Source organism: Primorskyibacter sp. S187A, assembly GCF_049800955.1.
Classification (GTDB): Bacteria; Pseudomonadota; Alphaproteobacteria; order Rhodobacterales; family Rhodobacteraceae; genus JAKVBH01.
This window is the reverse complement of record NZ_JBNAGA010000001.1, coordinates 53,841-109,567: the sequence shown is the minus strand read 5'-3', so window position 1 is coordinate 109,567 and position 55,727 is coordinate 53,841. Positions and strand designations below refer to the sequence as shown.

Annotated in this window: 56 protein-coding genes and 1 tRNA gene; 28 read left to right on the top strand and 29 right to left on the bottom strand. The window is 60.8% G+C overall.

Translation table 11 applies throughout. The features are described from left to right. Positions 1–35 precede the first annotated feature (35 nt). Genes ACP15S_RS00600 through ACP15S_RS00585 form a run of 4 tightly spaced genes read right to left on the bottom strand, consistent with a single transcriptional unit; the run spans position 36 to position 2,144 of the window. On the bottom strand, positions 36–1,310 hold the full coding sequence (locus ACP15S_RS00600) for an imelysin family protein (RefSeq protein ID WP_425037471.1): 1,275 nt from the start codon (positions 1,308–1,310) through the stop codon (positions 36–38). A 14-nt stretch (positions 1,311–1,324) separates the two neighbouring features. Beyond that, positions 1,325–1,807 carry a hypothetical protein gene (locus ACP15S_RS00595; protein WP_425037469.1) on the bottom strand — a complete coding sequence of 161 codons (483 nt, stop codon included), beginning with the start codon at positions 1,805–1,807 and terminating at the stop codon, positions 1,325–1,327. Continuing rightward, positions 1,804–1,962 (bottom strand): hypothetical protein, encoded by a 159-nt coding sequence (locus ACP15S_RS00590; protein ID WP_425037467.1) that lies wholly within the window; start codon positions 1,960–1,962, stop codon positions 1,804–1,806. Before ACP15S_RS00590 ends, ACP15S_RS00595 begins: the two co-directional genes overlap by 4 nt. Beyond that, entirely contained in the window at positions 1,959–2,144 is a 186-nt protein-coding gene (locus ACP15S_RS00585; protein WP_425037465.1) for a hypothetical protein, read from the bottom strand. Before ACP15S_RS00585 ends, ACP15S_RS00590 begins: the two co-directional genes overlap by 4 nt. A gap of 341 nt (positions 2,145–2,485) precedes the next feature. Between ACP15S_RS00585 and ACP15S_RS00580 the strand changes: the two genes are divergently transcribed. Both ACP15S_RS00580 and ACP15S_RS00575 read left to right on the top strand, forming a co-directional pair. After that, the gene (locus ACP15S_RS00580; protein ID WP_425037463.1) at positions 2,486–2,896 is read left to right on the top strand and encodes a hypothetical protein; all 411 of its coding nucleotides are present in this window, start codon (positions 2,486–2,488) and stop codon (positions 2,894–2,896) included. Further along, positions 2,893–3,396: a DUF1772 domain-containing protein gene (locus ACP15S_RS00575; protein WP_425037462.1), complete on the top strand. Its 504-nt coding sequence runs from the start codon at positions 2,893–2,895 to the stop codon at positions 3,394–3,396. The genes ACP15S_RS00580 and ACP15S_RS00575 overlap by 4 nt, the downstream gene beginning before the upstream one ends. A 9-nt stretch (positions 3,397–3,405) precedes the next feature. Here ACP15S_RS00575 and ACP15S_RS00570 read toward each other — a convergent pair whose 3' ends face one another. Then, the gene (locus ACP15S_RS00570; protein WP_425037460.1) at positions 3,406–4,305 is read right to left on the bottom strand and encodes a sulfotransferase domain-containing protein; all 900 of its coding nucleotides are present in this window, start codon (positions 4,303–4,305) and stop codon (positions 3,406–3,408) included. Positions 4,306–4,488: 183 nt separating this feature from the next. Between ACP15S_RS00570 and ACP15S_RS00565 the strand changes: the two genes are divergently transcribed. Then, positions 4,489–4,953 carry a (2Fe-2S)-binding protein gene (locus ACP15S_RS00565; protein ID WP_425037458.1) on the top strand — a complete coding sequence of 155 codons (465 nt, stop codon included), beginning with the start codon at positions 4,489–4,491 and terminating at the stop codon, positions 4,951–4,953. Between the two features lie 3 nt (positions 4,954–4,956). Beyond that, positions 4,957–7,119 (top strand): molybdopterin cofactor-binding domain-containing protein, encoded by a 2,163-nt coding sequence (locus tag ACP15S_RS00560; RefSeq protein WP_425037456.1) that lies wholly within the window; start codon positions 4,957–4,959, stop codon positions 7,117–7,119. A gap of 60 nt (positions 7,120–7,179) precedes the next feature. Here the strand turns inward: ACP15S_RS00560 and ACP15S_RS00555 are convergent, their stop codons facing one another. The 9 genes from ACP15S_RS00555 to ACP15S_RS00515 form a co-directional block, all read right to left on the bottom strand. Beyond that, positions 7,180–7,467 carry a DUF1330 domain-containing protein gene (locus ACP15S_RS00555; protein ID WP_425039621.1) on the bottom strand — a complete coding sequence of 96 codons (288 nt, stop codon included), beginning with the start codon at positions 7,465–7,467 and terminating at the stop codon, positions 7,180–7,182. 78 nt (positions 7,468–7,545) lie between these two features. After that, positions 7,546–8,532 (bottom strand): ABC transporter substrate-binding protein, encoded by a 987-nt coding sequence (locus ACP15S_RS00550; protein WP_425037454.1) that lies wholly within the window; start codon positions 8,530–8,532, stop codon positions 7,546–7,548. Positions 8,533–8,554: 22 nt separating this feature from the next. Then, a complete protein-coding gene (locus ACP15S_RS00545; protein ID WP_425037452.1) occupies positions 8,555–9,406 on the bottom strand; it encodes an ABC transporter permease in 852 nt (283 codons plus the stop codon). After that, positions 9,403–10,335 carry an ABC transporter permease gene (locus tag ACP15S_RS00540; protein ID WP_425037450.1) on the bottom strand — a complete coding sequence of 311 codons (933 nt, stop codon included), beginning with the start codon at positions 10,333–10,335 and terminating at the stop codon, positions 9,403–9,405. Before ACP15S_RS00540 ends, ACP15S_RS00545 begins: the two co-directional genes overlap by 4 nt. An 81-nt stretch (positions 10,336–10,416) precedes the next feature. Then, positions 10,417–11,199, bottom strand: a complete 783-nt coding sequence (locus tag ACP15S_RS00535; protein ID WP_425037449.1) for an ABC transporter ATP-binding protein — start codon at positions 11,197–11,199, stop codon at positions 10,417–10,419. Positions 11,200–11,320: 121 nt separating this feature from the next. Then, positions 11,321–11,734 (bottom strand): hypothetical protein, encoded by a 414-nt coding sequence (locus ACP15S_RS00530; RefSeq protein WP_425037447.1) that lies wholly within the window; start codon positions 11,732–11,734, stop codon positions 11,321–11,323. Next, a complete protein-coding gene (gene hydA / locus ACP15S_RS00525) occupies positions 11,734–13,188 on the bottom strand; it encodes a dihydropyrimidinase (protein ID WP_425037445.1) in 1,455 nt (484 codons plus the stop codon). The genes ACP15S_RS00530 and hydA overlap by 1 nt, the downstream gene beginning before the upstream one ends. A gap of 9 nt (positions 13,189–13,197) precedes the next feature. Continuing rightward, a complete protein-coding gene (locus tag ACP15S_RS00520) occupies positions 13,198–13,860 on the bottom strand; it encodes a hypothetical protein (protein ID WP_425037443.1) in 663 nt (220 codons plus the stop codon). Continuing rightward, positions 13,857–15,116, bottom strand: a complete 1,260-nt coding sequence (locus ACP15S_RS00515; protein ID WP_425037441.1) for a Zn-dependent hydrolase — start codon at positions 15,114–15,116, stop codon at positions 13,857–13,859. The genes ACP15S_RS00520 and ACP15S_RS00515 overlap by 4 nt, the downstream gene beginning before the upstream one ends. A 188-nt stretch (positions 15,117–15,304) precedes the next feature. Between ACP15S_RS00515 and ACP15S_RS00510 the strand changes: the two genes are divergently transcribed. Then, on the top strand, positions 15,305–15,922 hold the full coding sequence (locus ACP15S_RS00510) for a TetR family transcriptional regulator C-terminal domain-containing protein (protein ID WP_425037439.1): 618 nt from the start codon (positions 15,305–15,307) through the stop codon (positions 15,920–15,922). A gap of 3 nt (positions 15,923–15,925) precedes the next feature. Here the strand turns inward: ACP15S_RS00510 and ACP15S_RS00505 are convergent, their stop codons facing one another. From ACP15S_RS00505 to ACP15S_RS00495, 3 genes are all read right to left on the bottom strand, one after another. Next, positions 15,926–16,777, bottom strand: coding sequence for a DMT family transporter (locus ACP15S_RS00505; protein ID WP_425037438.1), 852 nt, complete (start codon positions 16,775–16,777; stop codon positions 15,926–15,928). Between the two features lie 31 nt (positions 16,778–16,808). Then, a complete protein-coding gene (preA, locus tag ACP15S_RS00500; RefSeq protein WP_425037437.1) occupies positions 16,809–18,113 on the bottom strand; it encodes an NAD-dependent dihydropyrimidine dehydrogenase subunit PreA in 1,305 nt (434 codons plus the stop codon). 93 nt (positions 18,114–18,206) lie between these two features. Further along, positions 18,207–19,541, bottom strand: a complete 1,335-nt coding sequence (locus ACP15S_RS00495; protein ID WP_425037435.1) for an NAD(P)-dependent oxidoreductase — start codon at positions 19,539–19,541, stop codon at positions 18,207–18,209. Between the two features lie 407 nt (positions 19,542–19,948). On the opposite strand from ACP15S_RS00495, the gene ACP15S_RS00490 reads away from it, so the two are divergent. Both ACP15S_RS00490 and ACP15S_RS00485 read left to right on the top strand, forming a co-directional pair. After that, positions 19,949–21,748 carry an NAD(P)-binding domain-containing protein gene (locus tag ACP15S_RS00490; RefSeq protein WP_425037434.1) on the top strand — a complete coding sequence of 600 codons (1,800 nt, stop codon included), beginning with the start codon at positions 19,949–19,951 and terminating at the stop codon, positions 21,746–21,748. 158 nt (positions 21,749–21,906) lie between these two features. Beyond that, positions 21,907–22,320, top strand: a complete 414-nt coding sequence (locus tag ACP15S_RS00485; RefSeq protein WP_425037432.1) for a VOC family protein — start codon at positions 21,907–21,909, stop codon at positions 22,318–22,320. A 70-nt stretch (positions 22,321–22,390) separates the two neighbouring features. Here ACP15S_RS00485 and ACP15S_RS00480 read toward each other — a convergent pair whose 3' ends face one another. Both ACP15S_RS00480 and ACP15S_RS00475 read right to left on the bottom strand, forming a co-directional pair. Continuing rightward, positions 22,391–24,073 (bottom strand): flotillin family protein, encoded by a 1,683-nt coding sequence (locus tag ACP15S_RS00480; protein ID WP_425037430.1) that lies wholly within the window; start codon positions 24,071–24,073, stop codon positions 22,391–22,393. A 44-nt stretch (positions 24,074–24,117) separates the two neighbouring features. Beyond that, on the bottom strand, positions 24,118–24,795 hold the full coding sequence (locus tag ACP15S_RS00475; RefSeq protein ID WP_425037428.1) for a YqiJ family protein: 678 nt from the start codon (positions 24,793–24,795) through the stop codon (positions 24,118–24,120). Between the two features lie 134 nt (positions 24,796–24,929). Between ACP15S_RS00475 and ACP15S_RS00470 the strand changes: the two genes are divergently transcribed. The 3 genes from ACP15S_RS00470 (at position 24,930) to ACP15S_RS00460 (ending at position 26,765) form a co-directional block, all read left to right on the top strand. Further along, complete coding sequence (locus ACP15S_RS00470; protein WP_425037426.1) at positions 24,930–25,379, top strand: helix-turn-helix domain-containing protein; 450 nt, start codon at positions 24,930–24,932, stop codon at positions 25,377–25,379. A gap of 139 nt (positions 25,380–25,518) precedes the next feature. Next, positions 25,519–26,139 carry a hypothetical protein gene (locus tag ACP15S_RS00465; RefSeq protein ID WP_425037424.1) on the top strand — a complete coding sequence of 207 codons (621 nt, stop codon included), beginning with the start codon at positions 25,519–25,521 and terminating at the stop codon, positions 26,137–26,139. Further along, positions 26,136–26,765: a hypothetical protein gene (locus tag ACP15S_RS00460; protein ID WP_425037422.1), complete on the top strand. Its 630-nt coding sequence runs from the start codon at positions 26,136–26,138 to the stop codon at positions 26,763–26,765. Before ACP15S_RS00465 ends, ACP15S_RS00460 begins: the two co-directional genes overlap by 4 nt. Positions 26,766–26,768: 3 nt before the next feature. Here ACP15S_RS00460 and ACP15S_RS00455 read toward each other — a convergent pair whose 3' ends face one another. After that, positions 26,769–27,869 carry a hypothetical protein gene (locus ACP15S_RS00455; protein WP_425037420.1) on the bottom strand — a complete coding sequence of 367 codons (1,101 nt, stop codon included), beginning with the start codon at positions 27,867–27,869 and terminating at the stop codon, positions 26,769–26,771. Here ACP15S_RS00455 and ACP15S_RS00450 point away from each other — a divergent pair. The 3 genes from ACP15S_RS00450 (at position 27,856) to ACP15S_RS00440 (ending at position 33,540) form a co-directional block, all read left to right on the top strand. Further along, on the top strand, positions 27,856–28,533 hold the full coding sequence (locus ACP15S_RS00450) for a hypothetical protein (protein WP_425037418.1): 678 nt from the start codon (positions 27,856–27,858) through the stop codon (positions 28,531–28,533). The two genes, ACP15S_RS00455 and ACP15S_RS00450, sit on opposite strands and share 14 nt — an antisense overlap. A 53-nt stretch (positions 28,534–28,586) precedes the next feature. Then, the gene (locus tag ACP15S_RS00445) at positions 28,587–29,519 is read left to right on the top strand and encodes a hypothetical protein (protein ID WP_425037416.1); all 933 of its coding nucleotides are present in this window, start codon (positions 28,587–28,589) and stop codon (positions 29,517–29,519) included. Between the two features lie 487 nt (positions 29,520–30,006). Then, entirely contained in the window at positions 30,007–33,540 is a 3,534-nt protein-coding gene (locus ACP15S_RS00440) for a calcium-binding protein (protein ID WP_425037414.1), read from the top strand. A 62-nt stretch (positions 33,541–33,602) separates the two neighbouring features. Here ACP15S_RS00440 and ACP15S_RS00435 read toward each other — a convergent pair whose 3' ends face one another. Further along, positions 33,603–34,520 (bottom strand): LysR substrate-binding domain-containing protein, encoded by a 918-nt coding sequence (locus tag ACP15S_RS00435; RefSeq protein ID WP_425037412.1) that lies wholly within the window; start codon positions 34,518–34,520, stop codon positions 33,603–33,605. Positions 34,521–34,612: 92 nt separating this feature from the next. On the opposite strand from ACP15S_RS00435, the gene ACP15S_RS00430 reads away from it, so the two are divergent. Genes ACP15S_RS00430 through ACP15S_RS00420 form a run of 3 tightly spaced genes read left to right on the top strand, consistent with a single transcriptional unit; the run spans position 34,613 to position 37,395 of the window. Continuing rightward, positions 34,613–35,734, top strand: coding sequence for an NAD(P)/FAD-dependent oxidoreductase (locus ACP15S_RS00430; protein ID WP_425037410.1), 1,122 nt, complete (start codon positions 34,613–34,615; stop codon positions 35,732–35,734). Next, positions 35,700–36,029, top strand: coding sequence for a (2Fe-2S)-binding protein (locus ACP15S_RS00425; RefSeq protein WP_425037408.1), 330 nt, complete (start codon positions 35,700–35,702; stop codon positions 36,027–36,029). The genes ACP15S_RS00430 and ACP15S_RS00425 overlap by 35 nt, the downstream gene beginning before the upstream one ends. Next, on the top strand, positions 36,022–37,395 hold the full coding sequence (locus ACP15S_RS00420) for an FAD-dependent oxidoreductase (protein WP_425037406.1): 1,374 nt from the start codon (positions 36,022–36,024) through the stop codon (positions 37,393–37,395). The genes ACP15S_RS00425 and ACP15S_RS00420 overlap by 8 nt, the downstream gene beginning before the upstream one ends. Before the next feature lie 279 nt (positions 37,396–37,674). Here ACP15S_RS00420 and ACP15S_RS00415 read toward each other — a convergent pair. From ACP15S_RS00415 to ACP15S_RS00400, 4 genes are all read right to left on the bottom strand, one after another. Continuing rightward, positions 37,675–37,751, bottom strand: a tRNA-Arg gene (locus ACP15S_RS00415). 66 nt (positions 37,752–37,817) lie between these two features. Next, the gene (locus ACP15S_RS00410; RefSeq protein WP_425037404.1) at positions 37,818–39,203 is read right to left on the bottom strand and encodes a sensor histidine kinase; all 1,386 of its coding nucleotides are present in this window, start codon (positions 39,201–39,203) and stop codon (positions 37,818–37,820) included. Between the two features lie 23 nt (positions 39,204–39,226). Continuing rightward, entirely contained in the window at positions 39,227–40,645 is a 1,419-nt protein-coding gene (locus ACP15S_RS00405) for a dihydrolipoyl dehydrogenase family protein (RefSeq protein WP_425037402.1), read from the bottom strand. A 3-nt stretch (positions 40,646–40,648) separates the two neighbouring features. Continuing rightward, positions 40,649–41,395 (bottom strand): TVP38/TMEM64 family protein, encoded by a 747-nt coding sequence (locus ACP15S_RS00400; RefSeq protein WP_425037400.1) that lies wholly within the window; start codon positions 41,393–41,395, stop codon positions 40,649–40,651. A gap of 297 nt (positions 41,396–41,692) precedes the next feature. Between ACP15S_RS00400 and rpmH the strand changes: the two genes are divergently transcribed. From rpmH to ACP15S_RS00340, 12 genes are all read left to right on the top strand, one after another. After that, a complete protein-coding gene (gene rpmH / locus ACP15S_RS00395; protein ID WP_012177012.1) occupies positions 41,693–41,827 on the top strand; it encodes a 50S ribosomal protein L34 in 135 nt (44 codons plus the stop codon). 16 nt (positions 41,828–41,843) lie between these two features. Then, the gene (gene rnpA / locus ACP15S_RS00390) at positions 41,844–42,257 is read left to right on the top strand and encodes a ribonuclease P protein component (RefSeq protein ID WP_425037397.1); all 414 of its coding nucleotides are present in this window, start codon (positions 41,844–41,846) and stop codon (positions 42,255–42,257) included. Further along, positions 42,254–42,508 carry a membrane protein insertion efficiency factor YidD gene (gene yidD / locus ACP15S_RS00385; protein ID WP_425037396.1) on the top strand — a complete coding sequence of 85 codons (255 nt, stop codon included), beginning with the start codon at positions 42,254–42,256 and terminating at the stop codon, positions 42,506–42,508. Before rnpA ends, yidD begins: the two co-directional genes overlap by 4 nt. Before the next feature lie 105 nt (positions 42,509–42,613). Further along, positions 42,614–43,441: a tRNA 2-thiocytidine(32) synthetase TtcA gene (gene ttcA, locus ACP15S_RS00380; RefSeq protein WP_425037394.1), complete on the top strand. Its 828-nt coding sequence runs from the start codon at positions 42,614–42,616 to the stop codon at positions 43,439–43,441. A gap of 102 nt (positions 43,442–43,543) precedes the next feature. Next, a complete protein-coding gene (locus tag ACP15S_RS00375) occupies positions 43,544–45,088 on the top strand; it encodes a putative bifunctional diguanylate cyclase/phosphodiesterase (protein WP_425037392.1) in 1,545 nt (514 codons plus the stop codon). Positions 45,089–45,205: 117 nt separating this feature from the next. Next, positions 45,206–47,029 carry a membrane protein insertase YidC gene (gene yidC, locus ACP15S_RS00370; RefSeq protein WP_425037391.1) on the top strand — a complete coding sequence of 608 codons (1,824 nt, stop codon included), beginning with the start codon at positions 45,206–45,208 and terminating at the stop codon, positions 47,027–47,029. Then, positions 47,026–47,769, top strand: coding sequence for an MOSC domain-containing protein (locus ACP15S_RS00365; protein ID WP_425037389.1), 744 nt, complete (start codon positions 47,026–47,028; stop codon positions 47,767–47,769). The genes yidC and ACP15S_RS00365 overlap by 4 nt, the downstream gene beginning before the upstream one ends. Further along, positions 47,769–48,419, top strand: coding sequence for a ribosome biogenesis GTP-binding protein YihA/YsxC (gene yihA, locus ACP15S_RS00360; protein ID WP_425037388.1), 651 nt, complete (start codon positions 47,769–47,771; stop codon positions 48,417–48,419). The genes ACP15S_RS00365 and yihA overlap by 1 nt, the downstream gene beginning before the upstream one ends. A gap of 42 nt (positions 48,420–48,461) precedes the next feature. Next, a complete protein-coding gene (gene argB, locus ACP15S_RS00355) occupies positions 48,462–49,325 on the top strand; it encodes an acetylglutamate kinase (RefSeq protein ID WP_425037386.1) in 864 nt (287 codons plus the stop codon). 55 nt (positions 49,326–49,380) lie between these two features. Next, the gene (locus ACP15S_RS00350; RefSeq protein WP_425037384.1) at positions 49,381–50,175 is read left to right on the top strand and encodes a sterol desaturase family protein; all 795 of its coding nucleotides are present in this window, start codon (positions 49,381–49,383) and stop codon (positions 50,173–50,175) included. Further along, positions 50,151–50,786: a ferredoxin gene (locus ACP15S_RS00345; protein ID WP_425037382.1), complete on the top strand. Its 636-nt coding sequence runs from the start codon at positions 50,151–50,153 to the stop codon at positions 50,784–50,786. The genes ACP15S_RS00350 and ACP15S_RS00345 overlap by 25 nt, the downstream gene beginning before the upstream one ends. Then, positions 50,783–51,265: a SixA phosphatase family protein gene (locus ACP15S_RS00340; RefSeq protein ID WP_425037380.1), complete on the top strand. Its 483-nt coding sequence runs from the start codon at positions 50,783–50,785 to the stop codon at positions 51,263–51,265. The genes ACP15S_RS00345 and ACP15S_RS00340 overlap by 4 nt, the downstream gene beginning before the upstream one ends. A 9-nt stretch (positions 51,266–51,274) precedes the next feature. Here the strand turns inward: ACP15S_RS00340 and ACP15S_RS00335 are convergent, their stop codons facing one another. From ACP15S_RS00335 to ACP15S_RS00320, 4 genes are all read right to left on the bottom strand, one after another. Continuing rightward, positions 51,275–52,039 carry an amino acid ABC transporter ATP-binding protein gene (locus ACP15S_RS00335; protein ID WP_425037379.1) on the bottom strand — a complete coding sequence of 255 codons (765 nt, stop codon included), beginning with the start codon at positions 52,037–52,039 and terminating at the stop codon, positions 51,275–51,277. A gap of 11 nt (positions 52,040–52,050) precedes the next feature. Beyond that, positions 52,051–53,343: an amino acid ABC transporter permease gene (locus ACP15S_RS00330; protein WP_425037377.1), complete on the bottom strand. Its 1,293-nt coding sequence runs from the start codon at positions 53,341–53,343 to the stop codon at positions 52,051–52,053. A gap of 1 nt (position 53,344) precedes the next feature. Then, positions 53,345–54,556 (bottom strand): amino acid ABC transporter permease, encoded by a 1,212-nt coding sequence (locus tag ACP15S_RS00325; RefSeq protein WP_425037375.1) that lies wholly within the window; start codon positions 54,554–54,556, stop codon positions 53,345–53,347. 116 nt (positions 54,557–54,672) lie between these two features. Further along, the gene (locus ACP15S_RS00320; protein ID WP_425037373.1) at positions 54,673–55,692 is read right to left on the bottom strand and encodes an amino acid ABC transporter substrate-binding protein; all 1,020 of its coding nucleotides are present in this window, start codon (positions 55,690–55,692) and stop codon (positions 54,673–54,675) included. Positions 55,693–55,727: the final 35 nt, after the last annotated feature.

The window sequence follows — 55,727 nt, the reverse complement described above, 5'->3', positions numbered from 1 at the left end:
CTCGGTCGAAGGCAGCACCTTGAGAGCGGTGAACCCTACTGGAAAACCGCCTCTGGATCATCAAGCGAGTCTGACCCCTCAATCCCGACGCCATCCACGCCAAGAGCTGCAATAACCCGCTCGATGGAACGGGTCTGATCGATCAACCCGTTCACCCCGCCCATGATCAGCGCCTCTCCCCCGGCGTTGCCGCGCTCCAGCATCTGATCATAGGCAAAGCCTGCCTCCGCCGCGATCTTGATGCGGCCCAGGGCCATGACGGCATCGCTCAACTTGCCCTGCATTTCTGCATCCAGCGCCGCGTCGGTCTTGGCCACGAGATCAGACAGTGACGGGCCGGTGACCGTTGTGCCATCCAGACGGATGTATTCCCCGAGGTAGACATTCTGGATGCCTATGCCGTTGTAGTAATGATCATTGTGGGTGTTGTCGGAAAAGCAGGAATGCTCTTCTTCAGGGTCATTGAGCATCACGCCGAGCCGCATCCGCTCACCGGCTGTTTCCCCATACGAGAGCGAGCCCATACCCGTCAGGATGGAGGAGATCCCTGCATCCGCGTTCGACATCAGCACTGTGCGGGCTTCGCCGCGGCTGGCCCAGGCGCCAGCCATGTATTCCAGGTCAGCGACCAGAAGATCGGTCGCGGCATTCAGATACTCGGCCCGACGGTCACAATTGCCATTCGTGCAGGCATCGCCCTGCGCGTAATCTGTCCAGGGCCGATCGTCGGCACCATCACCGTGGCCGTTCAGATCCTGCCCCCAGAGCAGGAATTCGATGGCGTGATAGCCCGTGGCCACATTGGCCTCGACACCATCCGCCTCTTGCAGAGTGTCTTCGAGAAGCGCAGGCGTGATGGTTGTTGCATCGATGTCTTGCCCGGAAAGCGTGAAGGTCGGGTTTGCGATGACGTTGAGCGCGGCAAAGGCGTTTTCGTCAGACGGGCCGCCATAGGAGGCGTCCACATAGTCGATCAGCCCTTCGTCCAACGGCCAGGCGTTCACCTTGCCCTCCCAATCGTCGACGATGGCATTGCCGAAGCGGAAGACCTCAGTTTGCTGGTACGGCACGCGTGCGGCCAGCCAAGCGGCGCGGGCCGCGGTCAGGTTTTCGGCGGATGGGTCCGCGATCAGCGTCGTGACCGCGCCTTGCAGTCGCTGAGCCGTGATCAGGCTGTCGGTGTAATTGGCCTCGGCAATATTGGCATAGGTCTCCAGAACCTCTTCTGGCGAGGCGGCAAAGGCGGGCATCGCCAGAGCCAGGGCGATGGCTGTCGCCGCGATTGGTTTGACCTGTGAAATCACTGTCATGTCACTGTTCCCTTTTAGTGTAGTGTTCTTGGCTGTGTTTGATCTTGCGCACTCATTTGGCGCGGTGCGCTCAGGCGCATACGTTTGAAGGCCAGCCCGACATCGGTGGCCAGAGATGCGACAAGCGGCGTGACATCTGCCCGGACGATGAGCGAGGCGAGCAGCATTGCATCTTCGCGCTCGCCCGTGGCTGCCGTCGCGATGAAATGCGCAAAGCAGGCCTCATCCGCGCCCACGCAGGCGCATTGCACCGAATGCCGCATCAGCGGTCTGCGGCCATGGCGCGCGCATAGCGAGCACAGGGTCTCGAAAGATCGCAGCGCCACACGGCCCTGGTCGGACCCAAGGGACGCGGCAAAGTCATTCCAGACCTTGGCCTGAGCGTCTGGTCCATCGAACCACAGGCGCAGATAGATCACGGAGGCCGCTTCAATGCTGTCCAGATCGGAGACAACACCCACGGCGGCCCCACCCCGGTTTTGGGTGTTCTGGGTCATCGGATCGCACCGACAGGGCGCGTGCGACGGCGCGCGTCTTCCGATTGGCCCAGTGCAATGCGGGGCCTTGCATTGTCGCAAGACAGGCCACGGTCAGAATTGGCCGGGCGTCCAAAGCGCGGCACGCGAGGGGCAGGCAGTCCTTGCACACTCATGGCTCCGCCCTCCGTACGTCTTCAAGCGTGCTTTGCTCTTCAAACCTGTCGATGATCCAGATTGGACAGATCTCGTCGACCTCAGAGGCCGCCACGAGGCATTCGAAGCGATCGGCTTGCCGCACACGAGGGGTGTGGCGGGGCGCGCGCGTGCGGCTGTGGGGTGTGGTACTCGGGTGCATTGGCAGGTCCTCACATATCGATGTGTCGGGCTTCCCTGCGCAAATTCGGGTGGCTTGACATGAAAAGCCTAGCGAAACAGTCGGATATGTCAACCTGACAAATTAAGTCGGAATTTACAGTTCCCGGTTCCGCGCCCGCGTTCATGGAGCTCAACCCGGTTTCGCGCGTCCTGCAAAGGCTATCTGACAAGGGCTACAGCCTCACGCACTGGCCCCAAGCCAAGCGTAGCGCGGCCCAATGCCTCACCCGCCTGGCACCCAGCCCTCAGGCCCCTTGACAGCTTCCGTAAAGCACATTACGCATTTTAATCGTAAATTCAATTACGCCTATGGAGAATGAAATGTCCCAGACCAACCGTCATGCCCTCGCCGCGCTTGCGGCCTTGATCGTTTTGCAAGGGATCATGCTGTCCGCCCTTTACGCTGATGTGGACCCGCACCCTCCCCTACGCACGCCCCTCTTTGGCATCGCACCTTTTCTGGGCGCCTCTCTGGCGATAGCGCTTGGCGCGATCATCATCGGACCTTTGACGAGCCGGAGCGGACAGGTCCTTGCGGTTCTGGCCGCGCTCCTCGCGCTGCTCTCCTTTGGGCCGCAGAAGTATTTCGACGCGCAGTTCAATCTGATCTGGCCCGCAGTCATTCTCGGACAGATCGCGGCGGCAAGCCTCATTGGCCTTGTCATCGCGACGCTGCGCGCCGCAGTCCCCAGCCTGCCCGCCCACCGATTACAGCAGGAAAGCCTGCAATGACCCGGATGCTCTTGCCCTTGTCGATGATCTCGCTGCTCAGTATCGGCGCGATCTTCGGCTTCTTTTATGCCTGGGTCTGCTCCACCATGTGGGGGCTGGACAACACGACGCCACAGGTCGCGATCAAGGCGATGCAGGCCATGAATGCCTCAGTGCGCAACATCGTATTCTTCCCGGCTTTCTTTCTGACACCTGTTTTCCTGAGCACGACCTCTTTTGTGGCCTTTCGATCAGGGCAACTGAGCGCCGCGCTGCTCTTCGGTGGGGCGGCAGCGCTCTATCTTGTCGGCGCGTTTCTCGTCACTGTCCTCGTCAATGTGCCGCTCAATGAAGCCTTGGCGCAGGTGACTGTTCCCGATGATGAGGCCATGGCGCAGGACATCTGGCGCCGCTACTCCGCCCCGTGGCAATTCTGGAACCTTCTACGCACCATGGCCAGCGGCGCGGCGCTCCTGCTGACCGGGCTTGCACTCTATAGACTTGCGCCACAGGTGGGCTAACCAGCCCGCTTATTGCTGCGATCCAAATTCAAGCCAGGCGCGATCCTCGGCGGATAGATGGGCGTCCATCATTGCGTCATAGGCCGCAAGCTCCGCCTCGGAGAGCTGGCCCTGCCATTTGCCGCTGCTACCGCTCTCAAAGAACGCACGGTCGGATTTGAAAAAACCCTGACCGCCAGAGGGCGCAAAGCGTTCGGCGTTTTGCTGCATGTTGTCGAACCGCGCCACGGCAATCAGCTGCGCCATGAGATCCTCCGCGTGGGGCGTGTCCAGCACGCGCGCCAATTGCGCAAAGATCCCCGCGAGATCCCGCGTCATGTCTGCGTAGTGCAAAAGCGTCACGTTGCTGCGATCCGCGCGCGCTCTGGCGGCTTTGTAATGCCGCAAGATATGCGCGAGCGGCATGACGTCGGTGTCATAGCCTTCAGCACCGCCATCGAGAAAACGGCGGAACGTGATGCCGTCTGGGTCGTCTTCGGGAAACCAGTGATCAAACCAGCGCAGGGGGCTGTTGCGGATATGGTTGCGGTAGGAAAAATGCGCATCCAACGGGTGCCGGAAGACGCAGATGTATTGCGCCTCGGGGTGAAACGGGATGCCATCCATTGGCGTGTGGCTCTTCATCGAGCGGCGGTGCGCCATGGCTTCGAGCCTTGCGGCGACCTCGTCAATCTCACGGAACCGGATATCGACCCATGGCATCTTGACCGACAGCTGCGTCTCAATCTGCGGATCGCCCGAAAGCAAGAGGGCCACGATGGTTTGCGCCCATGTCGTCCCGCATTTGGGCGGCGTGACCACGAGGATATCGTCCGGCCGAAGGGTGACCTTGTCCCACCGGCGACTGTCGGTCAGGGGGCCGAGATAAAGTTTGCGAGGCATCATGGCGAGCGTCTCCGTGCGGCGCATACCCTCAGCAAAGTCCTGAACTGGCGACATTACAAGATAAAACGAGCGCGCCCTACCTATCCGCTACAATGCGATGCCTGCGCCCTGTGCCGCGTCTGTTTGCTCACCATTTCGCCGATCCGGTTGCTCCGGCGCGCAATCCAGCTACCTTTTTAGTTGAACCGCATTGCGAAGGAGCCCCCCATGACTGTGACGCTGAAAATCAACGGTGCCGATCACACGGTTGATGCCGAGCCCGGAACCCCCCTGCTCTGGGTCATTCGAGATGAATTGAAGATGACGGGCACGAAATTCGGATGCGGCGTTGCTTCGTGCGGGTCCTGCACGGTGCATGTCGATGGGGAGCCCACGCGCTCGTGCCAGACCTATGTCGAGGATGTCGAAGGGCTGGAGATCACGACCATCGAGGCCATAGGAGAGACAAAGGAAGGCGCCGCCCTTCAGCAGGCATGGCAAGAGCTGGACGTCGTGCAATGCGGCTACTGCCAATCGGGGCAGATCATGTCAGCCGTGGGCTTGCTGAGCGAAAATCCCAAACCATCGGTCGCGGAGATCAACGCGTATATGAACGGCAACGCCTGTCGCTGCGCCACCTATCAACGCATTCGCGCGGGCATTCAACGCGCATCTGAAATTCTGGAGGCCTGATCCATGACACTGAACGCATCACGTCGCAGTTTTTTGAAAGGGGCCGCTGCCGCAGGGGCCTGTCTGGTTGTGGGGCTTCGCGCCGATGGCGCGCTGGCTGCGGGCAACCCCGCCGCCCAGATCAATCCCTTCGTGAAGATCACCGCGGATGGCAAGGTCGTGGCGATCATCAAACACTTCGAGAAAGGGCAAGGGCCCGCCACGGGTCTCTCAACCTTGATTGCCGAAGAAATCGGCATTGGCATGGATCAGATCGACTACGAATTTGCCCCATCCAACCCGCAGCTCTACGCCAATCTGGCCTTTGGCCAGTTTCAGGGGACGGGCGGCTCGACGGCCATGGCCAATTCCTTCCTGCAATACCGCAATGCGGGTGCGGCGGCCCGGGCCGTTCTGATCGAAGCCGCAGCGGCTGAGTGGGGCGTCGAGAGCGCTGCGCTGGATATCATCGACGGTCAGATCACGGGCGGCGGTCAAACGGCCCCGCTGGGTCATTTCGTCGAAGCGGCTGCAGCGCTTGAGGCGCCTGCGGAGCCTGTTCTCAAGACGCCGGAGCAATGGAGATTGATCGGCAATCCCGGCGTGCGCCGGGTCGACAGTGCAATCAAGGGCAACGGTCAGGCGATGTTTGCCATGGATGTCTATCTGCCCAATCAGATGGTTGCCGTTCTGGCACGGCCACCGCAGATGGGTGGATTGGTCAGCGGATTTGACGATAGCGATGCCGCGGCGATCAAAGGCTTTATCCGCGCCGCCGCCCTGCCCAACAACACGGCCGTTGCAGTCTACGCCGAGAACACCTGGGCCGCGCTGCAGGCCCGCGACGCGCTCCGCGTGGAGTGGGATCTCTCGACAGCCGAGACCCGCGACAGCGCGCAGATCAAAGAGGGCATCATGGCCGCCCTGAATGCCGAGCCAACGTATAACGTCCTCAAGACAGAGCCCGGCCCGATGGATCAGGCCGCACAGGTCGTTGAGCATACGTTCTATTTCCCGCTGCTGGCCCATGCGCCCATGGAGCCTCTGAATTGCACGATTGAGGCCAATGACGACGGCGGGATCACCTTGCATGACGGCGCGCAGATGCCCACCGGACCGCACATGGCCTTGGCACAGATTTTTGAGCTGCCCATGGAAAAGGTCCGGATCAAGACGATGCTCGCGGGCGGCTCCTTCGGACGCCGCGCCACACCATCGGCGGATTATCAGGTCGAAGCGGCCCTGGCCTTTGCGATCACCGATCGCTCGCGCCCCGTGAAGCTTGTGTGGAGCCGCGAAGACGATATGCGCGGCGGGTATTACCGCCCGGCCTTTGGCCACAAGGTCAAGGTTGGCCTGTCAGAGGCAGGCGAGATCGTCGCGTGGGATCATCGCATTGCAGGCCAGTCCATCATGAAAGGCACCCCGTTTGAGGCCTTTGCGGTTCATGACGGTGTCGATCATTCCTCTGTCGAGGGCGTGTCTGACACGCCATACGAGATCCCCGGTTTCCATGTCGGCCTGACGGATACAAAGAAAGCGACCAACACGTTGTGGTGGCGGGCTGTCGGGCATACGCATACGGCCTATGCGATGGAGGTCATGATGGATATGGCCGCGCGCGCCGCGGGCCGTGATCCGGTGGAATTCCGCCTCGCGCATCTGGGCGACAGCAAGGATCAGCAGCGCAAGGCGCAGGTGCTGAAACTCGCGGCCGAAAAAGGCAATTGGGGCCAAGCCCCGGCCGGGCGCACGCAAGGCATCGCCGTGCACAAGTCCTTTGGCAGCTTCGTGGCCGAGGTTGTTGAAATTTCGGGCAACGCCGAGGACGGTGTGCAGATCGAAAAGGTCACTTGTGCGGTAGACTGCGGCATTGCGGTCAACCCCGATATCGTGAAAGCGCAGATCGAAGGCGGGGTCGGCTATGGGCTGGGCCATGCGATGCGCAATGAAATCACGCTCGCCGGTGGCGTCGTTGATCAGTACAATTTCCCGGATTATGAGCCTTTGCGCATCGGGGATATTGGCGCCATCGAGACCCATATCGTGGCCTCTGCAGAGCCTCCCTCCGGTGTCGGTGAGCCGGGAACGCCCCCGTCAGCACCGGCGCTCGCCAATGCCATTGCCAGCGCAGGGCGCGCCGTCGCGATCTTGCCGATGGTCAACGATGGGGTTTCCTTCGCCTGATTGCAGGCGCGGTCGTCTAAAACGATATCGCGCCGCCTCTTCACAGCGGTGGCGCGGGCCTCACACCCCTTCGACAATTGTGATATGGGGAATGCCCGCCTCGAGGCGGTGCTCCCGCGCGGCCTGATATTCCTCTGACCGGTAACAGGCCAGCGCCGCCTCCATGGACGGGAATTCAATCACCACATTGCGCGGATGATCGGGGCCCTCCAGCGCGTGATACGCGCCGCCCCGCGCCAAAATCGTAGCGCCGTATTTCTCAAAGGGAGCCGCAGTCCCCGCGGCATAGACAGCATAACTCTCCGGGTCCGTGACCGTGACATGGGCGATCCAATAGGCTTTGGGCATCGATGTTGCTTTCATCTGTCAGGAAAACGAGGGGCGGCGCATGGCCTCCGCCCCCCGACTTAGCCTCAGCGGCGCAGCTTAGTTCAATGCGCCATCTGTGATGACATGGGTCCAGGCCCCTTCGGGCGCCTTGGTGATCACAGGATCGGAGCCACCCGCCAGGAGCGACGCAACCGTGCGCTCATAATCAGCAGGATCAAGCGCGCCGTTGGACCCTGCGGTCAGCTTGGCTACCTCACCCATCATGCGGATCTGGTGGTTCTCGGTCTGCGCGCCCGTCTCGTCATACTCCAGCACGATCATGGCCGCGTCCTCGGGGTTCTCTTCGGCCCATTTCCAACCCTTCATGGAAGCGCGGACGAAACGGGTCATCTTGTCGACAAAAGCCGGATCCTCGAGGTTTTCCTCCAGCACATAGAGACCATCCTCCAGCGTCGCGACGCCCTGATCCTCATATTTGAAGGTCATCAGTTCATCAGGCGACAGCCCTGCATCAATGACCTGCCAGTACTCGTTGTATGTCATGGTAGAGATACAAGCCGCCTGCCCGTTGAGGATCGGATCGACGTTAAAGCCCTGCTTGAGCACTTCGACACCGGCGTCCGAGCCATCGGTGGGGATGCCCAGCTGGCTCATCCAGCTCAGGAACGGGAACTCATTGCCGAAGAACCACACGCCCAGAGTCTTGCCCGCGAAATCATCCGTGCTGGCCACGCCTTCATCCTTGCGGCAGGTCAGCATCATGCCAGACGATTTGAACGGTTGCGCGATATTGACCATGGGCAGGCCCTTCTCGCGCGCGGCCAGCGCGGCAGGCATCCACTCCACTGTCACATCCGCGCCGCCCCCTGCGAGCACCTGTGTGGGTGCAATGTCGGGCCCGCCGGGCTTGATCGTCACGTTGAGATCTTCCTCACCGTAGTAGCCATTTTCCAGCGCCACGTAATACCCAGCGAACTGCGCCTGAGTGACCCATTTCAGCTGCAGCGTCACATCATCCGCAGCCAATGCCGCGCCTGCGACGAGCGACAGCGCCGCGCCTGTTATACTTGCCTTGAGTTTCATCGTTTACTCCCTGTTTTGGTTGCTATTGTGAATTGCGGTGCGAGGGATGCCAGAAGGTCACCCTGCGTTCGATCCAAGCCATCACCCCGTAGGCACTGGTGCCGACAAGAGCGGCCACGGCGATCTCAGCCCAAACCAGATCAATGGACAAGCTGCCCACGCCCGTGGAGATGCGAAACCCCATGCCGCGGGTCGGGGAGCCGAAATATTCAGCAACAATCGCCCCGATGAGCGCCAGCGTTGTGGCAATCTTGAGCCCATTGAAGACAAAGGGCATCGCCGCAGGCAAGCGGAGTTTGACAAGCGTCTGCACATAACTGGCCGCATAGGTGCGCATCAGGTCTCGCTGCATCGCATCGCTGGCCTTCAGCCCCTGAACCGTGTTTACGAGGATCGGGAAGAACACCATGACGACCACAACCGCCGCCTTGGACTGCCAGTCAAATCCGAACCAGTTCACCATGATGGGCGCAACCCCCACAATCGGCAGAGCCGCGAAGAAATTCCCGATGGGCAGCAGGCCACGGGTCAGAAATGCCGAGCGGTCGATGACAATCGCGCAGAGAAAGGCCGCAATCGCGCCAATGACAAACCCGCGCAGAGCCCCCTTGATGACCGTTTGTTCGACATCGATCAACAGCGTCTCGAGCGAGGCGGCAAAGGTCTGCGCCACGAGGCTGGGCGCGGGAAGGATCACCGGGCTGACCCCAAGCCCGCGCACCACACCTTCCCACAACACCAGGAGCGTAACCCCAAAGAGAACAGGGACCGCGATCCGCACCAGACGGGTCTCCCGCCAGCGCGAATTGGCCAGCCAGATATTGGCGCCCCACGCCGCAATCCAGAAGACGAGGCTCGCGATCAAAGCGGTCATGCCTGCCCTCCCATGTTCCGCAGCGCCAGCCTTTGGGCAAGATCAAGCAAAGTCACGAGAAGCCCCGCAAGGATCGCCGCCGCAAAGAGCGCGGACCAAATGGCCAGAGGGGTTCCGAATTGGTCCCCGATCAGGATGCGCGCCCCCAGGCCAGAGATCGCTCCGGTCGGCAATTCGCCCACAATCGTCCCCACCAGCGCCGCCGCAATCCCAACCTTCAGCGAGGTGAACAAGAAAGGCAGCGAGGCGGGCAAGCGCAGCTTGAAGAAGCTCTGCCAGCTATTGGCGTCATAGGACTTCAACAGATCCAGCTGCGCGATCTCCGGCGCGCGCAGACCCTTCACCATGCCAACCAAGACCGGGAAGAAACACAGATAAGCCGAAATGATCGCCTTGGGCAGCCCCCGCCCCTCCACGCCAAGCTGAGAGGAGACAACGATAATCATCGGCGCCAGCGCCACGATGGGGATCGTCTGGCTTATGATCGCCCAGGGCATCAGGCTCATCTGGGCCACGCGGCTGTAGACAATCGCAACAGCCCCCACGATGCCCAAAGTCGTGCCCAGCAAAAAGCCCCAAAGCGTCGATTGCAGGGTGATCCAGCTGTGATAGATCAACGAGCGTTTGGACCAGGCGCGGCCCTTCATCGCCATGGCGCCCGTGGTCTTCCAAAGCTCCTGCCCAACCTGCTGGGGCGTGGGCAAACGCGGCCGGTCAAGATCGTATCCCGCAGCCACATGCGCACGGTTTTGCGTCATGAGACGCCAGACCGAGACAGAGCGCCGCTCCACTGAGCCCTCCGGCACCACTTCCGCGCCGGCCCGCTCGGCCTGATCAAGCGCGACGCGCACGTTCATCGGCGCCACCGCAAGATACCACAGGACCACGATCGCCCCGAGAACAGTCAGGATAGGGATCACATTGCGCAAGACGCCCCCCTTCTTCTGGCGAAAAATACGCCGGGGGTGTGGGGGCTGGCCCCCACGCGACGCTGGGTGCGGGCGCGGACGTTATTCATAGGAATGTCCCGCGCGAAGCCCGTCGCGCACCCGATGCGCAAGCTCCAGAAACTCAGGCGTTTCCCGAATGTCGAGCGGGCGCTCGCGCGGCAAAGGGCTTTCGATGACATCTGTAATGCGACCCGGGCGGGGCGACATCACAACGATCCTGGTAGACAGATACACCGCCTCGGGGATCGAATGGGTGACGAAAAGCGTGGTCTTGCCGGTTTCCGCCCAGAGCTCCAGAAGCTGCTGGTTGAGGTGATCCCGCACGATCTCGTCCAGCGCCCCGAAGGGTTCATCCATCAGCAGGATATCCGCGTCAAACGCAAGCGCGCGGGCAATCGAGGCGCGCTGTTGCATACCGCCCGAGAGTTGCCAGGGGTATTTCTTCTCAAAACCCTCGAGATCGACCATCTTGAGCACGTTTTGCACCCGCTCGGCCATCTCCGACTTGCCATAGCCCATGATCTCGAGCGGCAGACGGATATTCGCCCCGATGGTGCGCCACGGATAAAGGCCCGCATGCTGGAACACATAGCCATAGGCCCGGGACCGCCGCGCTTCCTCGGGCGTCATCCCATTGACCGTGAGCGTCCCGCCCGTGGGCGTCTCCAGCGCTGCCACACAGCGCAAAAACGTGGTCTTGCCACAACCCGAGGGGCCGATGAAAGAGACGAAATCCCCCTTCTCGACCTCCAGATGCACATCGCTCAACGCATGCACCGGACCATCGTTGGTCTCAAAGGTCAGGTTCAGGTCTTGGGCGGAAATCACGGGAGCGGTCGTCACGAGTGTTTAATCCAAAGCTCTAAGGGCAGTCCCCGGCCGCGGGTGGGGGTGAAGCCCCCGCCCGGGGGGGCGGTCGGGGGCTGCCCGGCGTGCCGCCGGGCATGGTTGCGAAGGACAGATTTCATCGAATTACATCCTGCGTCGACGGCTGTTCAAACGCGAACCAAGTCAACCCGCCCGCCAGCCCTGCGGCGATTGATAGGAGCCCGCTCCAAAACAGTTGGCCATTGCTCAAGTCAGAGTCCAGCGCCACAGCCGCCCATCCAAGCAAACCAACACCTGCACCAAACCCGAGTGCTGCCGTCCTGGGTCTGCCCCCCCACATGCCCGCTAGCATTCTCAGTAAAGCGCCTATCGGCATCGTAAAGATGGCAATCGGCAGAATTAAGAGCTGACCAATCATCCAAACTCCGACGCCTTCGAAAGCGTCAAATGGCTGCACACCTTCATCAACCAACATCAAGCCAATACAAAAGACCAAGGCCCCGACTTGGACCGACAAAAAGTGTGCGGCGAATGCTGTCGGCAGCGACATCAAACCCCCGTTGCCGGAATGCCCGTGCGCTGCACGGGGCGCGGTTGGGTGAGCTCTTTCCACGTGCTCAGAGCCTGGTTCGTCACGCCGTTGCCCGGGCGTTTGACGAATTGGCCATGGCCCTCTTGCGTGCGCACCTCGCCATCGTGGATCGCCACATGGCCGCGGGTCAGCGTGAAGCGGGGCAGACCTTTGACCTCCTTGCCCTCAAAGACGTTATAGTCGATGGCTGATTGTTGCACACCTGCGGAAATCGTCTTGGTCTTGGCAGGATCCCAGACCACAAGGTCAGCATCCGCGCCCACCAGCACCGCACCCTTGCGGGGATAGCAATTGAGGATCTTGGCGATATTCGTCGAGGTCACGGCCACAAATTCATTGGGCGTCAGCCGCCCGGTCTCCACGCCATGGGTCCAGAGCATGGGCATCCGGTCTTCCAGCCCGCCCGTGCCATTGGGGATCTTCGTGAAATCGCCCACCCCGTAGCGCTTTTGCTCCGTCGTAAAGGCGCAATGGTCGGTTGCCACGACAGAGAGCGAGCCCGATTGCAGGCCGGCCCAGAGGCTGTCCTGATGCTTCTTGTTGCGGAAAGGGGGCGACATGACGCGGCGGGCGGCATGGTCCCAATCGGCGTTGAAATACTCGCTCTCATCCAGTGTCAGGTGCTGGATCAGCGGCTCCCCCCAGACGCGCTTGCCCTGCTGGCGCGCCCGCCGGATGGCTTCGTGGGCCTCCTCGCAGGAGGTGTGCACCACGTAGAGCGGCACGCCTGCCATATCAGCGATCATGATTGCGCGGTTGGTGGCCTCGCCCTCGACTTGAGAGGGCCGAGAATAAGCATGGGCCTCAGGGCCGGTATTGCCTTCCGCGAGCAGCTTGGCGGACAGCTCGGCCACCACATCGCCGTTCTCGGCATGCACCATGGCAATGCCGCCCAGCTCAGCGAGACGATTGAAGCTGGAGAAGAGCTCATCGTCATTGACCATGAGCGCGCCTTTGTAGGCGAGGAAATGCTTGAACGTGTTGATGCCCCGCTCTTCGACCACGGTCTTCATATCGTTGAAGACCTGCTCGCCCCACCATGTCACCGCCATATGGAAGGAATAGTCGCAATTGGCGCGGGTGGATTTGTTGTCCCAGCGTTTGATCGCATCAAGCAGGCTCTCGCCCTGATTGGGCAGGCAGAAATCCACGACCATCGTCGTCCCGCCCGCAAGGGCCGCGCGCGTGCCGCTCTCAAAATCATCCGAAGAGTAGGTGCCCATGAAGGGCATCTCGAGATGCACATGGGGATCAATCCCGCCGGGCATGACATAGCAGCCTGTGGCGTCGAGCTCTTCGTCCCCTGCAAGGTTCGGCCCGATCTCGATGATCTTGCCACCATCAATGAGCACGTCTGCCTCATAGGTCAGATCATGGGTCACGATGGTGCCGTTTTTGATGACTTTGGTCATGGCATTCTCCTAGGACGACGAAGGGGGACGCTGCGCAAAGCTGAGGGCTTCGCGCGCGTCATACTGGGCTTTGGCAAGCTCCACGCGGCGCATTTCCAGATCAACCGAGAGCAACTCACGCTCAACATCGCGTTTGCGGCCACTCACGAGAAAAACAAGCAACGACACGAGGCCGGAGCCCACACCGCCCAACGCCGTGAGCAGGCTCACAACCGTGTTGACTGTGGCGAAAGCGCCTTCAACAACCGGCTGGTTGATGACGGTGGGCTCCAGCGAACCAAAGAGTGTGATGTACATCCGGTCATAGGCCGATTGGCGCACATCCGGAGCGCCTTCCACGATCTGCGCCAGAGCCTCCTCGACGATGGCTCCTTTGGGAAAGGGCGCGAGCGTTTCGGCGAGTTTGGCATTGAGATTGTCGACAATGGCCTGGCGGGTCGCGGCATCGCCCTCTTGCACGGCAGCGCTCAAGGCGTCGCGCGTGTCAAAACCATTCAGGATGTTGAGGAATTCGCGTTTCTCGAATTCAAGTTGTGCTGCGCGCCCGGAGTAGTAATCCACATCGTTTTGCAACACCTGCATGCGCTGCCACGTGGTGTAGACCGCAAAGGCAAGAAGCGCCGCCGCCACGACGGCCAGCAGCGCACCAAAGGCAAGCGCGGCTCGGCTCACCCGACAATCTCCGCCGTGTTCAGCACCGCATGCAGCAGCACGTCCGTCCCGGCCTGCGCCCATTCCTTGCTGATCTCTTCCGCTTCGTTGTGCGACAGCCCATCCACGCAGGGGCACATGATCATTGCCGTGGGGGCCACATCGTTGATCCAGCAGGCGTCGTGGCCCGCGCCGGAGACGATGTCCATATGGCTGTAGCCCAGCTCTTCGGCGGCATCGCGCACGGCTTTGACGCAGGTCTCGTCAAAGGCGGGCGGATCGAACTGGCCAACGATGTGGCAATCAAATTCCACGTCGATCTCTCCGCAGAGCTTCGGCGCGCGGGCCATGAATTCGTCAACCATACCATTCAGTTTGTCGAGCAGATGCGTGCGCATATCCACGGTGAAGACGACCTTGCCGGGGATGATGTTGCGTGAATTGGGGTAGACGTCGATATGACCGATGGCGCCCACCGCGTTGGGCTGGTTCTTCATGGCGATCTCGTGGACCAGCTCGGTGATGAGCGCGAGGCCGCGGCCTGCGTTCTTGCGCATCGCCATGGGGGTCGAGCCGGTGTGGCTCTCCTTGCCAGTCACGGTGCATTCGATCCAGCGCAGGCCCTGACCATGGGTCACGACACCCACATCCTTGCCCTCGGCCTCCAGAATGGGGCCCTGCTCGATGTGCAGCTCGAACATGGCGTGCATTTTGCGCGCACCCACCTCTTCGTCGCCGACCCAGCCGATCCGTTTGAGTTCGTCCCCAAAGGTTTTGCCCTCGGCATCGACGCGGTCATAGGCCCAATCCTGCGTATGTTTACCCGCAAACACGCCGGACGACAGCATGGCGGGGGCAAAGCGGGTGCCCTCCTCGTTGGTCCAATTGGCGATGACGATGGGGTGTTTGGTCTTGATGTCGAGATCGTTGAGCGTGCGGATAACTTCCAGCCCGCCAAGAACCCCCAGCACACCATCATATTTGCCGCCCGTGGGTTGGGTATCGAGATGGCTTCCCATGTAGACGGGGAGCGCGTCGGGGTCGGTGCCCTCTCGGGTGGCGAACATGTTGCCCATCGTGTCGAGCCCCATGGTCATGCCTGCTGCTTCGCACCAGCTCTGAAAGAGGGCGCGGCCCTCGGCGTCTTCGTCGGTCAGGGTCTGGCGATTGTTGCCCCCGGCAACACCGGGGCCGATCTTGGCCATCTCCATGAGGCTGTCCCAGAGCCGGTCCGGATCGATGCGAAAGTTTTGCCCGCCGGGTTTGGTTCCGTCCATGATGACCCCCTTTGTCTTTTTTCGTGCGACATCGCGCAGACGCGATTCCACGCGTTTGACCAAGCGTGGGGCAGGCATGGCCCCGGGGTCAACTTTTTTTGACCAGTTGGACAGTTTTTTGCATGCCTTGCGCGTCCGAGCATGTAACCTGCCCGGACGATAGGCAAGACGGACCCGCACAAAGAGCCATGACGCGCCCGCGAAAACCAACGCGCATTCAACGCGAGAAACGCGCCATCATCATGGCGGCTGCCCTCGAGGTCTTTGCCAAGCATGGGCTGCGTGGGGCCACTTTGGAGAAGATCGCCGCTGAAGCCGGCATGTCCAAACCCCATGTGGTCTATTACTTCGGCAGCAAGGATGCGATCTATACGGAGCTTTTGGAAAGCCTGCTGGAGGTCTGGTTGCAGCCCCTGCGCGATCTGTCCGAGACGCATGATCCGCTTGAGGCCATCCTGACCTACATGCGGCGCAAACTGCGCATGAGCGAGGAGATGCCGCGCGAAAGCAAGCTCTTTGCCACCGAGATCCTGCATGGCGCGCCGCGCACCCGGGCGCAATTGTCTGGCGATCTCAAGGCGCTGGTTGATGACAAAGCGGCTCTGATTGCAAGCTGGAGTGCGGCAGGCAAGATCGCCGAGATTGACCCGCACCATCTCATCTTCTCGATCTGGGCCATGACGCAGCACTACGCGGATTTCGACATTCAGGTGCAGGCCATTCTGGGCCCCGACCGTCAGGCCCGGCTCTTTCAGGAGGCCGATGCCTATCTGACCGATTTCTTCATTCGCGCGCTGACGCCTTGAGGCTCACGTCGCGTTGCGTGCGCCGCGCAGAAGCATGAGCAAGGCCAGCAAGGTCGCTGCCAACCCGAGCAGGATCATGGGCGACGGCCAACGGCCCACCGAGACGTCCCAGAGCAAGACCCAGGACGGGACGAGATAGGTATAGGCCATGACCTTCGTGCCCGGCAGCCTTTTGGAGGCGTATTGCAACAGAAAGAAGGTGAGCGCGGTCGTCACGATGGCCAGATAGGCCAGGACCCACCAGACCTGCGCCGACAAACTCGCAAATGGCGTGATGACGATCTCAGGCGCCGCGTAAACGCAGGTGACGAGCAATGCACCCAGCGTCGTGCCAAAAGAGGATTGCAGCGGCGTGACGTCCTGACAATAGCTGCGCAGCAGGGCCGGGACAGCCGCATGGGCCAGCGCACCGAAGAAGAAGATCGCCTCGCCCGTCCCGATCTCAAAGCGTAAGAGCGCGTCGAGATCTGCCCGAAAGATAACCCAAAGCGCCCCTACCCCGCCGATCAGCAGCGCGGTGAGCACCCACATGTTGGTCGTCTGTCGCGAGATCAGCCAGCCTAAACCCGCCGCCATCAGCGGCGTGAGCGTGAACACAGCAGCCGTCGAGACAGCGCTGGTGCGCGCGAGCGCTTCAAACATGGTTATAAAATAAAGCGCCATGAGCGCCCCCACGAGCGCAAAGCGCCAGAAGCGGACCCATACCGGCCGCGCGCCAAACCACAGCAGCACGCCCCAGAGCATCGCCGTCGCCAACGCGAAGCGCAGCGCCATCAACACGCCGGGTTCGATCTCCTGCGCGATGAAATGGCCAAAGAAGAAGCTCAGCGAGACCAGCAGCGAAAAACTGAGCATCGCGGCATGGCCCTGCAATTCGCTGGACAGGCTACTCAGCCGCCGTGGCGCCCGGGTTGTTGGGGTGGGTTGTCCAGTTGGCATAGGCCTCCTCTACAACCTTGCCGGTCCGTTCGTCCACCTGACCAGGCTGCAGTGTTTCCATGGTGATGCAATTCTCCACCGGGCAGACATTGACGCACAGGTTGCAGGCGACGCACTCGTCATCCTTCACGTCAAACACCCGATCAGCAGACATGGAAATCGCCTGATGGGAAGTATCCTCGCAGGCCGCGTAGCAGCGCCCGCATTTGATGCAGAGATCCTGATCAATCCGCGCTTTCGTCACGTGGTTGAGGTTGAGATATTGCCAATCCGTCACATTGGGCACCGCGCGCCCCACAACCTGTTCGACAGAGGTATAGCCCTGCTCGTCCATCCATTGGCTCAAGCCGGAGATCATCTCCTGCACCACCTTGAAGCCATAGGTCATGGCGGCGGTGCAGACCTGCACATTGCCCGCGCCAAGGCTGAGGAATTCAGCGGCATCGCGCCATGTGGTGACCCCGCCAATGCCTGAGATCGGCAGACCATGGGTCTCCGGGTCGCGCGCAATTTCAGCCACCATGTTGAGCGCGATGGGTTTGACCGCGGGGCCGCAATAGCCGCCATGGCTGCCTTTGCCGTCAATCGAGGGTTCGGGGCTCATCGTATCGAGGTTCACGGATGTGATCGACGAGATCGTGTTGATGAGCGAGACCGCATCCGCGCCCCCGTTTTTCGCGGCGCGCGCGGGGTAGCGGACATCGGTGATATTGGGGGTGAGCTTCACGATGACGGGGCGGTCGTAATATTGTTTGCACCAGCGCGTGACCATCTCGATATATTCCGGCACCTGCCCCACGGCAGAGCCCATACCACGTTCGCTCATCCCGTGCGGACAGCCAAAATTCAGCTCAATCCCATCTGCCCCCGTCTCGGCCACGCGCGGCAGGATGCGTTTCCAGGCCTGCTCTTCGCAGGGCACCATGATGGACGCGATCAGCGCACGGTCGGGATAATCAGCCTTGACCCGCGCCATCTCCTCGAGGTTCACCTCCAGCGGTCTGTCGGTGATCAATTCGATATTGTTGAGCCCCAGCAGCCGACGATCCGCCCCCCAGATCGCGCCGTAGCGCGGGCCGTTGACATTGACGACGGGCGGGCCTTCTTCGCCAAGGGTCTTCCAGACAACTCCGCCCCATCCGGCCTCAAAAGCGCGGCGGACGTTGTATTCCTTGTCGGTGGGCGGCGCGGAGGCCAGCCAGAAAGGATTGGGGCTCTTGATGCCAAGAAAGTCTGTGCTGAGATCTGCCATGGATGTCTCCCTGGGTCGGTTTGCGCGGGGTCGGTTTGTGCCGGGTCGGTGCGCGCTGGGTCGGCGAGGTTTCGGATCCGTCGCAGGACGGGGTCAGCCCATAAGGGCGCGGTGAATGTCTTCGGCGGCGTCGCGGCCCTCGGCTACGGCAGTCACGGTGAGGTCATCGCCACCCGCGGCACAATCGCCTCCGGCCCAGACGCCTTTCAGGCTCGTGGCGCCTGTGCCCGAGACCGCGATCTTGCGGCCATCGAGACTGAGCCCTTCGGGCACGCCATCGAGCGTTTGGCCAATCGCCTTGAAGACCTGATCTGCGGGCAGGGTGAAGGTGTCATCCGTCATCACAAGCGCCCCATCCACCGTTTCGGTATAGGCGAAGGTCACGCCAGTGAGGCTGCCATTGCCTTCCACACCGACAGGTGCTGCATTGCAGATCAGACGCACGCCTTTTTTCTGCGCATGTTGCTGTTCCTTGGCGGAGGCGCCCATGGCGTCTTGGCCCCGGCGGTAGACGATCGTAACCTCCTCCGCCCCGAGCAATTTGGACTGCACACCTGCGTCGATGGCCGTCATCCCGCCACCGATCACAACGACCCTGCGGCCCACGGGAAGCGTGGCAAGATCGCTGGCCTGACGCAGCTCGGAGATGAACTCAACCGCATCGGTCGCATGGGATTTGTCTTCTCCCGGGACGCCAAGCGCATTCACGCCAGCAAGCCCCATGCCGAGAAACACGGCATCATATTCCGCGCGCAGGCTGTCCAGCGTGATCTCCTGGCCGAGCCGCGCATTGTAGCGCATCTCGATCCCGCCGATCTGGAGCAACCAGTCCAGCTCGCGCTGCGCGAAGTCGTCGGTCGATTTGTAGGCGGCAATGCCAAATTCGTTGAGACCGCCCCCTTTGGCGCGGGCCTCGAACATCACGACGTTGTGGCCGTGCATCGCCAGCCTGTGCGCGCAGGCCATCCCGGCGGGTCCGGCGCCGACAACGGCCACGGTCTTGCCCGTGGGCGCGGCGCGCGTGAAGGGATGCGCGCCCGTGGCCATCAGCGTATCCGTGGCATGGCGCTGCAACTTGCCAATCTCGACCGGCTTGCCTTCCGCCGCTTCGCGCACGCAGGCCTCTTCGCAGAGCGTCTCCGTGGGGCACACCCGGGCACACATACCGCCCAGAATGTTCTGCTCCAGAATGGTGCGGGCCGCGGCCTCTGACGTGCCCGTGGCGATCTGGCGGATAAACAGCGGGATGTCGATCTCTGTCGGACAGGCTGTGATGCAGGGCGCGTCGTGGCAGAAATAGCACCTATCGGCTGCCACCACCGCCTCATGGGCGTCGAGGGGCGGATAGGCATCGCTGAAATTGTCTTCAAGAGCGGCTGGACCGAGCCGCCCGGGCTGCACGCCGTCGCTGCGCTGGGGTGTGGTCATGGCTGATTCCCGTTTTTGGACACTCACACTCCAGCACAGAAGTTGATTCCTGACCAGATGGTAAAATTTTTACTTGGAGAAAAACAGCGCCTGCGCTCAGCGCCATATTGCTACGGAGACTGCGCAAACCATTCAAAAGTAATGCGATTCCGAGAAATGATCCTGCGATGCAACGCCCGAGGGGAAATCCCCGCGCCGTCTTGGCCCCGCCATGGTGCCCAAACTCTGGGCAAAATCCTGCTTTGAGCCGGTGCCTCCGACAAAGGCGTCAGGCTTCAAGGACGCGAAGGCCCGCGCTTTGGCGCCAAGCTGTTGAGCGGAATTTCCCGAAGTCCTGATCACCGCCCTAGATCGAATCGAGGAGCGTGTTAACGTTGCGTCAAGTTGGCATGGTACGGGAGGACAATATGCTCGACACGACAGTTACGGATCAGACCCAGGCATTTCTGGATGCCTTTGGGGAGGCCTTGTCGCAAGGCGATGTGGCCCGCGCCACGGAGATGTTTGACGAGGATTGCTACTGGCGCGATCTCGTCAGCTTCACCTGGAACATCAAGACTGTCGAAGGCAAAGCGCAAGTAGCCGAGATGCTCACCAGCCAGTTGCCCCATGTCAAACCCACGCAATGGCGGCTGGCAGAGGGCGAGATCCCCACGGAAGACGGCGGCATCACAACAGCCTGGATCGAGTTCGAGACGGAGGTGTCGCGCGGCTATGGCCTTGTGCGCCTCAAGGGCGACAAGATCTGGACCTTGCTGACCACGATGGTCGAGCTGAAAGGGCATGAAGAGCCTGCCGGGACCAACCGTCCCATGGGCGCCAAACACGGCGCTGGCAAAAACCGCACCACATGGGCCGAGGAACGCGCGCAAGAGGAGGCGGAGCTGGGCTACGAGACGCAGCCCTATTGCGTCATCATCGGCGGCGGACAGGGCGGCATCGCCATGGGCGCGCGGCTGAGGCAACTGGGTGTGCCCACGATCATCGTGGAGAAGAACGAGCGCCCCGGCGACAGCTGGCGCAATCGCTATAAGTCGCTGTGCCTGCATGACCCGGTCTGGTACGATCATCTGCCTTACATCAAATTCCCCGAGAACTGGCCCGTCTTCTCGCCCAAGGACAAGATTGGCGATTGGCTCGAGATGTATACCAAGGTCATGGAACTCAATTACTGGACGCGCACGACGGCCAAATCCGCGAGTTTCGATGAGGCTTCGGGCGCCTGGACGATCACCGTTGACCGCGATGGTGAAGAGGTTGTCCTCAAACCCAAGCAATTGATCATGGCCACGGGCATGTCAGGCAAAAAGCGCATGCCAGAGTTTCCGGGCATGGATGTCTTCCAGGGCGTGCAGCAGCACTCCTCCGAACATGACGGGCCCGACAATTGGGCAGGCAAGAAGGTCGTTGTCGTGGGGTCCAACAATTCCGCCCATGACATTTGCGCCGCACTCTGGGAAGGCGATGCGGATGTGACGATGGTGCAGCGCTCCTCAACCCATATCGTGCGCTCCGAGACCTTGATGGAGGTGGCCCTGGGCGATCTCTATTCCGAGCGCGCGGTCGCGTCGGGCATGACGACGGAGAAAGCCGATCTCATCTTCGCCTCCCTGCCCTACCGCATCCTGCATGAATTCCAGATCCCGGCCTATGCCGCCATGAAAGAGCAGGACAAGGACTTCTACGACGGGCTGGAGAAGGCGGGGTTCTGGCTGGACTGGGGCGATGACGAGAGCGGGCTTTTCATGAAATACCTGCGCCGTGGCTCTGGCTACTACATCGACGTAGGCGCAAGCCAGCTGATCATCGATGGCCAGATCAAGCTCAAGCGCGGACAGGTCACCGCGCTGGACGAAACCGGCGTCATTCTGGACGACGGCACCCATCTGGACGCTGATCTCGTGGTCTATGCCACGGGATACAATTCCATGAACGGCTGGGTCGCGGACCTCATGGGCCAGGAGATGGCAGATCAGCTCGGCAAATGCTGGGGGCTCGGCTCGGACACAACCAAGGACCCCGGCCCCTGGGAAGGCGAGCAGCGCAACATGTGGAAGCCGACGCAGGTCCCGAACCTGTGGATGCACGGCGGCAATCTGCATCAATCCCGGCACTACTCGCAATTCCTGAGCCTGCAGATCAAAGCACGGATGGAAGGCATCCCGACACCGGTCTATGGCTTGCAGGATGTGCATCACACGGAGTGAGGCGGAGGTGGCGGCCCCAGCGCTGGGGCCGCTCCCGACACCGGTCTATGGCTTGCAGGATGTGCATCACACGGAGTGAGGCGGAGGTGGCGGCCCCAGCGCTGGGGCCGCACACTCGGCAAACGGAGCGATACACCAATGCAAAAGGCGTGTTTTGAATGATGTCCTATGTCTCGGTCGGCGCCGATGATATCGCGCAGGCCAAGCGTTTCTACACGGCCTTTCTCCCTGACTTGGGCTACAGCCTCAAAGAAGGCCCCGAGGGCTTGAGTTTCGCTTTGCCTGAAGATCCCGGCCAGCCTGTGTTGCCGGAATTCTACGTGAAGCCACCATTTGATGGCACGGCCGCCTCCAGTGGCAATGGCACGATGGTCGCCTTTGAGGCACGAACGCAGGCACAGGTCCGCGCGCTGCACGCCGCAGCGCTGGCCGCAGGCGGAACGGATGAGGGGCAACCGGGGTTTCGCGCGGCCTACGGGCCTCGGTTCTACGTGGGCTATCTGCGCGATCCGCAAGGCAACAAGATCGCACTTTTCTCCAGCAATCCCGACGAGCCCGGACGGGACGACTGACCGGGCCCAAAACAAAACGCCAGCGCCCGCACGGGACGCTGGCGTTTCCGCTGGCCTGCGCGCGATGCCTTTACTGGACGACGCCGTCCTCGGATGTCTCGGGCTGCGCCGCGCCGTTGGTTACGGCAGGCGCGGCGCTTTTGACGCCCATGACATCATTCGCAACACCCGCAACGCCGTTCTCCAGACTGACGCCCAGCTCCTTGCCCAGCGCCTGCATCGCGGGCATCTGCAAGGCCATGCCGAGGACGGAATCGAGCGCTTGGTTGACCGGCGTGCCGCCAGACGCATCCGCGCCGCCGCCTGAAGGCTGGCCCATGCCGGTGACCTGGTGGATCTTGATCGAGTCGATTTTCTCGGCAGGTTTCACCATCTCGGCGATGATCGCAGGCATGGCCTCCAGCTGCGCAAGGCGCACTTTCATGGCCACGATCTCTGCGCTGAGCTCGTTTTCCGAGTTGGCGATCGCCTTCTGGCCCTCCGCAGTGGCCAGCAAATCCTTGCGCTTGGCTTCCGCCCGCACGGTCAGAGCATTGGCATCAGCCTGCGCTTCTTCGAGCTTTGCTGCTGCCCTGTCTGCCGCGGCTTCCTTTTCCGCCTCGGCGGCCAAACGGATTGCCGTGGCCTGACGCTCCGCTTCCTTGGCGGCTTCGATCAGCGCGATCTGCTTTTGACGCTCCGCTTCGGCCACGGCCCGGGCCGTCTCAATCGCCTCGGCAGCTTTCTTGGCCTCGGCGCGGGCCTGGTCGGCGCTGGCGCGGGCCTGGCTTTCCTCCTCGGACTTGCGTGCAATGATGATCTGACGCTCCTGATCGGCCACTTCAAGCTCACGCTCATTGGCAATCTCGGCCTCCCGGATCACGCGCTCACGCTCAATCTCAGCGGCGCGCACAGCGCGCTCACGGGCGATGCGGGCCTCTTCCTTGGCACGGTCAGAGGCTTCCTGATTACGGGCAATCTCAGCCTCTTGCTCAGCTTGCAGGGTCTGAATTTCGCGCACCTGCGCGATGGAGGCCTCCTTTTGCTCGCGCTCGATCTCATACTTGCGCTTCTCGGCTTCCATCTCGGACCGGGCCACGGAGACATCCGCTTCCGCCGTGATTTCGGCCCGCTGCTTGCGCGACGTGGCGATCACGGCTGCAAGCTTCTGCATCCCAACCGCGTTGAAGGCATTGTTCTCATCCAGGCTTTCAAAGGGGGTCTGATCGAGGGCTGTCAGAGACACGGCCTCCAGCTCCAGACCGTTTTTCAATAGGTCCTCGGAAATCGCATTCTGCACTTCCTGGACAAAACTCGCACGGTTCTCATGCAGCTCATCCATCGTCATCTGAGCAGCCACGGCGCGCAAACCATCGACGAGCTTGCCTTCGATCATCTCGCGCAACTGATCCACGTGGAAGGTACGGTCGCCCAGCGTTTGGGCCGCGCGGGCGATGCCTTCATCGGTGGGGTTCACAGAGACATAAAACTCCACGCCAACATCCACGCGCATGCGATCCTTGGTGATCAAGGACTGATCCTCGACGCGAGACACCTCAAGGCGCAAGGTTTTCATGTTGACCATGGAAATCTCGTGCAGGAAGGGGACCACCACAACACCGCCATCCATGATGACCTTCCGCCCGCCGGAACCGGTCCGCACGATGCTGGTCTCGCGTGTGGTGCGTTTGTAGAGGCGGGCCATGATCAGGCCAATGAAAACAAGCAGGCCAACGATGACTGCGGCAATGATAGCGATGGAAGTTAAATCCATTGAGATACTCCTTAAGTGTTGGTCGTGTGTTGGACGCGCCGGGATCAGATGACGAAGAACCGGTCTCCGCGCTTGCGTATCAGCGTGACATCGCTGCCTTGTGGGAAGCTGTCAGTCTCATGCAGCGGTTCAACGCGCAGATAGTGGATGTTGCCAAACCGGTCCCGGATCTTGACCTCAGCGGGTTTGCCGCGAGAGGCTGTGCCTTGCGTGATCGTGCCACGCGCGCCGCTCAGATGCCGCGGCTTGAGTGCTGTTGTCTCGGTCTTGGGCATGAGCAGGGCTACCCAATTCGCGATCACCCGCGTGACAGCCAACGCCGGCACGGCGGCAATGGCCACTGCGACAAGGGCGGGCAGTTGGATGCCCAGCAGGCTCCCCACAGCAGATTGCAGGATGAGCCCCATCAGGCCGAACATCGTCAGGAATGACACCAGCCAGATCAAAAACGGCACATCGCGCGCCCCGATCCAGGTAAACACCCCACCCGTCGTTCCGGCATCCAGACCGTCAGCAGCGTCTACGTCGAGATCCAGCGCAGCATCTGCGTCCACCGAGAGATCAAAATCCGCGTCCAGATCCACATCCGGCGCATCCGTGCCTGCGCCCAAGAACGTGCTGCCCAGCAAAGCGCTCAGCAGCTCCAGCACGAACAGGCCCAGAACAACAGCCAATGATATCGTAAACGGGATCGTCCCGGCGGACGTCAACAATGCGTACATCTACAATCCTTTCAATATTTATATAAGCACGACTGACATAAATGTGAATGATATATGTGCAAAAGTTTCGCATTTGAAAATATATTCATTACATGTATCCTGCTCATATCTAGCAGAAAGAGACGTTCTTTATCGTGCCCAACTATATGGAACAACGCCGGCTTGCCCGCTGGATCGACCGCGCCGCCAGCAATCTCGACCGCGTCGAGACACCGGAACGGGGCTGGATTTCGACCATGCGGCGCGCCCTGGGCATGTCTGCCGAATTTGTGGCGCGGCGCAAGGGTGTGAGCCGGAATGCGGTTTATCAAGCCGAACGCAGCGAACAGGACGGTGCGGTTTCGCTCAAACAGATGGAACAGCTCGCCGCCGCCATGGGCGGTAAATTCGTCTATGCGATTGTGCCCGATGGGCGCGTTGAAGACATGAAATACCGCCATGCCCGAGACAAGGCCACAGCCTTGCTGGCTCACGAAGACGCGGTCTCGTCATGGTCCGTGGAGGAACGGGCCGATTGGATTGACGACAAGATTGCAGAGTTGCTGCATGATATGCCCAGCGATTTCTGGGAAATACCCGAGTGATCCTTTGGCCGCCATGTCCGACTTGCCGCCGGGCCGATAGCACATTTCGCGCATAACGCCCGGCCTTGCGCGCGAAAAGGCTTCTCCTTCGCGCAAGATGTGGCACAGTACCGGTAGTTTGAATTCCGGGGACGCCACTATGAAAAAACATCTTTTGATTCTTGCAGGTCTTGTGATGATCGCGGGTCCAATCACCGCACAGACACCGACGCCTGAAGAACTCCTGGCCAAGATCGACGCCAAGCTGGAAGCGGCAAACCCGTATCAGGCTCTGCTCAACGATCCTGACCCGCGGCGCAGCCTTGCTGCGATGGAGGTCATGCTGGAATCGGGGGATAATGATCTGGCGAAGATGGCCATCGAGTTTGGTTTGCAATCGCCCAACCCGCAGGTGCAGGACATCGCCTTGCGCGGCGTTCTTGCGTCCAGACCTGCCCTCAACCTGAGCATGGACGGCTCCAAGATCGACACGCCCCAGTTCTCCAATTCCATCCTGTCCTGGCTCAAGGGCAGCGTCGATTCCCAAAATATTGGCTCGGCCCAGCTGCTTATTGGCGAGTATGACGAGAAGCAAAGCTGTTACACGCGCCGGACCGATGGCGCATGCCTCTTCACGCTGACAACCGATGGCGTCATCCTGAAGATCGACAGCACCCTCACGACGCAGATGGTTCTTGGGCCAGATGGTGTGCTGACGGGCGAAGGCTTTCTCTACAATGTCGGCGAGCCGGTGCCGATGCGCATCCGTTTGATGCAATGATCCGCGCGCTGTCTCTTGCCCTCACCGCAGCTTTACTCACCGGCCCCGCCCATGCTGAAAGCCACCTCCTGAACGCCGAGGCGCTTGCGGCCCTTGTGGATCAGCGGGTCAATGCGTTGTCGCCCTACGAGACACTTCTGAACGATCCCGATCCCGCGCGATCTGCGGCGGCAATGGAAATCATGCTCGCGTCAGGCGATCAAAGCCTTGTCCGCAGCGCAGTTTCCTTTGGGTTTCAGGCGTCAAATCCGGAGCTTCGGATGATTGCGGCCAGGCATGTTCTGGATACCGGCGTTCCGATTACTCTGGCACTGTCCGGTGTGTCCGAGGATGGCCTTGCCAACTTTGCCAAATGGACGCGCTATTATCTGGATGCGGCGGTCTCACCTGAGGGGACGGCCTATGTCACAATCGATGTCGGGCCGTTTGATGCCGAAAAGGGCTGTTACCAGATGGCAAACCAGACCAGCGGTTGTGCCGTATCGCTCAACAGCGACGGGATTTTCGTAAAAGTGCCGCACCTGAACGCCAGATTGGGCTTTGCGGACGGCGCTACACTGTCCGGTGCGGCGAGCGTTGAGAAGATAGACGATCCATTGAAAGCAGAACTGCACCTGTCGCATTGACGCCTACTCGATCACGACCTCGTCCAGCGCCAGAGGGCCAGCCTCCCAGGCGCTGGAGATCAAAATGCGGACCCAACGCGCATTGCGGGCGGCAACCTGCCCTGTGTCGAACACGCCGTCGGGCCGCATCTGCCCGTCGCGCCAAAAGCGAAAGTTCTTGCCCGCTTCGGTTTGGTCCAATAGCACCACGATATCCTTGGGCACGGCAAACCCCCCGTCCCCCGGCGCGCGCATGCGCAAGCGCTGGACGGGCTGAAGATCATCTCCACTCAGACGCAAGGTCAGCTCAATTGCCCCCTGCGGCTGAGCCACGTAGAGCCCTTCGCCTTGCAGGTTCTCCGGTGCATGCTGCGGCAGGAGCGGCGGCGTGTTGGTCAGGGCCTGCGCGATCACAAGCCCTGCCTTCTGCGTCGCGGTATTCGGATCGGCCTTGGGCGTAGGCGTGTTCGGGTTTGCAAAGGCCACAGAGCGTTCCGAGAAAAACCGCTCGAGGTTCATCGCGATTTCTTCGGCCCGCATGAAAACCGCGTAGTCGCGTTGGTCCGTATTTGTCGCCATCCCGATGGGACGCCCGCCAACGAAGGCAAACGCGCCTGATGTGCCCTCGCTGATCTCGCTCGCCGCATTGCTGACAACGCCTTCGAATTCCAGATAGCTGCGGTTGCGTATCTCAAGGGGCACCCATTCTTCGGTGCCCAGCGCGCTGATCCGATGCATCCGGGCTCTGTCTGCGGAACGCCCCTGCGAGGAGACGCGCAAATCGGCCAGGCGGGCCGTGCAGCGATCGTCCAGCGCACCGCGATCAATCACCCCCACGACCAGGTCGATCTGCGGCCAGAAAGGGCGCATGACAAACGCCTGATCATTGACCACGGGCGCGGCTGTCGTGACGGAGACACGATCAAAATGTGCGGCGCCCGCCACATGCCGCGGGAAGATCACATAGCAATTGCCGGCATGCTGAAACATCCAGCCATAGCCCCTGTTGCCCTCACCGCTTTGGATGCGCACGCTTTGTGCCCAGCCAGCATTGGCAGCAAGCAGCACAATGGCTAAGGTTAACACAAGGGTTTGACGGAAAAGGTGCGTGATGCAAACGGTCATGTCTTGTCTGGCGGCTGGGGCAATTGGATTGGCCAGTGCAGTCTGCGCCGAAGACCTGCAACTGGCAACCGATCCATTCAACGAAACTGTGTCTGACACGGCCTTGATCGCCGGGCAATTCATCGCGGGGCTCCAATTCTCCAGCGCGCCATCTGAGGAATTGGCCCTGCAAGCCTACATTCCGGCGGCGTGGCAGAGCGAGATTTTGTGCGCGCGTGTGATCACGGTGGAGGGGCAATACCTTGCCGCCAATGAATATACCGTGCCCGCAAGCTGGGCCGGGGGCATGACCGGTGTTCCCTACCCCAAAAGCACGTTGAATGCGGCGCTGGCTGGGCGGCCGCGCGACAGTGTGAGCGTGCGCCTGAGCCGCGGCGCGTGCGAGACCCGTGTGACGGATGTCGCGCTCACCGTCTGGGGCGAAGCGCAATCCGCTCCGGGGCTTTTGGTCAACGGATTTCAGGCCGAGCAGGTGTATCTCTACCTGGGCGACAGTATCACACCCATTGCATGCGAACCTGCCCCGCTTGAGACACGTATTGCCTACGACACGCTCTGCCCGTTGCCGCCAGACACATCCAGCGGCCCGGTCGACGTGTCTCTTCTCCGGATCGTCGACGGCGAAGCGGCCCCGCGCGAAGAGATCACATTGTGGCTTCCGTAAAACCCACGGGATGGAGGGCGGTTTGCCTGCGGCTAGTGCACCGAGGGGCGACGATGCTTGTCCTGCTGGCACTGATCCTGCCCCTGATCTTCACGGCGCTGCTCTCTGTCGCAAACCAACGCAGCTACCTGATCGAGGCGCAAACCTCGTATCTTGAGCTGGAATTCACAGCGCAACAGCCTGATTGGCGGCTGGCGGATGCTCTGGTCTGTGCGCCGGTTGCCATCCCACGGCTCGGCGCGACCGATCCCTGCGGCGCGGCAGCGGCGCCGGAAGGCCCGCGCGGAGAGGTCTTGCCCGAATGGGGCGCGGGCGACGTCCTGCGGCTAACCATTGATCCAGACGGGAGCCTGCGCATCACAGCCTTGAGCGAAACGGAGACCCTTGCGCGCAGAGGCTTTGTCTTGGTCAGCCCCGAGGGGTGGGACCGGTCTGGCGCGCTCTTGCTTCGCGCGTTTGTCACGCTGGGCCAGCCCCTGGCCTCGGGCGCCACGCGCAATTACCTCTGGTCGGGCACATGGCAGGCACGCGAAGCCGGACGACCGGCCTTTCTCTTCGGGACTGCGACAGAAGCCGTTAAAGACGGCACTTTTGCTGCAGGGACACGGGTGAAAATCCTCCAGATGGATGAAGCGCGTGACTTGGTGCCTGCCGTGAGCTTCGGGCATGTGGCGAAGCGGTCAGACAAACCCGTCATGGATGTGTCTCTCGTGTCGGAATTTTCCGATGCCCGTTTGTCGATCGAATATGATGGCGTGCCGCAGCCTGTTATCAGCAAGCCCTCCTGGGTCGACATCACGTTGAAAAGCCCGTTGCTGATCGCCATCGCCACGATCTTCCCAATCCTGACATCTCTGGGCCTCGTTCTGAAAGACATGTTGCGCCGGTTTGCGACCGATGCCGAGGGTAACCCCGCGCCGCAAACCCGGCGGCCCCCAAGTTGGCACACCCGCAAGGTTCTGCGCGGATTGCGCCGCCGCCGTTGAACTACGGTTGGGCGGCTTGCGTCCTACTCTAGACGTTTTCTGAGCGCCAATCCACGGCGACCTTCTGAAACGTCAGTCTCGCCAATGCAGACATCAACCATAGCACTTCGCGAACAACCTGGATCACGACGACGCTGCCAAGCACCTGTTTTCCCGTGATTTTCGTGATGCGCGATGTATCAGGTTTCCGTCGAAGTGCTTAAGGCGGGGTCAGACGTATCAAGGCGGCCAAAGCGACCCACGTCATTGTCCCAATGCCGGCCCTTTCCCTCCACGAAGGCTTCTTCCAAAGACAGACCGCATAGGAGCCGCGCCCACGTCCAAAGATCAAGGCCCGTGCCATCTCAGCGGACCATGCGGCAATGCCAAGGTCATTGCGCGAGGCGATGGATGGGGTAAGCTCTGCGCATTCATCGTTCGTGCCCGAGACCGGTAACCAGTTGCTCGATTGCCTGAACACGTCATTTAACTGCAATCGAGGCTTATTATGGCAGACGGATTCTTCCCCAGCGCATCCAAAACAGGACCGGAAACTGCGCTTGGGTCCGGTGCGGGCACGTATTTCGGCTACAAGGTGACGGGTTTGCCGGATGGCAATTTCCTCGCCACATGGATCGATGCCGCGGACAACGGGCTGCAAATGCAGATCATCCATGCCAATGGCCACAAGGTCGGCAATGTGACAACACTGGAGGCCACCGCCGGGCGCGCGGTCACGGATTTTTACGATGTTGCGGTGAGCGATACCGGCGAGATCTGGGTCGCGGCCAGTACTGCACCTGTCGAGACCACAAACTATGCCGTGGCAGTCACCTCCGTGACGCTTGACGATCTGGCGGGCGGCGCGGCGGAGCGCCTCGATCCTGATTGGTTCCGCGCCGATGCCCGCCCGGACGGCCCTCAAGTCGGCCCCTCAATCACTATTCTCGATAACGGCAACGCGGCTGTAACATGGGTCGAGAACCTGGGCAGCGCTGGTATCGTCAAAGCCAATATCCTGTCAGCACCCGAGACAACGCTGACCGGCGCGCTCACGGTCAACGCGCTGACGCTGACCTCGGGCTTGTTCAAGACCTCCGTGACCACCCTTGAGAACGGCAACTTCGTCGTTGCCTTTGATGGCGCGAGCACGATTGGGGGCAGCCAATCTGTCGAATTTCAGATGTTTCAGCCCAATGGCGTGAAGATCGGGACACCCATCGTGGTCCCCTCTTCATCCGACATCGCGCCGTTTGATGGCGAGATCGCCGCGCTCAAGGGCGGTGGATTTGTCGTCGTCTGGCAATCCGGCAGCGCCACCAGTGACCTGATCGACATTCGGTTTGAGATCTTTGACGCCAATGGCGTTTCGCAAACGAGCGAGATTGTCGCCAATGCCACCAAACCGAGCGTGCAGCATCAGCCTGCTCTGGTCACGCTGGAAGATGGCGGATTTGTCGTTGCATGGTCGGACACCAGCGGGCTGCGCGATGATCCGACACCGGGCGTCTTCGCGCGCGAATTTGACGGGCGCGGCATTCCGATCAACGAAGAGTTCCTGCTGAACACGCGCACCATCGGAGAGCAATCCGCCCCACAGATCGCCGTGGCCAATGGCAAGCTGGCCGCGATCTGGAATACGTTCTCAGACAGCGCACAAGACGTCATCGATGAGCCGTTTTTTCAGGTCGTCGATCTCGACCGGGACCGCTGGGACATCAGCGCGCCAGAAGGTGTCACGCCCCTGACATTCTCTCAAAGCGTGACACTCGACAATGGCGATGAAGTGACCTTTTCGACAACCGGCGGGGCCCAGCCGCGCACGTTTTTACAACATCACGATGCAAGCGGCGACCTACTGACATCCATCGATCTGGGCAATCTGGACGCAAAAGAGATGGCGCTCGATGCGCGCGGGCACGTGCAAGTCATCACGAGCTCGCAATTCTCGCTGCTCTACACGGTGAAAACCTATGATCCGGAGGACCTGCTTTTTGAAAGCCCCCCGTTTAACCGGCTCAACATTCCCAATCTCGCGGATACCCTGCCCAATCCGTCCGTCTCCGCGTTCCGAATTCTGGCCACGATGTCTTTCGAAGACCGGACCTTTGGCATCGGTCAGGTGGCGTCTCCCCTGTTTCGCAATGACCTCTACCTGCAAGAGCTGGACGGGGCCGGGCTCCCGATTGGCACAGCGCTGGCGCTGCCGATGGCTGGTATTCAGTTCCGAGGAGCGTATTTTGACGACAGCGGCGCGTTGATCGCGCTGGGTGTCCCCACGGCGGAAAATCCCGACGGCCTTTACGCGCTGACCCCGCTGGGGGGCAATCGCGCGCCGCAGGCAGAAGAGGATGTCACCGCCGCACGCGGCGGGGAAACCGATTTGTCGGGCGCGGTTTCAGATGCTGACGGCGATGCGCTCAGCTTCACACTTCTTGCGCCGAGGGAGGGGGTCTTTCTGAGCGCTGATGGGCAACTGGTTATCGACGAGGACGTCTCAGGCGGCCCCCTTGAGATCGCTGTATTCGACCCCTCCGGTGCGCAGGTCACTCTCACGGTTGATCTGGCCGCGGCATCGATCATCCGCAACGGCGACAACGGCAATGACAGTCTTGCAGGCGATACCGGCAATGACCAGCTCTTCGGCGAAGGCGGTAACGATACGCTGGAGGGCGACGATGGCGCGGATTCCCTGCGCGGCGGGACTGGCAACGATCTCCTGCGGGGCGGGTCCGGCGATGACACGCTGCGCGGGGATGCCAATGCCGACACCCTGTCGGGCAATGCGGGCAACGACAGTCTCAACGCAGGCGACGGCGCCGACGATCTCTTTGGCGGCGCCGGGCAGGACACGCTCGTGGGCGGCAATGGAAATGACGGCGCCAAAGGCGGCGCTGGCGATGATCTGATCTTCGGCAACAGCGGCGAGGATACGCTGGAAGGCGATGACGGGCAGGACACGATGTCAGGCGGGAACGATGATGATCTCCTGCTGGGTCGCAGCGGAAATGACCTGATGCGGGGCGCCAATGGAAATGATCGCCTCTACGGCGGAGCGCAGCGCGATGTGATTGCGGGCAACAACGGACGTGATGCGCTCTATGGCGGCTCTGACGATGATCGTCTGTTCGGGGGCGCACAAGCCGACACGCTGGACGGCGGGACGGGCAACGATGACCTCCAGGGCGGGGCGGACCGCGACACGCTGCTGGGCGGCGATGGAAATGACACGCTTGCGGGTGGCTCCGGCAACGATTCCCTGCGTGGTGGCGATGGCGATGACCTCGCTCTGGGCGGACGTGGGACTGACACGATCCGCGGCGAGGACGGCAACGATGATTTGCGTGGGGAAGATGATGCAGACAGCCTGAACGGCGGGGCCGGGGAGGACGCGCTCGATGGCGGCTCAGGCAATGACACATTGGTCGGCGGTGACGGTGCGGACAGTGGGCTCGGCGGCGTTGGGAATGATCTGATCTTCGGCAATGCTGGCGCGGATACGCTCAATGGCAATGACGGCGACGATGAAGTCTCCGGCGGCAATGGTAATGACGTTTTGCTTGGGCGCAATGATGACGACACGGTTCGCGGCGGCAATAACGACGACAGTGTCTTCGGCCATTCCGGAGATGATGTTCTCGCGGGCAATAATGGCGATGACACAATCAGCGGCGGTTCCGGCCGGGATCGCATCTTTGGCGGCGCCGGAAATGACCGTCTCGACAGTGGTTGGGATGCCGATGTCATCGTCGGCGGTAGCGGGGCAGATACGTTTGTCTTTGATGCGGTACGGGACAGCGATCATACCACAGGTGAGCGGAGCGTGATTGTTGATTTCGTCTCCGGCGAAGACCAGATTGACCTCAGCGGTTTGCAAAACGGATTGACCTTTGTTGCAGCCTATACCGGTACTGCGGGCGAAGTACGGTACAATGACGGGATCGGGCGGCTCTATGTTGATCTTGATGGCGACCGCGCGAGCGACTTTTCACTCGATCTCGAAGACGCGCCTGTTTTGGTGGTCACTGACCTCGTCCTGTAGGCAATCGTCAGGGCGCGAAGGCGTAACCTACACTCCTCAGGATGTGACCAACGTCCCCTCGCCTAAAGCGCCTGCGCTCCGAGGAGCTCTACAAATTGCCGCTCGACCAGGTTGAGAAACCGTGTTGCAAGCCGGGACGGCTCTCGCAGCGCGGGCAGCAAGAGGTCGTACTGAAAGGGCTGTTCGGGGTGCAGGGGCCTGGAAAGGACGCGCCCAGCGGCGGCGAAATTTGCCGCCGTGACTGGCTCGACAATCCCGAGCCCTGCGCCTGCCGCCACAAGCTCGCAGATGGATGCCGAAAGCTGCGCCTCGGCCACGACACGAGGTCGGGCTTTGCGGGCCGCAAAGAAGACGTCCGTTTCGGATCTTGTCGCAATCTCAGCGCCCAAGGCGATGAAGGGCTGATCGTGAAAGTCGCCTGGTTCCAAATGCGTCTTCTCCGCCAGCGGGTGTCCCAGCGGTAAAACGGCTCTCATGGGCGCGGTATAAAGCGGGCGCCGCGTAACCGCAGGGTGATCCGCGTCCAGGGTCGCGAAACCAAGGTCGAATTGTTGAGAACTGACATGCTGGAGAACCGCCTGAGAACTTCTCGTTCGAAGCGAGACGGAAACACCCGGCTCCATTCTGATGAAGGCCGCGATGACATCTGGGAGAAACTTGAGCGCCAGGGCGGGCATGCCCGCGATCATCAGGCTGCCGGTACGGAAGTCCCGGATGTCTGCTGCAACGCGCGAAATCTCGGCTAGCCCGACAAAGGATCGCTCCACCTCCTCATACAGGGCAAGCGCTTCCGTCGTCGGGACCAACTGGCGGCCGCGCCGCTCAAAGAGCATGAACCCAACGCTGCGCTCCAGATCAGATATCATTCTACTGACAGAGGGTTGGGTCGTGTTCAGGGCAGTGGCCGCCGCCGTCACCTGGCCGGTCTCAATAACGGCGCGGAAGGCGTCCAGCTGGCGATGCGTGAGGTTGGTCAACATGAAGGTTTCATATCACCAGCGTATGGTCAGCGCAAAAATTGGGATTTCTCGTATGCAAACGACTGTGCCATACAAGCGGTGAGGAGGACCCCATGTCGACCAGGACATCTGACATCACAGTTATCGGTGGAGGCGTGGTCGGCCTGTCTGTGGCTGTGGGGCTGCTCAGGGCGGGGCATGGCGTTACTGTGCTTGATGGGGCGGACGGTGATCTGCGCGCGTCGCAGGGCAATTTCGGCCTCGTCTGGCTGCAAGGCAAAGGCGCGCGCTATGCCCCCTATGCACATCTGACCAGCGACGCCGTTTCCGGCTGGCCCGAATTTGCGGCCCTCATCGAAGACCTTTCCGGCGTTAAACTCTCGTTAGATCAATCCGGAGGCTTCGAGTTCTTTACCGATGAGGCGGAGTTCCAAGACTTCGTCGCCGATCTGAAACAACAACAGCAGTTCCTCGGAAATCGCTTCAGCTTTGAAACCATTCAAGGTGATGATCTGCGTCGGTCGCACCCAGAGATTGGGTCAGGTGTGGTTGGTGCAACATTCTCTGCGCTTGATGGCCACGTAAACCCCCTGCGGTTGCTGAAAGCGTTGAAAGACGCAGTCACTGCCTTGGGTGGCAACATCGTGACAGATGCGCATGTCACGGATGTGTTGAAGGGGCCTGCGGGTTTCAACATTGCGCTGCGCTCAGGCGTGCGGCACAGCGCTGATCGTGTTGTGCTTGCAGCTGGGCTGGGGGCCGCGACCCTCGCGGAGAAACTTGGCTTTGAGACACGCGTCAGGCCCCAGCGGGGCGAGGTGCTGATCACCGAAAAACTGTCCGAGCGTTTGCCGTTCCTGTCGAGCACAATCCGCCAGACAGATGAAGGCGGCCTTCAAATTGGCGGGACGAAAGCCGATGCGGGTTATGACGACAGTGAAACGCTGGACGTCATGGCAAGGCTTGCGCAGCACGCGGTTACCGTCTTGCCAGCGCTGCGCGACATGCGTGTTGTTCGGGCCTGGGGCGCGCTGCGGGTGATGTCACCAGACGGCCACCCCGTCTATGCCCGTTCGACCACGCATCCAGGCGCATATCTCGTGACCTGCCACAGCGGCGTAACGCTCGCCCCGCTGCATGGCGGCGCGCTGGCTCAGTGGATCGACAACACCGCTGATGCGCCAACTCTGGAGGCTTTCGATGAAGATCGATTCACGTTTTCTCCCGCGGCCTGAGGCGGAGAGTGAGACGGGCGCGCGCATCACGATGACCCTGGACGGCGCGCCCTTCACGGCGCAGCCCGGTGATACGGTTGCCGCCGCTGTGCTGGCGCATTCCGGGGATGGCTTTCGCTCAACCGCGCACGGCACGCCACGCGCCGCCTATTGCATGATGGGCGTGTGTTTCGAATGCCTTTTGGAGATCGACGGCAGGGCCAACACACAGGGCTGCATGACGCTTGCCCGGGATGGCATGGTCCTGCGTCGTCAGATCGGTTTGCGAACGTTGAAGGGTGAGGCCGATGCCTGACGCCGATCTGATCATCATCGGCGCAGGCCCGGCCGGTATGGCTGCCGCATCAACCGCAGCGCGCGGCGGCTTGCGTGTTTTGCTTTTGGATGAACAACCACGCGCAGGCGGACAAATCTATCGCGATGTTGCATCGAACGCGGATCGCAGAGGCTACCTGGGAAAAGACTACTTGGCAGGTCGCGCATTTGTGGACGCGCTGGACATGGCCAGCATTACACAGGAATTTGGCGCCTCCGTCTGGCGGATTGAACCCGGATCCCGCGTTGTCTGGTCAAGAGACGGGGTCAGCCGGGTGTCACCGGCCCGGCATGTTCTTCTGGCGGGCGGCGCACAGGAACGCCCAACGCCCTTCCCCGGATGGACCTTGCCCGGCGTGATGTCAGCGGGGGCTGCCCAGATCCTTATGAAAAACGCGGGCCTGCTCCCCCGTGAAGCGGTTTTGGCAGGATCGGGCCCGCTCCTGTATTTGGTTGCGGCGCAGATGATCGAAGCCGGGGCGACGCCAAAAGCCCTCGTTGAAACACAAACCTTGCGCAACTTGGTCGGCGCGGCCCGCCATTTGCCACGCGCATTCTTGGCCGCGCCCACGTTGATCAAGGGTCTGGGATTGATCCGCAAGATCCAGCGCGCAGGTGTGCCGCGGTTCACAGGCGCGATGGGCTTGCGCGCGACGCAAAACCCGTCAGGCGATCTGTCTTTCACCTTCCGGTCTGGCAGCACATCACACACCCTGGTCACGCCACTTCTGTTGACACACCAAGGCGTCGTGCCGTCCACCCATATGAGCCGTGCCAGCGGGGTGCCGCATGTCTGGAACGATATTCAAAAGGCGTATCAGCCTGTCACTGACCAATGGGGCGGAACCGATGTGCCGGGCCTCCATATCGCTGGCGACGGGGCCGGTATCGGCGGTGCAGATGCCGCGAACGCAGCGGGTCAGCTTGCTGCTTTGGATATTCTATATCGTCTGGGCCAGCTCAGTGAGGACCGCCGCGACCAAAACGCCGCGCGGCCACGTGGTGCATTGCGGCAGGCGCTGGCGATCAGACCCTTTCTGGATGCCGCGTACGGACCTTCACCTGACCTGTCGAATCCAGCCGGCGACACGATTGTCTGTCGTTGCGAAGAAATTACGGCTGAAGCTATCCGCGCCGCCCATCGTAGCGGCGCTCAGGGTCCACGACAGATCAAGACAGCCACCCGCGCAGGCATGGGACCCTGCCAGGGCCGCATGTGCGACCTCACCGTGCGCGGCATCCTCGCATCCTGCGGGGCCGAGGTGTCACCGCCCCGCGCACGCACCCCCATCAAACCTGTGAAACTCGGCGAATTGGCCGCGCTCGCGCCGGAGCAGAAGACGTGATCCATGGCGGAGCACCCGCACTCAAGCTGCACATTTTGCCAAACCGCTTTGCGGCTCATACCGTCATACTGGCGATCTGCTCAAACACATCGAAGGATCAGTCTCGCAAAATGCTGCCGCGGGTCCGGGCAAACGCGCTCTCCAAAGCGGCCTCAGCTTCCGTGAGACACCCACTCGCCTTGCGGCTTGTTTTGCAGGCATGAAAGATCACAGTCCCGCGTGATCCTATACCGACTGATTGCGCCAGAGAGCGCCGTGCAACATCCAATTTGGAGAAAATGGCGGACCGAGGAGGATTCGAACCCCCGACCCCCTGATTCGTAGTCAGGTACTCTATCCAGCTGAGCTATCGGTCCGTGCTGCGGGGAATTACGGCAGGGCGCGAGGCAATGCAAGAGGTATCGTCAGTTTTTCCCGCCAATTTATGCCCCAAGTTCGCCACGGGGCACGAAGAGCGCAAAAGACGTCCCGCTGTCATTGCTCTCGGTCAGATGCAGCGTCCCGCCATGGCCCCGGATCAATTCGGCGGCAATCGCGAGACCCAAACCAGAGCCCCCTTTGCGCACGCCCCCTTGAAACGCTTTGAACAGGTTTTCGCGCGCTTTTGGCGGCAAACCGGGCCCAGTATCACTGACAGCAATGTGCCAGCCGCTTTCGTCTTCCTCGGCTGTGATCTTGATCTCGCCGGGCTTGGTCGTGGCCATGATGGCCTGCCGCGCGTTGCGCACGAGATTGGACAAAACCCGGTAGAGCTGCTCGGGATCGGCCCGGACCATCATCCGCTCCGGGACATCCTCCGAGAAGGTGATATCATAGCTGCCGACGGCAAGACGTTCGCTTTCAAAGACATCGGACACGACATCAGTCAATTCCACGCGCGTCAGCTTTGGCGCGGGCTCTTCCGCGCGGCCAAAGGCCAAAGTGCTTTCGCAGAGGTTCACCGCGCGCGTGATCGAATTCACCAACTTGGGCGCCATGCGTTTTACCGTCGGATCCTCAGACATTTCGATCCGGTCTGTGAAAAGCTGCGCAGACGTCAGGATATTGCGCAAATCATGGCTGACGCGCGCGACGGCACCGCCCAACTGCGCCAAGCGCTCTTTTTGCTTGAGCGATTGCGTCAGGTCCCGCTGCAACATCTGAAGCGCTTCTTCCGCCTGTCGCAGCTCTGTGATCGACGCTGTCGGTTCGATGATCGCCCGCGCATCCTCGGGCGCTTTGGCATAGCGCTCCATGGTTCCCACCACGCCCTCGATGGGCTTCACAAGCAAGATGCGCACGGCGAAGAAGAGCAGCGCCGCAGTGGTAATGGAGATTATCGCCGAGAGGACAAGAATGCGCAGACCGTAGTCAATCATGGCTGCGCGCAAGGGCGGCGTCTCCATCGTGATTTCAATGAGCAAGCCTGCGTCCCGCAAAGGGGACCCGATCACGCGGATGACTTCAGGGCTCGGGTTACGCAACCGGTCAAGCGCGTGCATGATCAGCGGCAGAGCGCGCGTGTCCCGCAAATCAAACGTATCTGCGATCGGTTGGGGCAAAGGTTCCGACAGGATCAGCTGGCGCGTCTCATCCCGGCGCAGCACGACGTTGAACACGCCTGCATTCTCCAGCAGCTCGCGCTCAAGCTCTTCGTCGATCATGTCATTGGCCAACAACGACAATGAGGCGATCTGCGCCCGCTCCAGATGCCCGAGCAGATAGCTTTCGCGGTATCGTGCAATTGAGGGAACGAAGATCAGCACCTCAGCGATCATCACGAAGATGACCGTGAGGAGCAGGAAACGCCCTGAGAGCGACTTCAGCATCTCTTGTCTCCTGCCCTTGGTCGTTACGGGATCCAGCGCTGGACAAAGCGGACCACCCGCTTGACCGTATCGCTCTCAAACAATCTTGGTGAGAAATAAGCCCCTGCGGCGCGTTTGTTAACCTCCCCAATTGTGGGGTAAGGCGCAACCATCGCGGCGACGTTTTTCATCTTGAGCTTGTTGGCCAGAACCAGCGCCCAGAGATTGATGAGCTCGCCCGCCTGATGGCCCGCAATCGAGACGCCCACCGGGCGGCCTTTCACGACCATGACCTTGATGCGGCCGCGGGTTTTGCGCTCGGCGATGGCGCGGTCGTTGTGGTGGTAGTCAAAGCGCACCACCTCCAGCCGGTCGCCGTGTTCCTTGCGGGCCTGCGCTTCGGTCAGGCCAACCTGGCTGAGCTCGGGCTCGGTATAGGTGGCCCAGGGGATATGGGCCGTCGTCGCCTTGGCAGGCAGGCCAAAGAGGATCGAGCGGATGATCACGCCCGCGTGGTAGCCCGCAACATGGGTGAATTGCAGCCCGCCTGCGGCATCGCCGATGGCGTAGACGCGCTTGTTGGTTGTCCGCATCCCCGCATCGACGGTGATGCCTGTCCGGTGCGTTTCAATGCCCGCTTTGTCGAGGCCAAGGTCGTCCGTATTGGCTTTGCGACCGACAGCGACAAGAATATGCGAGCCTTTGAACACGCGTCCGTCTTGCGTTTCGACCTCGATGGCGCCGGCGGTGCCGCGCACTTCCTTGGCCAGCGCATCTTCGGCGATCTCGATACCCTCGCCGCGCAGGTTCTCCAGCACGATCTCGGCCATCTCCGGATCATCCTTGCCCAGCGCCTTGGCGCCTTCGATCACGGTGACCTTGGAGCCAAGGCGATGATGCGCCTGCGCCATTTCCATCCCGATAGGCCCGCCGCCGATGACCAGCAGGTGCTCGGGCTGTTCGCGCAGCTCCCAAAGGCTCTCATTGGTAATGTAGGGGATCTGATCAAGCCCCGGGATCGGGGGCACGAAGGGGGAGGAGCCCGTGGCGATCACGATGCGCCGCGCGGTGATCACGGTGTCACCCGCCTGCACTTCCGTAGGCGAGATGAACCGGCCACGTTCGCGGATCACGTTGACACCGAAACCCTCAAAGCGTTCCTGGCTATCCACCGGTTCGATCTGGGCGATGACATCGGCCACATGATCCTTGGCCGCCGCGTAGTCGACTTGCGGCACCACATTGGCAACGCCGTATTGGCTGGCATGGCTCTGGGCATAAGCTGTCTTGGCGCTGGCGAGGATCGCCTTGGAAGGGACACAGCCGTAGTTCAGGCAATCGCCGCCCATCTTGTGATCTTCGAGAAGAACGACATCCGCGCCCATCTGTGCGGCACCTGCGGCCATGGAGAGGCCACCGGAGCCTGCGCCAATGATCAGAAGGTCTGTTTTCAAGCGGTTCATCGGTCAGGCTTCCTTCTTGCCGCGAAGGGCTTTGAGAGCGACGGGCAGGAGCGAGAGGGCTGCAAGACCAAGGATCGGGCCGATAATGTGTGGCTCAAAGATGATCGAGAGATCCGGCGTTTCACCCGCTGCAAAAACTTCACCCAGACCAGCGCCCACGGACGTAAAGACGACCGCGCCCGGCAGGATGCCCAAAAAGGTTGAGATCACGTACCGATGCAAAGGCACATCGAGAAAAGCAGGGATGAGATTGGCCACGAAGAAAGGCACCGCAGGCACAAGACGCATCACAAACAGCGCTGACCATTGGTTGTCCTCGAGACCGGTCTTGATCTTCTTCACAGCCCCCCCGGAATTGTCCATCTTGGCCGACAGTTTCGCGCCAAGTCCGTAACGGGCGGCGAGGAAAATCGCCGTCGCACCGATTGTGGCGCCGACGATATTGAAAAGCGCGCCGGGAAACGTCGCGAACAAAAAGCCGCCCGTCAGCGTCGCAATCGTGGCACCTGGCAGCGAGAAGGCCACAATCAGCGCATAAGCCAACACGAAAAGACCGGCTGTCATCACGAAGTTTGCATCCCGAAACGCGATCAGAACCTCGCGATTGTCGCGCAGCGTTTCAAAGCTGAGATAATCCTTGAGAGTGAAGGCCCCGATCACTGCAACAAGCCCAATGGCAAGAAGCGGCACATGGCGGGCAATTCCGCCTTTGGGGCTTGGGGTTTGCGGGGGGTGTGTCATATCACTCATCGTCTCGGAGCCTTTGGCGTTGTGTCTGTTCTGAACAAAACGTGGCCCCGGCGCCATTGCGCTGCGAGAGTTATCACGGCCGCTTGATGTCGGGTGTGCAAACTCGTGAGCTGGGCGGGACAGAAATGCCTTTTTGAAACATTTGCCCGCATCGGATGAAGGATTTGTTGCAGCTTTTCCCGGCACAAGGCCCCGGAAGCGTTTGACAGGCGAGATGCACCCTCCTATAGACCGGGCTTCAGATTTCCGCCCAAACCCGATTCCGCGGGTCAAGGGCCGTAAACCGGAGTAGATGCGATGAAACGCACCTTTCAGCCTTCCAATCTCGTGCGCAAGCGGCGCCACGGTTTCCGCGCGCGCATGGCCACCAAAGCTGGCCGCAAAATCCTCAACGCACGTCGTGCCCGCGGCCGCAAGTCGCTGAGCGCATAAGCGGCGTGCTCTGCCGATGATGGTAGAGCCGCGAGATATCGATCAAGCCGCCCCGGCCCATGTGCCGCAGGCGGCTTTCTCTCGTTTTACAACCCTGAAAGCGCGTGCGGATTTTCAGCGCGCCGCGCGCGCGCCGCGTGTCGCGACAACCGGGTTTATCCTGCAAGCACGCCAACGCCGCGTCGATGAAACGGCGACGGGCATTCGCGTCGGGTTCACCTGCTCCAAAAAGGTGGGCAATGCCGTGGCCCGCAACCGCGCCAAGCGGCGGCTTCGTGAAATCGCGCGTCTCGTCATCCCAGACTTGGGACATGCGCAATTTGACTATGTCCTGATTGGCCGGGCCACAAAAACCGCAACACGAGACTTTGCCGATCTCAAGGCGGATCTCGTCAAGGCTCTGAAAAAACTGCACGGCAGCGATCGATGAGCCTGCTTGCAAAGGCCCTCGCTCTTCCCGTGCGCGGCTATCGGCTCGTGTTTTCGCCCTGGGTTGGCTTCAATTGTCGTTATCAGCCGACATGTTCGGCCTATGCGCTGGAGGCGCTGGAAAAACATGGTGGGGTCAAAGGCGCCTGGTTGGCCCTCCGGCGTATAGGGCGTTGTCATCCTTGGGGCCGCGATGGTTACGATCCGGTCCCCGATCCACCGAGCCATCCAAAGAACCGCGACACCTCTTAGCGCCGCGCAAAGACCTGTGCCGCGGATGGTCGCGCGCACCCAATTCTTCCAGTCCTCTCGATACCGCCTCTTTCGGATCACGCAGGCCATGGTATAGGAACCCCCATGTTAGACGAGACCGAAGATATACATCCGCTTTTTGCGGGCGCTCCCAAGACGACAGAGTTCAAAAAACTCCGCAAGCGTCTGATCCAGAATGCGCGCGAAGCCATTGAGCAATACGGCATGATCGAGCCGGGCGCCAAGTGGCTGGTTTGTCTCTCTGGCGGCAAGGATTCCTACACTTTGCTCGCGGTGCTTTATGAGCTGAAGTGGCGCGGGCTGCTGCCTGTAGAGCTTTTGGCCTGCAATCTGGATCAGGGCCAGCCCGGCTTCCCGGCAACAGTTCTGCCGCGTTTTCTCGAAGTGCGCGACATCCCGCATCGCATCGAGTATCAGGATACCTATTCGGTCGTGATGGACAAAATCCCTCAGGGCAGAACCTTTTGTGCGCTTTGTTCGCGGCTTCGGCGCGGCATCCTTTATCGGATTGCGCGGGAAGAAGGCTGTAGTGCCGTGGTTCTGGGCCACCATCGCGACGATATTCTTGAGACGTTTTTCATGAACCTCTTTCATGGAGGGCGCCTCGCAACCATGCCGCCTAAGCTCCTGAATGAAGAAGGCGATCTGTTTGTCTACCGCCCCTTGGCCCATGTGGCTGAGGTCGATTGCGAGAAATTCGCCCGTGCCATGCAATATCCCATCATCCCCTGTGACCTGTGTGGCTCGCAGGACGGGTTGCAACGTCAACAGGTCAAAGCGATTCTCGATGGCTGGGAAAAGAATGCGCCGGGGCGGCGGCAAGTCATGTTTCGCGCGTTGATGAATGCGCGCCCCTCGCATTTGCTTGATCCAAAACTCTTTGATTTTACAGCGCTTGCGCGACATCTGTAAAATTCGGCGCAATGAATTGCGCGCATCACGGTCGCGTTAATCATCGGCTTAGGGCTAAGGCTTAGTGTCCCTCCCAACGGCAGATTGCCGAGGAGAACACACATGTCTGATCGCCTTCCGGCACACATCTCACTTATGCGCCGATGCATGCGGCTGATGCGGCACAGCTACGTTCCGCTGGCCTTCGCGCCCATGATCATGTGGGGGGCATACCATATGTGGGGAGAGACAGGGCTGATCGGAGGCACGGTCATCGTCACCCTTTATCTCCTTGTGCTTGCCATCATGGGAAACTCAGGCGGCACCGCGCGGTCACGCGACCTTGTGACGGGACTGGAGCTGCGAGAAGAGTTGTATCAGCGCACCGAGGAAACCATCGGATTTTGCGAACAGACCGGCCGCACCACGGCAGGGTTTGTCATCGAGATTGACAGCTTTTCCGAGCTTTCAGAGCGCTATGGACAATCCGCCTGTGACAGGATCATGGAGACCATTGCGGATCGCATCATGATCACGATGCGCGCCGACGATGTTGTCGCACGCGTTGGCGACAGCCGCATCGCGATCACGTTGCATCCGGTGAAACGGATCGATCTCGAACTGGCCCTGCAAATAGCCGCACGCCTGCAAACCAATCTTGAGGATCCCATCGCGATCAACGCATCTTCTGCATATATCACGGTTTCTATTGGCCTTTGCACCTTGACACGCGCGAAAAACGCCACAGCGCGAGGTTTGCTCGAAGGGGCGACGACCGCGTTGATCGAAGCCCGACGCAACGGCCCCTCAGCAATCCGCTCCTTCTCGTCCGAGATGAAACGGATAGAAGTTGCCCGGAAGGCGCTCATACAAGAAGCTGTTGGTGCTTTTGAGCGCGGTGAAATCTGCGCCTGGTTCCAACCGCAGATTTCCACAGATACTGGCCAAGTCAGCGGGATTGAGGCCCTGGCGCGCTGGATCCACCCGCAACGCGGCATGATCGCGCCCGGTGAGTTTCTGCCAGCTCTCGAACAGGCGGGTTTCATGGATCATCTGAATGAGACCATGCTGACGCAATCGCTGGAAGCCGTGCGAAGCCTTGATCTCGATGGCGTGCATATCCCGGTGGTTGGCGTGAACTTTGCGGCCGAGGAACTGCGCAATCCGAAGTTGCTGGACCGAGTTAAATGGCAACTGGATCGATTCGAACTCTCACCGGACCGACTGGCCGTGGAAATCCTTGAGAGTGTTGTGGCAGGAGCGCCCGATGACATATTGGTCAGAAACATTGCCGGTTTGGCTGATCTGGGGTGCCATATCGATCTCGATGACTTCGGCACAGGGCATGCCTCCATCACATCGCTGCGCCGGTTTCCCATAGATCGCCTGAAAATTGATCGTTCCTTTGTTACCAAGTGCGACACGGACCCTGATCAACAGCGGATGCTGACTGCCATATTGACCATGGCCGAGCGACTGGAGCTATCGACCCTCGCGGAGGGACTGGAAAGCGTCGGAGAGCACGCGCTCGTAAGCCAGTTAGGCGTCGATCATGTGCAAGGTTTTGGGATCGCGCGCCCCATGCCCAGAGACATGCTTGCCGAGTGGATCGAGGCGCACGAAGCGAAACTGGCGCACCCACCGGTTATTGGCGGGAAAACTGCTTGATCGCAGTCTCCACAATGGCGGCATCTTGACCGCATCGGCGTAGTTTGCGCTTGAATTTCAGCGTTTTCTCATGTTGAACCCGGGCCTAATATTCTCTGTACAGGTGGCGGCAGACTTATGGACGAACAGAACCGGAATCTCCTCCTTGCAACAGCGTTGAGCTTTGCGGTGATCCTTGTGTGGTTCATTATGTTTCCACCGCCTGAACCGGACGCGCTGCCGGAAAATCCCGTTGTGGAGCAGAGCGCAGGTGACGGCGTCGCCACAACCCCCAGCGCTGCGCCTGCATTGGGCAGTGATGCGCCAGCTGCGGCCCCATCGGAGACAACGGAAGCGGACAACTCCCCGCGGGTCAACATTGATACTGCGCGCCTTGAAGGCAGCATTTCGACGCTTGGGGGCCGGATCGATACGCTGCGCCTGAAGGATTACAAAGAAACCCTCGACGAAACTTCCGAAATTGTCACGCTCCTGTCCCCCGTCGGAACGCCCAACGCCTACTACGCTCTGCACGGCTGGGCCCCCGGGCAAGGGTTGGGGCTCGAAGATGTGCCGGGACCGAACACACAATGGAGCATCGTTTCTAACGGGGCTCTGACCGAGGACTCACCTGTACGGCTCGAATGGCAAAACGGCAGTGGCCTGACATTTTCCAAGGAAATCGCGATTGATGAGGACTACCTCTTCACCGTTACGCAATCGGTGCAGAACACGTCCTCCAGCACTGTAACACTCGCCCCCTACGGCATCGTGGCGCGTCACGGCGAGCCGCAAGGGTTGAAAAACTTCTTCATCCTGCATGAGGGCGTTGTTGGCATGGCCGATGGCGAACTGGCCGAGATTGATTACAGCGACATGCCCGACTTCGCCATGGATGTCCGCGAGGGTGCACCTGCCGAGGTGACACAAGTTGAGGCCAACGGCTGGATCGGGTTCACGGATCACTACTGGATGACAACGCTGGTGCCCGCGCCTGGCACGCCTTTCAAAGCCGTTGCCAAGTATGACCCCCGGCGTGACATCTATCAGACTGAAGCCGTGCTCCCCACGGTCACCCTGGAGACCGGCGGCACGGTTCAATCGCAAACCCAATTGTTTGCCGGAGCCAAGGAATGGGAAACCATTCGTAGCTACCAAACCGACGGGATCGACCGTTTTCTCGATGCTATTGATTGGGGTTGGTTCTTCTTCCTGACAAAGCCCATCTTTGCGGTTCTTCACTATTTGAACGCATGGATCGGAAATATGGGCTGGGCGATTATCGGCCTGACCCTGCTCATCAAGGCCCTCTTGTTGCCATTGGCTTACAAGTCATACGTGTCCATGGCCAAGATGAAAGAACTCCAGCCGGAGATGGAGAAGATCAAGGAGCGCGCCGGAGCAGACCGGCAGAAGCTCCAGCAGGAGATGGTCGCGCTCTACAAGAAGGAAAAGGTAAACCCCGCCTCAGGCTGTTTGCCGATCCTTCTGCAAATCCCGATTTTCTTCTCGCTCTACAAGGTAATCTTTGTCACGCTCGAGCTACGTCACGCGCCTTGGCTCGGACCATTCAATGACCTGTCCGCGCCCGATCCCACGTCGATCATCAACTTGTACGGCCTGTTGCCGAATGCCGCGCCGGATCCCAACTCGATCATGGGCCTGATCTTTATCGGTATATTGCCGCTGCTCCTGGGTGTTTCGATGTGGTTGCAGCAAAAGCTCAACCCGGCGCCCACGGACCCGACCCAACAGATGATCTTTGCTTGGTTACCATGGATCTTCATGTTCATGCTTGGCGGCTTTGCCAGCGGCCTCGTGATCTACTGGATTGCCAACAACGTGATCACCTTCACGCAGCAATACCTCATCATGCGCAGCCAAGGCTTCAAACCCGACATCATGGGGAATATCCGGTCCGGCTTCAAAAAACGCGCCGCAGGGTCTGAGGACAAGAAGTGACCGGCCGGGTCACTCAGATCATCCGGCACCCGATCAAAAGCCATGGTCGGGAAGACATCGCGCAGGTCCGCCTCACGGCGGGCTGCACTCTGCCAGGGGATCGCATCTGGGCTGTGGCACATGAACAATCCACCGTTGACGGCAGCCGCTGGGCCCCATGCCAAAACTTCACGCGCGGCTCAAAGGTTGAAGGTTTGGGCGCCATGCAAGCAACGCTCGACGCGGCATTCGAACGCGTTGCGCTAGAACACCCCCTGCTTGGAAAGCTCGATCTGAACCCGGATACCGAGGGCCAAAAACTCATTGACTGGACCCGGCCGCTGATACCGGAAAATCGCGCGGCATCTGCGCGCGTGGTGCGGGCGCAGGAGCAGGGTTTTACCGATAGTGACTTTCCCTCCATCACCCTGTGCAATCACGCGTCACACCGCGCGGTCGAACAGCGTATTGGGCATCCACTCTCCATCTACCGCTGGCGCGGTAACTTCTGGTTTGACGGGCTGGCCCCTTGGGAAGAGTTCGACTGGATCGACCGCGAAGTACGGATTGGGACAGCCATTGTCATCCCGCGCGAACGGACGGATCGGTGTCTTGCCACCCATAACAATCCCGATACAGGCAAGCGCGACGCGAATGTTCTGGGTGCGCTCGACAGTTGGGGCCATCGCGACTTTTCCGTGCGCGCAGAAGTCGTGCAGGCCGGTGAAATCTCGGTTGGCGATGGCATCGGGCGCGCATGATGCAATTACCTTTTCCGCTTGTCGAAGAACCGGATGAACTCAGCCGCGAAAAGGGGCGCAAACTCTTTGCGGGCGAGACTGAGTTTCTCAAAGGCGTTGTGGCCATGTCTGGCCTGCCGCCGGACGACCGGATCGAAGTGTGTTTTGCCGGGCGCTCCAACGTGGGCAAGAGCTCGCTGATCAATGCGCTGACGGGGCGCAAAGGCCTTGCGCGCGCCTCAAACACGCCCGGGCGCACGCAGGAGATCAACTTCTTTACCTGCGCCGACGAACACTACCTCGTGGATCTGCCCGGCTATGGCTATGCAAACGCGCCGCTGCCCGTGGTCGAGAAATGGCAGAAACTTCTCAAGCAATATTTGTCAGGGCGACAATCGCTGCGCCGCGCGTTCGTATTGATCGATGCGCGCCATGGGGTCAAAGCAGTGGATGAAGAGATCCTGCAGCTGCTGGATCGCTCCGCTGTGACATTTCAGGCCGTGCTGACAAAAGCTGACAAGGTGAAAGAAAAGGATCGTGCGCGCATTCTGGATCAAGTGCGCGGCGCGCTCTCCAAACACCCCGCCGCCTTTCCGGAGCTGATCGTGACGTCGTCTGAGAAGGGCCACGGCATTGAGACGCTGCGCTCCGTCATCGCGGGTCTTGTCTGAGGCACCGCGCGCGGCGATAACGCGTCAAGCTGAGGGACGCAGATGAGAAAGCAAGATATGAACCGCGATTGGATCGCCACCGCCCGCACACTGAACCAGGCGTTGCCCTATCTGCAGCGCTATTCCGGTGCCATCGTCGTCATCAAATTGGGCGGACATGCGATGGGCTCGGACGAGGCGATGGAGGAATTTGCGCGCGATGTCGTGTTGATGCGGCAGGTCGGTGTGAACCCTGTGATCGTGCATGGCGGCGGGCCGATGATCAACGCGATGCTCAAGCGGCTCGATATCCAGTCTGACTTTGTGGATGGCAAACGCGTGACGGATGCGCAGACGGTTGAAGTTGTCGAGATGGTGCTCTCCGGCGTCGTGAACAAGCGAATCGTGCAAGCGGTTAACGAACAGGGCGGGCGCGCCGTGGGCCTCTCTGGCAAGGACGCCAGCCTGATGACCTGCGATATTCCGCGCCCCGAATTAGGCCTCGTTGGTCATCCGTCTCGGATCGATGCCTCTATACTGACAGATATGTTCGAGGCTGGTGTGATCCCCGTGATCGCGCCCCTGGGCGCTGGCAAGGATGGCGGAACGCTGAATGTGAATGGTGACACAGCCGCAGGCGCCATTGCAGCGGCACTCAAGGCTGATCGCCTGCTCCTGCTGACCGATGTCTCCGGCGTCAAGGACGACAGCGGCGAGGTCGTGACAGAGCTGACCGCCAGCCAAGTCCGCGCCATGACCGCCGATGGCACCATCGCAGGCGGCATGATACCCAAGACGGAGACCGCCGTGGATGCCGTGGAATTCGGTGTGCGCGCCGCCGTAATCCTCGATGGGCGCGCGCCCAATGCCTGCCTGTTGGAGCTCTTTACCGAGCATGGCGCTGGCTCGTTGATCCGCGCAGGCTAAGCCCCCGCGCGGTCGTGATTTGCCGCGTGCCCCGCGCGCCCCTAGATTGCACCATATGGAAAACGAAGCCGCCATTCGCCTCACGATCTTTCTGGGCCTGTTTGCATGCCTGGCGCTGCTGGAAACGCTGGCGCCGCGCAGGCCGCTGGGCGGGTCCAAGCCGCGCCGCTGGATCACCAATTGGGGCTTCACGCTCATCAATACGCTGGCGCTGCGCGCGCTGGCCGTGGTGCTGCCGTTTCTGGCTGTGGGCGCGGCGGTGGATGCGCAGATACAGGGATGGGGCCTGTTCAATATCCTTGGATTACCGCTGTGGCTGGAGTTTCTGCTGGCGATCCTGATCCTCGATTTCGCGATCTGGGCGCAGCATCTCATCACCCACAAGATCCCGCTTTTGTGGCGGCTACACCGCGTGCATCACGCGGATACCGATATCGATGTGACCACGGCGATCCGGTTTCACCCTGTCGAAATTGCACTCTCGATGGTGCTCAAGATCGGGCTGGTCTATCTGCTGGGCCCGGCGGCGCTGGCGGTGATCGTGTTCGAGATCCTGCTCAACGGCACAGCCATGTTCAACCACGCGAACCTGCGCCTTCCACTCTGGCTGGATCGGGTGCTGCGGCTCGTGCTGGTCACGCCGGATATGCACCGGGTGCACCATTCCGTGAACCGCGCGGAGCATGACAGCAATTACGGCTTTGCCCTCTCGATCTGGGATCGCGTGTTTGGCACCTATATCGCCCAGCCCGCCGAGGGGCATGACAAGATGGCCATTGGCCTTGAGTGGCAGGACGAACGCCCCTCCAAACTGGGGTGGAGCCTGTGGTTGCCTTTCGCGAAGAGATAGAGACCGCCTGCGCGGCCCATGCCCTGACGACGCTGGGCGTGATGCAGGACGATGGACGCAGCCATGTGCTTGTGGGCACGGGGGCGGCGTTCTGGCCTCTGTTTACCGCCAGCCTTGAGTATCAGGACGGTGCCAGCGATGCGCTGGATCGCTGGTCGCAGCGGATCATGCCCATGATCGCGGAACAGACCGGTGCGCAAGGCGTGGTCTATCCCTTTGGCGGGCCGCCCTATGCGCCCTTCATCCGCTGGGCCTTTGAGAGCGGCGAGACCTTCCCGAGCCCGGTGGGCATGTTGGTCCATGCGCGTGCGGGCTTCTGGATCAGCTTTCGCGGCGCGCTGGTTTTCGACCGGGAGATTGACGCAGCAGCTTTGGCGAGCCCCTGCCCCACCTGTGCCGCGCCCTGCACCACAGCCTGCCCTGTGGGCGCATTGGCGCCCGATCAGGACTATGATGTGCCCCGATGCAAGGCTCACGTGGCGAGCGACGCCGGGCGCGACTGTCGCGAAGGGGGCTGCCTCGTGCGGCGCGTCTGCCCGGTGGGGCAGCGCTTTGGCCGCGATCCCGAACAGACCGCCTTTCACATGCGCGCGTTCATGGGGGCGTCATGAGGCTGATCCTGATGCGGCATTGCAAATCGAGCTGGGATCATCCGGGGATGCGCGACCATGACCGCCCGCTCAACGGGCGCGGTGCGCGTTCGGCCAAAGCTCTGGGTGATTGGTTGCGCGCGGAGGGCTATCTGCCCGATGTCGCGCTGATCTCATCTTCCCGGCGCACGATGGAGACCTTCGAGGGCCTGCGGCTGACCTGCGAAAGCCGCTACACCCGCGCGCTGTACCATGCGGAGGCTGAGGCAATGATGGACGTGTTGCAAAGTGCGGAGGCGCAAACGATCCTGCTGATCGGGCATAACCCGGGCATTGCCGAGTTTGCGGATCGCATCGTGAGGCAAAGACCTGACCATGCGCGCTTCTGGGATTATCCCACGGGTGCAACACTCATCGCAGATTTTGACGGCGCGCCCGCCTTCGGAACGGCAAACGCGCGGGACTTTGTCATCCCGCGCGCGCTGTTGGATCAAGAGTGACCTGAGAGGTCAGTGCCCGAGGATCTGGCTCAGGAAGAGCTTCGTGCGTTCGTTCTGCGGGTTCTCGAAGAACTCCTCAGGCTCGTTCTGCTCCACGATCTGACCGGCATCCATGAAGATCACGCGATTGGCCACTTTGCGGGCAAAGCCCATCTCGTGGGTCACGCAGAGCATGGTCATGCCTTCTTCGGCAAGCTGCACCATCGTATCCAGCACTTCGGAGATCATTTCCGGGTCAAGCGCCGAGGTCGGCTCGTCAAAGAGCATGATGCGCGGACGCATGCAGAGCGAACGGGCAATCGCCACACGCTGCTGCTGACCACCCGAGAGTTGGCCCGGGTATTTATCGGCCTGCTCGGGGATCTTGACCTTTTCGAGGAAGTGCATCGCCGTTTCTTCGGCTTCCTTCTTGGGCGTCTTGCGCACCCAGATCGGCGCCAGCGTGCAATTCTCAAGGATCGTCAAATGCGGGAAGAGATTGAAGTGCTGGAAGCACATGCCGACCTCTGAGCGGATCGTGTCGATGTTCTTGATATCGGAGGACAGCAACGTGCCATCGACCTCGATCGTGCCCTTCTGATGCTCCTCCAGGGCATTGATGCAGCGGATGAGCGTGGATTTGCCCGAGCCCGAGGGCCCCGCAATCACGATTCGCTCGCCGCGATAGACCGTCAGGTCAATGTCGCGCAGCACGTGGAACGAGCCGTACCACTTGTTCATGTTCTGGATGGAGATCGCGACCTCATCCGAGACTTGCATTTGAGCTTCTGACATGGCGGAGCTCCCTATCTGTGATCTGTCGCAAGTTGGCGTTCGAGCCATTGCGAGTATTGTGAAATGCCGTAGCAGACGACGAAGAACAGCAGTGCCGCGAAGCCAAAGAGCTCCCAATACACACCGTTCCAATCGGCTGAGGCGAGGATCGGGCCGCGGATCATGCCCACAAGGTCGAACATCGAGATGACCGAGACGAGCGTGGTATCCTTGAACAGCCCCACGGCCACGTTCACGATGCCCGGGATGGAGATCTTGAGCGCTTGCGGCAGGATGATCAGGCGCATGGACTGCGCATAATCGAGGCCAAGGCTGTCCGCTGCTTCATATTGCCCGCGTGGCAGAGCGGCGAGGCCACCCCGGATCACCTCGGCGATATAGGCCGCCGAGAACATCGTGATCATGATGATCACCCGCAGGATTAGGTCGAAATTCGTGCCCGGCGGCAGGAAATAGGCCAGCACCACGTTTGCCACGAAGAGCAACGTGATGAGCGGCACGCCCCGGATGAACTCGATGAAGACCACGCAGATCCATTTGATGATCAACAGGTCCGACTGCCGCCCCAGCGCCAACGCGATGCCCAGAGGCAGCGAGAGCGAGACGCAGACGGTGCCCAGAATCATGTTGAGCATGAAGCCCCCCATGTCGCGCGAGGCGACGGGCTCAAACGCCAGCAAGCCCGGTGCCGCACCGGAGATGAAACCACCGATGTACCAGGTGATCAATGCGGCCGCTACGCCACCAAAGAAACCGATGGCGAAGGAGTCTTTGCCAAGCCGGTCGAAGGCGATGTAGCCCACGACAAAGCCTGCCATTGCCATGAGTGGCGTCAGGATCGTGCCGCCCCAGATCAGCCAGAATGCGAGGAACGGGTAGATTGCCGTGAAGAGCAGCATCTTGCGCGGCAGGGCCGAGAACATCACGGGCGCGGCGGCCACGAAGAGCAGGATGAAGGCCAGCGTCGGGCGCCAGTATTGCTCCTGCGGATAGGCGATGCCGAAGAGCAGCTGGTTCCAGCGCTCGGAGAGCACCGAGAAACACCCGCCAGACGCGCCCTCAAGCACTTCACGGCATTCCCGAATCGAGCCTGTGTTCCAGACCCCGTTGAAGAACCACCCCAGAAACCCCGAGAGCAGGACATAGATCACATAAAGCGAGACCAGCGTCAGGATTGTGTAGGGGATGGAGGAGAAGAGGTTCTCCCGCGCCCAGGCCACGGGCCCCTGGACAGAGGCGGGCGGCGGGCTTGGGGGTATCTCTTCAGTGCGCACAAAGGCGACATTGGTGTCACGTGCAGACATCTCAGCGCTCCTTCAATGCGACGGACGCGTTATAGACGTTCATGATTGCGGAGATGCTCAGGCTGATGATGAGGTAGAACAGCATCAGCAGGAGCACGCATTCAATCGCGCGGCCCGTTTGGTTGAGGGTGATCCCACCCAGCGTTGCGGTGATGTCGGCATAGCCAACCGCAATCGCCAGCGAGGAGTTCTTGGTGATGTTCAGGAATTGCGAGATCAGCGGCGGGATGATCACGCGAAGCGCTTGCGGCAGCACCACGAGGTTCATGATCCGGCCCGGGCGCAGACCGAGCGAGGCCGCGGCCTCTGTCTGACCCTTGGAAATCGCCTGAATACCGGCGCGCACGTTCTCTGCGATAAAGGCCCCGGTATAGATCGAGAGCGCCAGCCAGAGCGCGATGAGCGAGCGCTGGATCTGGATCCCGTCCTGGAAGTTGAAGCCACGCAATTCGGGGTATTCGATCCCGATGGGCGAGCCCATGATGAAATACATCAGGGTCGTCGGGACAATCAGAATGCCCAGCGTCGGCCAGAGCTTGTTGATATCGCGCCCATGGTCATAAAGCTGCGCCGTGGCCCAGCGGCGGAAGAAATAGATCCCCACAAGCGAGGCCAGAAAGGTCAGCACGACGATCATAGAGCCCGGCCCCCACACGGGCGCGGGGATGTAGATGCCGCGATTGGTGTAGGCGATGGCGCCGAAGAGCATCTCCACATCCGGCGTCTCGCCGCGATAGGCGCGCGGCGCCGGCATCAGGATCACGACGGTGTTGATGATCAGGATCCAGATCAGCACGGGCACGTTGCGGAAGGCCTCCACATAAGCTGACATCAGCTTGGAGACGAGCCAGTTCTTTGACAGACGCAACACACCCGCGATCACGCCCAGAATAGTCGCTGTGATACAGGCCAGAAAAGCCACGAGGAGTGTATTCAGAATGCCCACCCAGGCCGCCTGCATGTGCGAGGACTGGCTCGTGTAGGGGATCAGCGATTGGGCGATATCATAGCCCGCAGGCTCACCCAGAAATTCGTAAGAGATATTGAGGCCCGCCGCAGCGAGATTGTTGACCAGATTGTTCGCCAGATAGGCAATCGCAACAATCAGGACCAGCAAGGCAATGGCTTGGAAAGTATACCCGCGGTAGCGCGTATCGCTCAACAGCATAGACAGCTGGAACGACGCGCGCGGCGGGTCGGATAGCGTTGACATTGATTTTTCCCCGTGTTCGACCCGATCAGTCTGAGCGCATTATTGGTCCGGGCCGAGGTTTTTTGCGCTTCAGAGAACAAAGGGCGCGGTTTATGCCGCGCCCTTCATCAAAGTGCTTAACGGAAGGGCGGTGCGTAAAGCAGGCCGCCGTCTGTCCACTGGGCGTTCAGGCCGCGAGCCAGACCGATGGGCGTTGCCTCACCGATGTTGCCCTCAAAGATCTCGCCGTAGTTGCCGCCAACCATGATGGCTTTCTTGGCCCAGTCAGCGTCGAGGCCGAGCATCTCGCCCAGCGTGCCTTCCGTGCCCAGCAGGCGGTTGATCTCGGGGTTGGCACCTGCGGATGCGCCGAGCTCGGCCACATTTGCGGATGTCACACCCAGCTCTTCAGCTGCGATCAGAGCGTTCAGTGTCCAGCGGACAATGTCACCCCAGTCGTTGTCGCCGTGGCGGACAAGCGGGCCGAGCGGCTCTTTGGAGATGATCTCAGGCAGGATCACGTGATCGCCGGGGTTCTCAAACGCGGCACGTGTCGCGGCGAGGCCGGAGGCGTCTGTCGTGTAGACGTCGCATGCGCCGTCGAGATAGAGCGGCTGCGCTTCAGCGTTTGTCTCGATCGGAACGGGCTCGTAGCTGATGTTGTTGGTGCGGAAGAAGTCAGCGAGGTTCAGCTCGGTTGTTGTACCGGTCTGGATGCAGACTGTCGCGCCATCAAGCTCCTTGGCGGAGGACACGCCGAGCTCTTTGGGGACCATGAAGCCCTGACCGTCGTAGTAGTTGATCCCGACGAATTCGAACTTCAGGTCGACGTCGCGGGAGAATGTCCACGTTGTGTTACGCGCGAGCATGTCGATCTCACCGGAGGCCAGCGCTGTGAAGCGTGTCTTGCCTGTTGTGGGAACAAACTCAACGGCGCTTGCATCGCCAAGCACGGCGGCTGCAACCGCACGGCAGACAGCAACGTCAAAGCCCTGCCATTCGCCGTTGGCGTCAGGCGCTGCGAAGCCGACGAGACCTGTGGTCACACCACAATTCAGCTTGCCACGGGCTTGTACGTCATCCAGCGTACCTGCCGCTGCCGCGCCAGCCGCGAGACCGGCAACCGTCAGCGCACCGAGAAATACGGATTTTTTCATGTTTACCTCTTCCTGTTTTCACCGCCATGAGTGAG

Bases quoted from the DNA above. Each gene is read 5' to 3' on its own strand.
- ACP15S_RS00600 (WP_425037471.1), bottom strand. From the start codon at position 1,310: ATGACAGTGATTTCACAGGTCAAACCAATCGCGGCGACAGCCATCGCC.
- ACP15S_RS00595 (WP_425037469.1), bottom strand. From the start codon at position 1,807: ATGACCCAGAACACCCAAAACCGGGGTGGGGCCGCCGTGGGTGTTGTC.
- ACP15S_RS00590 (WP_425037467.1), bottom strand. From the start codon at position 1,962: ATGAGTGTGCAAGGACTGCCTGCCCCTCGCGTGCCGCGCTTTGGACGC.
- ACP15S_RS00585 (WP_425037465.1), bottom strand. From the start codon at position 2,144: ATGCACCCGAGTACCACACCCCACAGCCGCACGCGCGCGCCCCGCCAC.
- ACP15S_RS00580 (WP_425037463.1), top strand. From the start codon at position 2,486: ATGTCCCAGACCAACCGTCATGCCCTCGCCGCGCTTGCGGCCTTGATC.
- ACP15S_RS00575 (WP_425037462.1), top strand. From the start codon at position 2,893: ATGACCCGGATGCTCTTGCCCTTGTCGATGATCTCGCTGCTCAGTATC.
- ACP15S_RS00570 (WP_425037460.1), bottom strand. From the start codon at position 4,305: ATGCGCCGCACGGAGACGCTCGCCATGATGCCTCGCAAACTTTATCTC.
- ACP15S_RS00565 (WP_425037458.1), top strand. From the start codon at position 4,489: ATGACTGTGACGCTGAAAATCAACGGTGCCGATCACACGGTTGATGCC.
- ACP15S_RS00560 (WP_425037456.1), top strand. From the start codon at position 4,957: ATGACACTGAACGCATCACGTCGCAGTTTTTTGAAAGGGGCCGCTGCC.
- ACP15S_RS00555 (WP_425039621.1), bottom strand. From the start codon at position 7,467: ATGCCCAAAGCCTATTGGATCGCCCATGTCACGGTCACGGACCCGGAG.
- ACP15S_RS00550 (WP_425037454.1), bottom strand. From the start codon at position 8,532: ATGAAACTCAAGGCAAGTATAACAGGCGCGGCGCTGTCGCTCGTCGCA.
- ACP15S_RS00545 (WP_425037452.1), bottom strand. From the start codon at position 9,406: ATGACCGCTTTGATCGCGAGCCTCGTCTTCTGGATTGCGGCGTGGGGC.
- ACP15S_RS00530 (WP_425037447.1), bottom strand. From the start codon at position 11,734: ATGTCGCTGCCGACAGCATTCGCCGCACACTTTTTGTCGGTCCAAGTC.
- hydA (WP_425037445.1), bottom strand. From the start codon at position 13,188: ATGACCAAAGTCATCAAAAACGGCACCATCGTGACCCATGATCTGACC.
- ACP15S_RS00515 (WP_425037441.1), bottom strand. From the start codon at position 15,116: ATGGACGGAACCAAACCCGGCGGGCAAAACTTTCGCATCGATCCGGAC.
- ACP15S_RS00510 (WP_425037439.1), top strand. From the start codon at position 15,305: ATGACGCGCCCGCGAAAACCAACGCGCATTCAACGCGAGAAACGCGCC.
- ACP15S_RS00505 (WP_425037438.1), bottom strand. From the start codon at position 16,777: ATGCTCAGTTTTTCGCTGCTGGTCTCGCTGAGCTTCTTCTTTGGCCAT.
- preA (WP_425037437.1), bottom strand. From the start codon at position 18,113: ATGGCAGATCTCAGCACAGACTTTCTTGGCATCAAGAGCCCCAATCCT.
- ACP15S_RS00495 (WP_425037435.1), bottom strand. From the start codon at position 19,541: ATGACCACACCCCAGCGCAGCGACGGCGTGCAGCCCGGGCGGCTCGGT.
- ACP15S_RS00490 (WP_425037434.1), top strand. From the start codon at position 19,949: ATGCTCGACACGACAGTTACGGATCAGACCCAGGCATTTCTGGATGCC.
- ACP15S_RS00485 (WP_425037432.1), top strand. From the start codon at position 21,907: ATGATGTCCTATGTCTCGGTCGGCGCCGATGATATCGCGCAGGCCAAG.
- ACP15S_RS00480 (WP_425037430.1), bottom strand. From the start codon at position 24,073: ATGGATTTAACTTCCATCGCTATCATTGCCGCAGTCATCGTTGGCCTG.
- ACP15S_RS00475 (WP_425037428.1), bottom strand. From the start codon at position 24,795: ATGTACGCATTGTTGACGTCCGCCGGGACGATCCCGTTTACGATATCA.
- ACP15S_RS00465 (WP_425037424.1), top strand. From the start codon at position 25,519: ATGAAAAAACATCTTTTGATTCTTGCAGGTCTTGTGATGATCGCGGGT.
- ACP15S_RS00460 (WP_425037422.1), top strand. From the start codon at position 26,136: ATGATCCGCGCGCTGTCTCTTGCCCTCACCGCAGCTTTACTCACCGGC.
- ACP15S_RS00450 (WP_425037418.1), top strand. From the start codon at position 27,856: ATGCAAACGGTCATGTCTTGTCTGGCGGCTGGGGCAATTGGATTGGCC.
- ACP15S_RS00455 (WP_425037420.1), bottom strand. From the start codon at position 27,869: ATGACCGTTTGCATCACGCACCTTTTCCGTCAAACCCTTGTGTTAACC.
- ACP15S_RS00445 (WP_425037416.1), top strand. From the start codon at position 28,587: ATGCTTGTCCTGCTGGCACTGATCCTGCCCCTGATCTTCACGGCGCTG.
- ACP15S_RS00440 (WP_425037414.1), top strand. From the start codon at position 30,007: ATGGCAGACGGATTCTTCCCCAGCGCATCCAAAACAGGACCGGAAACT.
- ACP15S_RS00435 (WP_425037412.1), bottom strand. From the start codon at position 34,520: ATGTTGACCAACCTCACGCATCGCCAGCTGGACGCCTTCCGCGCCGTT.
- ACP15S_RS00430 (WP_425037410.1), top strand. From the start codon at position 34,613: ATGTCGACCAGGACATCTGACATCACAGTTATCGGTGGAGGCGTGGTC.
- ACP15S_RS00425 (WP_425037408.1), top strand. From the start codon at position 35,700: ATGAAGATCGATTCACGTTTTCTCCCGCGGCCTGAGGCGGAGAGTGAG.
- ACP15S_RS00420 (WP_425037406.1), top strand. From the start codon at position 36,022: ATGCCTGACGCCGATCTGATCATCATCGGCGCAGGCCCGGCCGGTATG.
- ACP15S_RS00410 (WP_425037404.1), bottom strand. From the start codon at position 39,203: ATGCTGAAGTCGCTCTCAGGGCGTTTCCTGCTCCTCACGGTCATCTTC.
- ACP15S_RS00405 (WP_425037402.1), bottom strand. From the start codon at position 40,645: ATGAACCGCTTGAAAACAGACCTTCTGATCATTGGCGCAGGCTCCGGT.
- ACP15S_RS00400 (WP_425037400.1), bottom strand. From the start codon at position 41,395: ATGAGTGATATGACACACCCCCCGCAAACCCCAAGCCCCAAAGGCGGA.
- rpmH (WP_012177012.1), top strand. From the start codon at position 41,693: ATGAAACGCACCTTTCAGCCTTCCAATCTCGTGCGCAAGCGGCGCCAC.
- rnpA (WP_425037397.1), top strand. From the start codon at position 41,844: ATGATGGTAGAGCCGCGAGATATCGATCAAGCCGCCCCGGCCCATGTG.
- yidD (WP_425037396.1), top strand. From the start codon at position 42,254: ATGAGCCTGCTTGCAAAGGCCCTCGCTCTTCCCGTGCGCGGCTATCGG.
- ttcA (WP_425037394.1), top strand. From the start codon at position 42,614: ATGTTAGACGAGACCGAAGATATACATCCGCTTTTTGCGGGCGCTCCC.
- ACP15S_RS00375 (WP_425037392.1), top strand. From the start codon at position 43,544: ATGTCTGATCGCCTTCCGGCACACATCTCACTTATGCGCCGATGCATG.
- yidC (WP_425037391.1), top strand. From the start codon at position 45,206: ATGGACGAACAGAACCGGAATCTCCTCCTTGCAACAGCGTTGAGCTTT.
- yihA (WP_425037388.1), top strand. From the start codon at position 47,769: ATGCAATTACCTTTTCCGCTTGTCGAAGAACCGGATGAACTCAGCCGC.
- argB (WP_425037386.1), top strand. From the start codon at position 48,462: ATGAGAAAGCAAGATATGAACCGCGATTGGATCGCCACCGCCCGCACA.
- ACP15S_RS00350 (WP_425037384.1), top strand. From the start codon at position 49,381: ATGGAAAACGAAGCCGCCATTCGCCTCACGATCTTTCTGGGCCTGTTT.
- ACP15S_RS00340 (WP_425037380.1), top strand. From the start codon at position 50,783: ATGAGGCTGATCCTGATGCGGCATTGCAAATCGAGCTGGGATCATCCG.
- ACP15S_RS00335 (WP_425037379.1), bottom strand. From the start codon at position 52,039: ATGTCAGAAGCTCAAATGCAAGTCTCGGATGAGGTCGCGATCTCCATC.
- ACP15S_RS00330 (WP_425037377.1), bottom strand. From the start codon at position 53,343: ATGTCTGCACGTGACACCAATGTCGCCTTTGTGCGCACTGAAGAGATA.
- ACP15S_RS00325 (WP_425037375.1), bottom strand. From the start codon at position 54,556: ATGTCAACGCTATCCGACCCGCCGCGCGCGTCGTTCCAGCTGTCTATG.
- ACP15S_RS00320 (WP_425037373.1), bottom strand. From the start codon at position 55,692: ATGAAAAAATCCGTATTTCTCGGTGCGCTGACGGTTGCCGGTCTCGCG.